Here is a 57,671-nt window from a genome sequence, read left to right as displayed (position 1 = left end):
CCGGCGCCGGGAACTCCGGACGCAGTTGCTGGGCGGCAAGGAACCGGACCCCGCCTCCATGACCGTGGAGGAGCTGATGGCCTTTGCGGCCTGGACTCGCGAGTGCGAGGCGGAACTTAGCCCCGCCATGGCTCTGGCCGCCGCAGAAGCCTCCGTCCAGCTCTTCGACCCGCATTCTGCCCTCACCTACGCCGAGACCCTGACCCGGAATGACCCCCAGTGGGTGGCTGGACAGCGGCAGAAGGCCGCGGCGTACCTCCTGCTGGATCTGCCCATTCAGGCCATGGCCGCCCTCGACGACATTACCCAGCCTCAGCTGGACAACCTGGACGCAGAGGAATACGCCCAGGTGGTGGCGGCCAAGTCCACGGTTATGGTCTGGCTGCCGGAACATACGGGGAAGGTACCGGGCATGCTGGCCGAGGCAAGGACACGGCTGGGTGTGGGCCCGGAGCTGGCGGCCGGTTGGCCGTCCGCGCAGGCCGTGGCCGCCAACCGCATCAGCCTCAGCGAATTTGAATACAAGGCTTTCGTGGGCGACTTCGCGTCCATGGTTCCCGCCCTCGAAGCTGCCTCTGATGCCGCCAGCAACCCCGACGTCTCGTTCAGGATGAATGCCTCCGTCATTCTCATGACTGCGCTGTCCCTGACCGGGCGCGAAATGGACGCCCTGAGCCTGATGCGGGCGCTCGGCGGGCAGATCTCGGACGCTGCGGAGATCGTGGGCCTCCGCGAGGAGTACACCAGCCGCGCGTACTCTGTCCTGCTGATCGCTGGGCAGTGGCGCCGCTGCATCGACCTCCTTGATCCGCCCGGGACACGTGGGGCGCACCGGCTCCCGTACCGGAGCGCCGCCACCGAGCTGGCTGCGGGCATAGCCTACGTATATTCCGGGAGGGGAGCCGCTGCCCTCGATCCGTTGCTGTCCGCCGCGGCCCAGCTGGAGCTCCGGCCCGTGCAAAGCTCCCTCCGTTCCGCCTACGCCGCGACCGCTTTGGCGTACGCCCAGATCGGGAACGCAGGCCAGGCACGCAGGTACTTGGAGAAGCTTCACCGCTCCGCGGGCCCGTGTGACTTCCTGACCGGCAGCATCATCGAATTCTGCGCTGACATGGCGGGCCGGTGGCTCGGGGAGAACGACGCCGCGACCCGGCTCAAGGAGTCCGCGCGCCGGAACATCGAGGCCGGACGATTCACACTGGCCGGCATCAGTCTGCTGGGAGCCACCATCAACGCCACCGATGCCGAGTTCAGGCTTATGGAGCAGGTGGCGGCACACCGGCAGGGGCCATTGGCGGAGATCTCCCGCCTGATCGCCGTGGGCAGCAGGACCAAGGACGCGAAGGTCCTGCTGACCGGCGGCGAGCTCGCGGCCACCCTCGAACTGGACGCCGTGGAAGCACGGTGCATGGCGCTTGCCGTGGACTACGCACGCCAGGTCGGTGACTCCGTGTCGGCCAGGACTGCGCAGGCGCGGCTGGATATACTGGCTGCCACCGTCGCCAACCTTCCGATTGTGCCGAGCAGCGGCAGCCCCCTGCTGACAAGCAGGGAGCGCCAGATTGCACGGCTGGCCGGAAGGGGAGCGTCCAACCGGGACATCGCACTTGAAATGGGCGTCTCGGTCCGTACCGTTGAAGGCCACCTGTACCAGGTCTTCACCAAACTCGGAGTAACTTCCAGGGGTGATCTGACTGGACTCGTCTAACGGCAACGCACCCAGACCGGGCACGGCGGCCCGCCTTCTTACGGGACGGCGGGAGCCGCTGGACCGCATCTGCAACATCATCCGCAGCCGTACCAGCCTGGCCGTCTTCCTGATGGCAGGGCCCGGCATCGGGAAGTCAGCCCTGGCCGAAGCCATCACCGAGCGACTATCCCCGGAAATGATCGTTTTGCGGATTCACGGCAGTTCGTCCCTGTCAGGCGTGCCCTTTGGTGTGCTGACTCCGTACACGGCAGAGCTGACGGCGGAGGACTCCGTCTCCCCGGTGGCCGTACTCCGGTCCGTATGGACGTATTTCGAGAAACTCAAGAACGGCAAAGACACCCCGCTGCTGCTGGTGGTCGACGACGCCCATCACCTCGACGACGCCAGTGCAGGCATAGTGGCAGACATGATCTCGGCCGGCTGGGCGAGCGTCGTGGCCGCCGGCAGGCCGCGCCCTGGGCTGCCGCAGCCACTGGACCAGCTCTGGTACGACGGCCTGGCTGACCGGGTGGACCTGCGGCCGCTCAACCGGGAGCAGATCGAAGAAGTCCTTGCGCACATCCTGGACGGCACTGTACCCGCCGGGACGGTTGACTCCATCTGGAGCGCCTCAGGGGGCAACCCCCGGATCCTGGACGCCCTGCTCCACGACGCTGCAGAGCAGGGGGTACTCGCCAAACGGAACGGCATTTGGATGCTGCTTGGGCCGCTGCCTTCCGACGGCGCCAGACTTACGGCCGTGGTCTCCAAGGACCTCCTCCGGCGCCGGCCTGAGGAACAGGAAGCACTGAAGCTGGTTGCGCTGGCCGAGCCCGTGAGCCGCAAGGTGATTGAGGACATCTGCGGAGCCGAGCTGGTCCGTACCCTCTTGGACCAGCAGACGCTCGTGGAAGGCAACGGCAGCCCTGCCGTGCTGAGGGTGTGGAACGCCGTCATCGGTGAGGCCGTCAGGAAAAGCGTGTCCGTCTCACGCAGCCTGCAGCTGCTTGAAAAGCTCCGCGCCCAGCAGGAGGCTCCGCCGTCGAGCGCGGAAGGCAGGCTGCGGGCCGCCGAATGGGCGCTGGAGTGCGGGCTAAAGGTGGCAGAACCTGAACTGCTTGAGGCGGCTGCCACTGCCATCGCCGGGTTCCGGAACCGGAGCGCCCGCACGATGGCCGCCAGGGTGCAGGATCCCCTTCTGGCACCGCGCGCCCGCGCAATTCAGGCAAGGGCCCTGTTCAACGAGGCCCACTATGCCGAGGCAGCCAATGCGCTGGATCGGTGCTGGCTGGAGGTTACGGACAGTTCCGAGGCGGCCCACGTCCTGCTGCTGCGCATAGCCGCTCATCAGGCCCTGGGACAGCCAGTGGCAGCGATTGTCGCTGAATCCCGTGAGCTCCTGCGCCAAGCCGGACTGCTGCAAGGACCTTCCTCCGCCCGCCCGGCGGAAGCGGAATCCGGCACGCCAAGCCATTCCCCTGCTTATCCCGACCTCGGGCGGCCCTGGCAGGACCAGATGCTGCACCTCCTGGAGCTCGGCGAAGCCGGCGACCACAACGCCCTGGGTGAGGTTGTCCAGGACATTAGGGGCCGCAACCCCGCAGAACCGGCTGATGACGCCCTCCGGGCCATCGGACTCGCGCTTCACTCCCATGCGCTCTCGGCGGCGGGACGCGGCGTCCAGGGCCTCGATGCCGCATTGCTGGCCGCCTCGGAACTTCCGACGCTCCGCGACGGTGTGTTCTTTTTCAACGAATTTGTCCTGGGCCGCCTGGTCATGGACTACCTGGCCGTGGGTGAGTGGGAGTCGGCCGAACGGGAGCTGGCCAACTACGCGAAAGAGCAGGCCGCCGGGGCAGCGTGCTTCAACGGCGGTGTTCAGCTCCTCAGGGGTTACTCGCTGCTGCGGCAGGGCCGGATAGAACGTGCCTACCAGTTGCTGCTTCCGGCCGTCGAAGCACTCAGGCTCAATGACCCGCTCCAGCTGTTCCGGTTCGGTTCATCGCTGGGCTTCTACGTTGCGGCACGGCTCGGTGATGCCGCGCAGGCCGCGCGGCTGGAGCTGGACTACAAAGGCGCAACCACCGGCACACCCGCCAACGAGCTCCTCGCGAAGGCGTATGCCGCTGCGGCGGCAGAGTACGTGGCCCGTGACGGAAAGGGCCTGGCCTCCATCCACACGCTGGCAACCACCTCTGAAGTCTCGATCCGGGAGGGGATGAACCTTGAGCTACTGGCCATTTGCTGGGACTTGGGTGACCACTCCGTTATTCCACTGGTGCCGGCCCTCGCGGGGAAGGTTGAAGGCCGGTGGGCGGCAGCCCTGCTGACGCTGGCCCGGAACTGGGAGTCCGAAGACGCCGATGCCCTGATGGACTCTGCCGCGAACCTTGAAGCGAGCGGATTCGTCAACCTGGCCCGGGAGTCCTACGCCAGGGCCAGCACTGTTCTGGAACAGTCCGGCGAACGGCGGCGGTCCCGGCAGGCAATCGCCCTCCGGGAGAAATGCGACCACGAATTGGGTGAGCGGTTCCGGGAAGGGCACTTCATCGCCGCGGCGCCGGCAGTGCACCTGACCCGGCGCGAGCAGGACATCGTGGAGCTGGCCGTACAGGGCCTCACCGACCGGGAGATTGCCCAGCGGCTCATGGTGTCAGTGCGCACAGTGGAAGGCCACTTGTACCGAACCTATGTCAAGCTGGGCGTCCGCAGCCGCGACGAGCTGGCCTCGGCCCTGCCAAAGTAGGCAACGCAAACAGAATTCCCGCCCCAGCCGCCATTTCCCGCCGGTCGCGGGGTGGTTGGGTGTGCCCGGGGACCTCCTAGGTGGTTGGTTGCCAAATGCGCGTATCGGCACCGCGTAACCCGTAGTAACGGCGCGAAAAAGTCGAGTACCCCCTACTCGTGTACTCGGCGGCCCGGCACGATTTACTAATACAAGCAGGAAGAAAGCGGATCGAAACAAGCCGCAGACCCCGCTGCCAGACTTAGTAAAGGCCTCTTCGCACTACAACTTCCGGCTCCCAAGGGCCGGACCGAGACGGGGCCGGCGACGTCAGAGTCTTCTGAGACCGAGGCTCTCCCCCCAGCCGTCGCCGGCCCTCCACTCTCCGGCTGAAGCCCGGAACGACTGTGGCGGCTGCCCCCGCAGGGGCGCCGCCACAGTCGTGCTGTGGGACAATTGAGTGTCATCCATTGACATCTCAAGGAGTGAGTTTTGGCCGTAGTAACAACCCCAGCCACGCTGGAACGGGCTTTGCCGGCCATGGACAATGCCGAAGTGATGCGGATCCGGAACGACTTCCCCGTGCTTGGGCAACTGGTGAACGGCCGTCCGCTGGTGTACCTGGATTCCGGCGCTACCTCCCAGAACCCGCTTAGCGTGATTGAGGCGGAACAGGAGTTCTACGAGCAACGGAACGCTGCTGTGCACCGCGGTGCCCACTTCCTTGCCGTGGAAGCCACCGAGGTCTTCGAAGACGCCCGCCAGACTGTGGCCGACTTCATTGGCGCCGACTACTCCGAAACGGTGTGGACGTCCAATGCCACCGAGGGCCTCAACCTTGTCAGCTACGCACTGTCCAACGCTGCATTGTGGGCAGCGCACGGGCGCGGCGATGCCAGGCTCCAGGAATTGGCTGTAGGACCGGGTGACCAGATTGTGGTCACGGAGATGGAGCACCACGCCAATCTCATCCCCTGGCAGGAGCTTGCCTTCCGGACCGGTGCCACGCTCCGTTTTATCCCCATCGACGATGCCGGCAGGCTGCGGATGGACCTGGCCGCCGAAATTCTGGACAGCAGGACGAAAGTCCTTGCCTTCACCCATGCGTCCAATGTGCTGGGGACCATCAATCCCGTTCAGGAACTGGTGGCACTGGGCCGGAAAGCCGGGGCCCTGGTTGTCCTGGACGCCTGCCAGTCCGCTCCGCATCTGCCCTTGGACGTGAAGGCCCTTGACGTGGATTTCGCCGTCTTTTCCGGCCATAAAATGCTTGCGCCCACAGGAATCGGGGTGCTGTACGGCAAGCAGGAGCTCCTGGACGCCCTGCCGCCGTTCCTGACCGGTGGCTCCATGATCACTACTGTCACCATGGAGCAGGCCGAGTACCTCCCGGCTCCGCAGCGGTTTGAAGCCGGAACGCAGCGGATTTCCCAGGCGGTTGCCCTCGCGGCAGCGGCGAACTACCTCACGGAAACCGGTCTGGACCGCGTCCATCGGTGGGAGTCTGAGCTGGGCCAGCGTATGGTGGCGGGCCTGGAAAACATCCCGGGGGTACGGGTCCTGGGTCCTGCCGCAGGGCAGGAACGGATCGGCCTCGCGGCTTTCGACGTTGAGGGAGTGCACGCCCACGACGTCGGCCAGTTCCTCGATTCGCAGGGCATCGCCGTCCGGGTGGGGCACCACTGCGCCCAGCCGCTGCACCGCCGCCTGGGACTGACCGCAACGACACGGGCCAGCGCGTACCTGTACAACACCACCGACGACGTCGACGCGTTCCTGGAATCCGTCGCCGGAGTCCGGTCCTATTTCCGCGTCTAGAGCGAGTACCGAAGGTAACTGAAAATGAGCCTTGACCAGCTGTACCAGCAGATCATCCTCGACCATTCCAAAGTCCGCCACGGCAGCGGCCTGGCCGGCGTGGCCGCGCCCGAGGGCGCGGCCACCGGGCAGTCGCACCAGCTCAATCCCGTGTGCGGCGACGAGGTCACCCTTCGCGTTGCGGTTGAAGACGGCAAAGTCGCACAAGTTTCCTGGGACGGTGAGGGCTGTTCCATCTCCATGGCCTCAGCCTCTGTCCTGAGCGAGCTGGCCGAAGGGCTCTCCGTAGCAGAACTCCACGCGGTCATCGACAGTTTCCGCGAGGTCCTGCGGTCCCGCGGCAAGATCCACGCCGATCCTGAGGTTTTGGGCGACGCAGCCGCCTTCGAAGGCGTGGCCCGTTACGCCGCCCGGGTCAAGTGCGCCATGATCTCCTGGGTGGCGGCCGAGGATGCCCTGAACCAGGCGGCTTAGCCCAGCAGGGCTATTATCCCGATCACTGCCGTTGCCGCCCCCAGCACCATCGAGATGCTGACGAGCACCAGGTGCACATTGAGGAACTTCGTTGCCTTGCCGGCGGCGTCCCGCGCCCGGGGATCCTTCATCACCCGGCGCAGGAATTGCGGCCAGACTGCCAGCGACCAGGTGCCTGCGATGATCAGCAGAATGGCCGCGAACAAGGGGAGCTGCATGGCGTCAGTGGCTTTCCAGCCAGGCCTGGGCCTGCTGTGACTGGATGTTCAGGGCCTTCGCGACCATGGGCTCGGCAGCATCGGCGATCTTTCCGCCGAGGAAGGGGACGGACGAGGTCACGTTGCCTTCCAGCTCAACGCGGGTGCTGCCGCCTTCTGCAACGAGCCGCTGGACTGCCGTCACGTCAAGGGGAGCGCCGGCGATCTTCAGCGTGATGTTACTTTGGCGGGAACCGTCCGCAGCAGGGGCGTCCCAGTTCTCCACCTGGGTCACCGTGAGCTTGTCACCCACGAACTTGCGGGCGATCTCCGGCAGGCGGGTAGTGGGCAGGGTGCGGACGGAGGTGGTGCTGAAGGCTCCTGCAGTATCGCCGTCCACCGCGAAGGACTCCAGTGTCCCGCCTACAAATTCACTCGTGTGCCGCTGGAAGTCCTCGTTGATGAAAACGGCAGCGACGCTGTCGACGGCGTGGGGAAGGGTAGTGGTTGCACTCAGTGCCATGGGTCCTCCGTAGGATCTGGGGTCAGAACGCTTTTTGCTTCCCACATCCTACGGGGTTCCAGGCGCCTCTTCCGCACTGGCAAGTTTCCGGGCGGCGGCCGTGATATTGCGCGACATCGCCGGAAAAATAAGGCTGTGGAAGGGAAGCACGGCCAGCCAGTAGAGCCTCCCACTGAGGCCCTTCGGGAAGAAAATGGCCCGCTGCCGGTAGCGGCTGCCCGCGCCGTCGGGCTCCACGGACAGTTCCAGCCAGGCGCGTCCGGGGGCGCGCATCTCTGCCCTCAGGCGCAGCATTTTGCCGCGGTCAATGTGTTCCACGCGCCACCAGTCCACCACTTCGCCGGAAGCGAGACCGCTTGGGTGCCGGCGTCCGCGCAGGAGCCCCGCGCCGCCGGTGAGCTTATCCAGCCAGCCCCGCACCTGCCACGCGAGCGGCAGGGAGTACCAGCCGTTCCGGCCGCCGATGCCCTCGATGACGGTCCAGACATGGGCAGGATCAACGTTCCCATGGAAGGTCTTTTCGTCCACGAAGACCGTGTGGCCGGCCCAGTCCGGATCGCTGGGCAGGGGATCGGCGTCGGCTCCGGCATTGGCCCAGGTGGTCTCCACCTGGCCGTCCCGCTCCTTTCCGAGGGCGAAGGCAACCGCGCGCCGGTACGGAGTCAGTCCGCCCGCAGGCACGGGGATGAAGGAATCAATGTCGTGCTCGCGGGATACGGCGTCGTGTTGCAGTGATTCGACGAGCGGCAGGGACATGGACAGCGGGATGGGCGTGGTCAGGGCCACCCACATGCCGGCGAGCCGGGGCGCGGGAATGGGCAGGGCGAGCACTACGCGGTGCGGCAGGCCGGCTTCGACGGCGTACTCCTTCATCATGCCCGCGTAGCTCAGCACCTGCCGGCAGCCGATGTCGAACGTGCGGTTGACCGGCCCCGCCAGGGAGGCGGCGCCCACGAGGTAATGCAGCACGTCCCGGACGGCGATGGCTTCGATCTTGTTGCGGACCCAGCTGGGCGCCGGCATCAGCGGCAGGGCTTCGGACAGGTGCCGGATCATCTCGAAGGAGGCAGATCCCGAACCGATCACCACCCCGGCCTGGAAGACCACCGCGTCCACGGGACTGTCAAGGAAGGCTTTGCCGACAGCTTCCCGGGAGCGCATATGGGTCGACAACTCCCCGCTGGAGGGGTGCAGGCCGCCCAGGTAGACGATCCGGCTGACCCCCGCATCGGCGGCCGCATGGGCGGCGGTCTCCGCCATGGCCTTTTCCTTGGACTCGAAGCCTGCGCCGGCGGCCATGGAATGGACGAGGTAGTACAGCACGTCGACCCCTGTCAGCGCCGTCCGCAGCGCCCCGCCGTCGTCAAGGCTGCTCTGGACCACCTCAACGTCATCCAGCCACGGCACGCCGGCGACCTTGGCCGGTGTCCGGACCAGCACCTTCACCGTGTGGCCGGCCTCCAGGAGCCGCGGGACGAGCCTGCCGCCGATGTAGCCGGTTGCACCCGTAACCAGCACGGTTTTGGCTGCGTCACCTTGTGATCTCTCAGTTGTGCCCGTCATGCTGGCTCCTTCGTGTCACTGTGCGATTCGGTCACTGTGCGATTCGGAGCGGCAAGGCGTCCGGACGGCCATCGGTCCTGAAAGCGTAATCTGTCGTGTGGCAGGGGTAGGCTGGGACTACCCGGGATTCGAAAGCGAATTTCGGGTTTTCGCGTTGCCTGCGATCCCCTTGAAGACCCACAGGAGTTTCTGCCATGAGCCCGAGCGCCTCCCGCACCGGTACGTCCCATCCCGGTCCGCCGCTTGATGGACTGCGCCGTGTCCTGGCCGAGGACCAGTCTTTCGCCCGGGTCAGGGCCGAGGCCGCCAGGGGTTTCGACGTCCGGGGCCAGGACTACCAGATCAGCGCACCGGCCGGCCTCCGTGCCGTCCTGCTGGCAGAAATGGCAGACGGCCTGGCCGCAGCCGGCGACGCAGGGGGAACGTCCGACGGCGGGAACCCGGCTGTGGTGCTGGCAGTCACCGCGACGGGACGCGAAGCAGAGGACCTGACAGCCGCCCTGCGTGCTTATCTCCCGGCCGATGCGGTGGCTGAGTTCCCCAGCTGGGAAACCCTGCCCCACGAGCGGCTCTCGCCGCGTTCAGACACCGTGGGACGGCGGCTGTCCGTCCTGCGCCGGCTGGCGCACCCGGAAACCTCGACGGCGGGAGCCCTGCGGGTGGTAGTGGCGCCGGTCCGCGCGGTGGTCCAGCCCATCGTCGCCGGATTGGGTGACCTGGTTCCGGTCACCCTGACCGTTGGCCAGGAAAAGCCGTTCTCCGATGTTGTGCGGAGCCTCGCCGACGCTGCCTACGCGAGGGTGGACATGGTCACGCACCGTGGCGAGTTTGCCGTCCGCGGCGGCATCATCGATGTTTTCCCGCCCACCGAGGACCATCCCATCAGGGTGGAGTTCTTCGGTGACGAGGTGGACCAAATGCGCTGGTTCGCCGTCGCTGACCAGCGCTCGCTGTCCTCACCCGGCCTGCATCACCCCACTGTCCTGCACGCCCCGCCCTGCCGTGAAATCCTGATCACGCCGTCGGTGATGTCCCGGGCGGCGACCCTCAAGCAGCAGCTCCCCGCGGCCGCTGACATGCTGGAGAAGATCGCCGGCGGGATCACCGTGGAAGGCATGGAGTCACTGGCGCCGGTGCTGGTGGATGCGATGGTCCCGTTTGTGGAGCAGCTGCCCGCCGGTTCCATCTCCGTGGTCATAGAACCGGAAAAGGTCCGCACCCGCGCACACGATCTTGCCGCCACCAACGAAGAGTTCCTCGAGGCGGCATGGTCCACCGCGTCCGACGGCGGAACAGCGCCCCTGGACTTGAGCTCGCAGGCATCAGCGGCCCTGCACTCCGCCAGCTTCCGGTCCCTGGCCGACACCCGCAGCTCCTCCCTGGACCACGAGGTCTCCTGGTGGTCCATTACGTCCCTTGCAACGGACGAGGAACTGCTGCCGGAGATCGATGTCCTGAACCTCCACGCGCGGGAACCCCGCGGGTACCAGGGCGACGTCGCCGAAATGATGGACTTCATCGGCTCGCACGTCCGGGACCAGTGGCGCATCGTGGTGGCCACCGAAGGCCCCGGACCTGCCCAGCGCCTGGCGGAACTCTTCCACGACGCCGACATCCCCTGCGCAAGGGTGGACACCCTTGACCAGGAACCCCAGGCGGGCATCATCGAAGTGACCACCGCCGCCGTCGGACGCGGTTTTGTCCTGGACAGCCTCAAGCTGGGCCTGCTGACCGAAGCCGACCTGCTGGGACGCACCTCTGCCAGCTCCACGAAGGACATGCGGCGGATGCCGTCTAAGCGGCGGAACGCCGTGGACCCGCTGCAGCTGGTGGGCGGCGACCACGTCGTGCACGAACAGCATGGGATCGGCAGGTTCGTGGAGCTGATCCAGCGCAGGGTTGCCGGTGGCGGCGACGGCGTCCGCGAGTACCTGGTCCTGGAGTACGCCCCGTCCAAGCGCGGCGCCCCCGGGGACCGGCTGTTTGTCCCCACGGACCAGTTGGACCAGGTCACCCGCTACGTCGGCGGCGACACGCCTGTGCTCAGCAAGATGGGTGGTTCGGACTGGGCCAGTACCAAGTCCAAGGCCCGCAAGGCCGTCAAGGAGATCGCCGGCGAACTCATCCGGCTGTACTCCGCGCGGATGGCCTCCCGCGGCCACGCCTTCGGGCCTGACACGCCCTGGCAACGGGAGCTGGAGGAGGCCTTTCCGTATGTGGAGACTCCGGACCAGCTGACCACTATCAATGAGGTCAAGGCGGACATGGAGCGGGAGATTCCCATGGACCGCCTGGTGTCTGGCGACGTCGGCTACGGCAAGACGGAGATCGCCGTGCGGGCCGCTTTCAAGGCGGTCCAGGACGGGAAACAGGTGGCGGTCCTGGTGCCCACCACGCTGCTCGCCCAGCAGCACTATGAGACCTTTACCGAGCGTTTCTCCGGTTTCCCGCTCCGGGTCAAGGCACTCTCGCGTTTCCAGGGGGCCAAGGAATCCAAGGAGACCGTGGAGGGCGTCAAGAGCGGCTCCGTGGACGTTGTTATCGGCACCCACCGCCTGCTGTCCAAGGACTTCGCGTTCAAGGACCTGGGCCTGGTGATCGTGGACGAGGAGCAGCGCTTCGGGGTGGAGCACAAGGAAGCGCTGAAGAAGATGCGCACCAACGTGGATGTGCTGGCCATGAGCGCCACGCCGATCCCGCGCACGCTTGAGATGTCCCTGACGGGTATCCGGGAAACGTCCACACTCGCCACGCCGCCGGAGGAACGCCACCCGGTGCTCACCTACGTGGGCCCGTACACGGACAAGCAGACCTCGGCAGCCATCCGCCGCGAACTGATGCGCGAGGGCCAGGTGTTCCTGGTGCACAACCGCGTGTCCACCATCGAACGGACGGCGGCGAAAATCCGGGAACTCGTTCCGGAAGCACGCGTGGAAGTGGCGCACGGGCAGATGTCCGAGAGCCGGTTGGAGCAGATCATCGTGGACTTCTGGGAGAAGCGGTTCGACGTGCTGGTGTGCACCACCATCATCGAAACAGGCCTGGACATCTCCAACGCCAACACCCTGATCGTGGACGGCGCTGACAAGTACGGCCTCTCGCAGCTGCATCAGCTCCGTGGCCGGGTGGGCCGTGGCCGGGAACGTGCCTACGCGTACTTCCTGTACCCGTCCGAGAAGCCGCTGGGCGAGGTGGCACTGGAGCGGCTCAAAGCCGTGGCCACGCACAATGAACTTGGTGCCGGCATGCAACTGGCCATGAAGGACCTCGAAATCCGCGGCGCGGGCAACCTGCTGGGTGGCGAGCAGTCCGGCCATATCCAGGGTGTGGGCTTCGACCTCTACATCCGTCTGGTGGGGGAGGCGGTGGCAGATTACCGCGGCGACGCCGAGGAAAAGGCCGCCGAGATGAAGATCGAGCTGCCGGTGAACGCCCATCTGCCGCACGACTACGTGCCGGGGGAGCGGCTGCGCCTGGAGGCGTACCGCAAGCTGGCCTCCGCCATCACCAACGAAGCCATTGAGGAGGTCCAGGCCGAGCTTGTGGACCGCTATGGGGAGCCCCCGCTGCCGGTCAAGAACCTCATCGCCGTGGCCCGCTTCCGGGTGGGGGCCCGCGAGGCCGGGCTCTCCGACGTCGCCCTGCAGGGTAACTTCATCAAATTCTCTCCGGCGCAGCTGCCGGAGTCCAAGGTCATGCGACTGGCCAGGATGTACCCCGGCGCGCAGCCCAAGCCTGCCCTCGATGCCGTTCTGATCCCGAAGCCGAAGACCGCGAAGATCGGCGGCAGGGACCTGCAGGATGCCGAAATCCTGGACTGGGCCAACGGCGTCATCCGCAACATCTTTTCCGACGCCCCGCTGGCGGTGGGGTAGGACTTGATGGGAGGACATCACGCCGCGTCAGGGGCCGCGGCGTGGGTAGCTATTGCCTCGACCGGGCCGTACACGCTGGGCTGGTATCCCCTTGATGCCACCGGAATCCTGATCGGCGGAATGGCGACGGCGGGGACCGCGCTCGTGTGCGACTGGGACCACCGGCACAGCACGGTGGCCAACTCCCTGCCGCCGCTGTCCAACATGATTGCCGCGGGCATTGAGAACGCCAGCGGCGGGCACCGGCAAGGCACCCACTCCGTGCTGGGGGCGGCGTTCTTCGTCCTGCTGGCCATGGTGGCCGGGCAGATCCAGCTGCAGACAGACTGGGGACTGCTGTCGGTGGGTGCCGGGCTGCTGTGCATGTTCATGATCAACATCGCCGCCAAAGCGCTGAAGCTGTTCCCCAAGTCCGGCTTCATCAGCAACTGGGTGTTCGCCCTGACGATGGCAGGACTGGTCACGTGGTTCGCCCCCGACCAGTGGACGTGGCTGCCCGTCTCGATGCTGACCGGGGTGGTGGTCCACATCGTGGGTGACATGATCACCACCGGAGGCGTCCCGCTGCTCTGGCCGATCGTCATCAAGCCGCCCAGGTTCCTGAGGAAACTGCCGGTGATCAACGACGTCTGGAGGGCCAACGGCGCTTTTTCTGTCCCGCTGCTAGGCCGGGCCGGCTCCCGGCGGGAATGGCTGGTGCTGATCCCGGTGAGCGCCTACGCCATGGTGGGAATGTGCGTGGCGGCCTCGGCACTGGCGGCGACGCACTTCCCGGTGGCGATGGCACTGGGAACGGGCGTGTTTGGCCGTTTCTTCGGCGCCGGCTGACGCGGATTGGCTTAAAAGGCCGAGGCCCCCGGAAAGATCGGGGGCCTCGGCCTTCGTGTCTCAGCAGGGTCTTTAGTGCTCGCCGGCGGAATCGGAGCGGCCGGTAATGGTCTGCGGGATCCAGAACGCCAGGGCGAAGAGGCCCAGGCAGACGGCCATCGGCCACGGGTTGCCAAGCGTCAGGAACGAGAGCGAGTAGATCGCGCCCAGGAAGAACGCCATCATGACAGCAAACAGAAGGATGCTGGTGACGAGGTTGTTCTCGTTCTCGGGGGTCTGGACAGTGGTAGCGCCGGACGCTGTGGTCTTGCTGGACATTCATTCCTCCTTGGCCCCGCGGGGCCCAAATTGTGGCGGCTTCCGGACCGGTGTCAGTAGCCGGATGAACCCTGTTCACCCTTGACGATCGCAATTCCGGAGCTGGCACCAATACGTGTTGCACCTGCAGCAATCATAGCCTGCGCGTCGGCGAGGGACCGTACGCCGCCGGAGGCCTTGACGCCGAGATCCGGACCCACCGTCCGGCGCATCAGCGCGATGTCCTCCGCCGTGGCGCCGCCGCCATTGAAACCGGTGGAGGTCTTCACAAAGTCAGCACCTGCCTCCACTGCCGCCTCACACGCCAGGACCTTCTGGGCGTCGTCAAGGAGGGCCGTTTCGATGATGACCTTCAGGATGGCCCCGCTGGCGTGCACCGCTTCCGCCACAGACGTGATGTCTTCGACCAGTGCGCCCTTGTCGCCGGCACGGGCGGCGGCGATGTTAATGACCATGTCGACCTCGTCGGCGCCGTCCAAAACCGCTCCGCGGGCCTCGAAGGTCTTGACGTCGGTGGGAGTGGCTCCCAGCGGGAACCCGACTACCGAGCAGGTCAGGACGCCGGATCCCTTGAGCGCTGTCTTGGCGGTTTTCACCCAGACGGGGTTGACGCAGACTGATTTGAACCGGTACTCGGCAGCTTCGGCGCACACCTTGAGGATGTCCGCCTCGCTGGCCTCGGGCTTGAGGAGGGTGTGGTCGATGAAGGATGCGATATTGCCGGAACCTGTGGTCCCGGTTCCCGCAGTGTGAACGGAAGGGGTGGCTTCATTGTTCATGTTGGTCCTCTCCAGGCGCCCTGTGGGCCGCAAATGCCACGGTGCCCGTGGCTGGTCAGGTGACCATCTTGCCATAGCCGGTCAGGCGGCGGTCTGAAGCACCGGGGGAGCGGAAGCCGCCGTCAAAAGCTGGGTGGCGCAGGCCCCGGCTGCAGAAGCCGCAGCAACCAGCAGTCCCAGGCGGACGCCGTCGAACGCCGCTGCGTCGCCGATGGCCCAGACGCCGGGAACCGAGGTCCTGAACTCCTTGTTGATCGCGATTCCGCCGTTGGGGGCGGTGGCGAGTCCGGCGCTGGCGGCGAGTCCGTCGCGGGATACACGCTCTTCAGCCAGGACCACCAGGTCACCATTCATGCTGCTGCCGTCCTCAAAGACGATTCTGGCCGCGGCCAAACCCGATCCCGCGATGGAGGGCACCACAGCGTCCGGCCGGACCGTTGTCCGGATGGGCCTGACCCCGCGGGCGCGCAGCACCGCCTCAGCCTGCCGGGCCGCGGGACCGGTGCCCACCAGAATCCCCAGCGGCCGCCTTCCCAGCTCCCGGGTGACTTCCTTAACGGCGTCGCCGATCCGGGCGGCGTCATCGATGGTGGAGTAGCTCAGGCACCGCCCGGCGCCTTCCACCGGTGACGTGACCGGAGCCGATCCGGTGGCGATGACCAGTTCGTCGTAGCTGAATTCCATGCCGTCCGCAGTGGTGACAGTTCGGTTGGCCGGGTCAATGAAGCTTGCGGGCTGGCCGAACCGGACCGACACCTGAGGTAGTTCTGCAAGGTCCAGGAGCTCTGCCGGAGCATCATCCCGGTTGCTCAGTACGGTGATGGTTCCGCGGAACCTGCCACCGTCCAGCTGGCGGACCAGCGCCTGCGCGGCGGGCCCTGCACCGGCGATGACGATGCGCGGGGCCGGGGAAACGGAAGAGGACGGTGCCGGAGCGGACATGTGCTGGCCCTTTCGCAGGCGGCCGCAGGGGCGGCCGGGAATTCGTTGGTGAACCCCAGCGTAGGCGGCTGGCTTTTCCAGCGTGTTTCCCAGCCATTACGGACTTTTCCCCGCCTGTTCGCTGCCCGTTACCAGCCGGTAATAATAGGAGTTTTTGTCCAGATAATGCACTCAAAACGAGGCTTTGGACGCATTATCTGGACAAAAACTCCTTCGGGGGAACTAGACGCGGATCCGGTAGCCCCTCTTGACCACAGTCTCCACCAGGCGGCCGTCCGGCAGGGAGGAGCGCAGGCGGCTGACAGTCATGTCCAGTGCGTGGACCGAGCCCCTCAGTTCGAGCAGCTCCGACAGCGATTCGCGGGAGAGCACGGCCCCGCCGGCACCGAGCAGGGCACGCAGCAGCAGCAGCGGCGCGGGGGCCAGCTCAACCTGTTGCCCGTCGATCCGCAGGCTGCGGCCGCGCAGCTCGATGTTGCCTGACCTCGTGTCAAGCCTGCGCACGTGGTTAAGTGCCAGGTGCTCACAGACCAGCCTGATGAGTGCGCCCATCCGGAACCGTTCCGGGATCAGCGGGGTCACACCGGCGTCGAGCAGGGGCTGCGCGGTGACCGGGCCGACCACTGCTGTGGTGACATTGGTTTTCAGGCTTTCGATCAGCTGCTTGTACACACCCATTTCGTGGGCGGTGCTCCACATCGCGTCGACCGCGGGTGCGCTGGTGAACGTCAGGACATCCAGGTTCCCGCTGCACGCAGCTTCGATGAGCCGGGGAAGCCTGTCCTCTCCGTCGGGCTTGACCCAGCGGTACGGCGTCACTGTCAGGACGGTGGCGCCGGACATGCGGAGACGCTCCAGCTGCCGGACATCCGTGTAGCCGTGCAGCTGGACAGCCACGGTCTTGCCGCGCACGCCTTCGGCCAGCAGCATGTCCACCAGTGTTGCGGTGGTTTCGTCGCTGCTGATTCCGACGTCGGCAAGGCCGGCCGCGCGGACGGCGCCCCGGGCTTTGGGCCCACGGACGAACATCCGGCAGGCTGCCAGGGTGTCCAGCAGGTCCTCGCCGATGCCAAACGAGTCGGCAGCCTCGCACCAGCGACGCATGCCGTAGGCAGTGGTGGCGATGCAGAGGTCCGGGCGTGCGGCGATGACGGCTTTGGTGTCCTCAATGAGACGGATGTCCTCCTGCACCGGGGCGATCTTGAGCGCCGGGGCATGCAGGACCTCAGCGCCGCGGCGTTCCAAGGCCTCGATGAGGTCCCGGGAGCGCCGGTGTGAGGTCACTCCGATGCGGAAACCCTCCAAGGGGGAGTCCGCAGCGTCCTGTCCGGAGGTTTCTTCAATCTGGGGTTCTGCGGGTGCCAGTGCGTTCATGTGGTTCGATCCTTTCATGAACCGAGCAGCGAGGCCGCCAGCCTGTCCAGGTCGGCGGCGGCCTCAGCATGCCCACGGTTGGCTTCAGCCACCCGTACCACCTCGCCGATGACGAGCACCGCAGGGTTGCTGCAGCCGGCAGCGGCGGAGGTGATGGTGCCCAGGTCCGCGATGGTGGTCCGCTGCCCGGGGCGGTAGCCGCGTTCCACCACAGCCATGGGCATGTCGGGACGCATCCCGGCCTTGCGGAGCCCGGCCGCCAGTTGGTGCAGTGTTCCGATGCCCATCAGCACCACAATAGTGCCGCCGAGGCCGGCGAGGTGTTTATGTTCCTTCTCGGTCAGCGGCGCGTGGCCGGAGACTACAGTGAACATGTGGCTGACCTCGCGGTGGGTCACGGGGATGCCGGCAGCGGCAGGGACGGAGATGGCGCTGGTGACACCGGAGATGACCCGGACTTTGACACCGGCGGCCACGCAGGCGGCGACTTCTTCGCCGCCGCGGCCGAAGACGTAGGGATCGCCGCCTTTGAGCCGGACCACGTTGTTTCCCGCGAGGGCGCTTTCCACCATCAGCTTTTCGATGTCGGACTGGCCCACCTTGTGGTGTCCCGGCTTCTTTCCGACATCCACCAGTTCGGCCGAGGTGAGGGAAGGCAGTTCCTGGCAGGGAGCCAGCCGGTCGTAAAACACGACGTCGGCATCCCGCAGCGCCTTGACGGCCGCCACGGTCAGCAGTTCCGTGGTGCCGGGGCCGCCACCGACGAGGGTGACGTGGCCGACCGGCCCGGCAGCCGGCTCGGTGGAAACGGGAATGCCGGTTTCGCGGCACCGCTCAAGCAGGGCCTCCCAGCCGGGCTGGCCGTCGTCGACCGCTGCAACCAGGAAAGGACGCTCGGGCAGCGGGCCGTCATGCCCGGCACCCTGGGGGGTGCTGAGGCGGTAGACGACGGCGCCGGCTGCCTCGAAGCGGCGGACCGCCTGGCGTGCGGCGTGGTCCGAGCCGGTGACCAGGACTTCGCGGCCGGTGAGATCAATGCTGAGCTGCATGCCTATACCTCGTTCTCGTCGCGGGGCCTCATGGGGATGGAAGCTCCGATCAGGACCTTGCCTTTTTCCTCCGGGGTCGCGGGGCGCATCTGGCCACGCTCGTCCGGAACAAAGCTGATGGAATCGTCCTTCTGGTCGGGGGCGTTGACGAAGGAGCGGAACCGGCGCAGGCGCTCGGGGTCCTTCAGGGTGTCGGCCCACTCGTCGATGTAGGTGTCGACGTGCTTGGCCATGGCAGCTTCGAGGTCCTCGGCGATGCCCAGGGTGTCATGCACCACGACGTCCTCAACGTGCTTGATGCCGCCGTCGAGCTCCTCCTGCCAGCGCGCCGTGCGCTGGAGGCGGTCGGCGGTGCGGATGTAGTACATGAAGTAGCGGTCGATGTACTTGATCAGGGTCTCGTCGTCGAGGTCCTTGGCCAGGAGCTGGGCGTGGGCCGGAGTGGCGCCGCCGTTGCCGCCGACGTACAGGTTCCAGCCGTCGGCGGTGGCGATCACGCCAACGTCCTTGCCGCGGGCTTCGGCGCATTCGCGGGCACAGCCGGACACACCCATCTTGAGCTTGTGCGGGCTGCGGAGGCCGCGGTAGCGGAGCTCGAGCTGGATGGCCATGGCCACGGAGTCCTGGACACCGAAGCGGCACCAGGTGGAACCGACACAGGACTTCACCGTGCGAAGGCTCTTGCCGTACGCCTGGCCGGATTCGAAGCCGGCGTCCACCAGTTCCTTCCAGATTTCCGGAAGCTCCTCCAGCCGGGCACCGAACATGTCGATGCGCTGGCCGCCGGTGATCTTGGTGTAGAGGTTGTACTTCTCAGCCACGGCTGCGATGACGCCGAGCTTCTTCGGGGTGATCTCGCCGCCGGCGATGCGGGGAACCACGGAGTAGGTGCCATCTTTCTGCATGTTGGCCAGGGCGCGGTCGTTGGTGTCCTGCAGGGTGCCGCGGCCGCCGTCAAGGACATAGGCGTTGTGCTGGCTGGCCAGAATGGAGGCGATGGTTGGCTTGCAGATGTCGCAGCCGGCACCGGTGCCGTATTTGGCCATGATCTCTTCGAAGGAGGTGAGCTCCAGGACGCGGATGGCGTCGAAGAGCTCCTGGCGGGACAGCTCGATGTGTTCGCAGAGGGCCTTCGAGACCTCCACGCCGGACTTGGTCAGCTCGCCTTCCAGGAGCTTCTTCAGCATCGGGACACAGGAACCGCAGCTGGTCCCGGCACGGGTGCAGCCCTTGAGCTCGCCGAGCTCCTGGACCGGCGCGTTGCCTTCGCAGGCGCCGCAGCCGTTGACGGTGTCGCGGATGGTTCCGGCCGTGACGTTGTTGCAGGAACAAAGGATGGCGTCATCCGGCAGTTCGGTGTCGGGTGCGTCGCCGCCGCCGGCAGCGGTGAGGTAGGCGCCGGGCTCAGCCGAGAGTTCGCGGCCCAGGAGCGGGCGCAGGCTGGTGTAGGGGGCGGCGTCGCCCACGAAGATGCCGCCGAGGAGGGTCTTGGCATCGTCGGTGGTGACAATCTTCTGGTAGACGCCGCGGGCCGGGTCCGCGTAGACGATTTCGAGGGCGTGCTCGGTGCGGGCGAACGCGTCACCGAAGCTGGCGACGTCGACGCCGGACAGCTTGAGCTTCGTGGCGGTGTCGAAGCCGGGGAAGGTGGCCTCGCCGCCGTGGAGGCGGTCAGCGACGATCTCCGCCATGGTGTTGGCGGGAGCGACCAGGCCCAGGCACATGCCGCCGAAGTTGGCCACTTCACCGATGGCCCAGATTCCCTCGACCTCAGTTGCGCAGTAGTCGTTGATGACCACGCCGCCGCGCTGGCCCAGCGAGAAGATCTGCTCCTCGCCCTCTGCTGCGCGGAAGAGCTCGTCGCGCGGCCTGACACCGATCGCAACGATGACAAGGTCAGCGTCGATGGTGCGGCCGTCAGCCATGAGGACGCCGGTGACCTGGCCGTCGTCGTCGGACAATACCTCGGAGGGGAACACGCCGCTGTGGACTTCGAAGCCCTTGGCCTTGATCAGGCGGCCCATCGCCTGTCCTGCACCCTCATCGAGCTGCGTGGCCATCAGCCACGCGGCGCCGTCGATCACGATCGGAGTGGCTCCGAGCTGCTCCGTGCCGGCAGCGGACTCAAGGCCCAGCAGGCCACCGCCGATGGTGACTGCCTTGACCTGGCGGCCGAGTTTCTCGGTGAGTTCGGCAATGGCTTTATTGATCGCCCAGACGTCTTCGAGCGTGCGGTAGACGTGCGTGAGCTCGGCGCCGGGGATCGGGAGGCGGGCCGCATTCGAACCCGTGGCGACCACCAGGTCGTCGTATTCGAAGATGCTGCCGGCGGCGGTCTCCACGGACTTGGCTTCCGTGTTGACCTTGACCACGCGCTCGCCGGTGCGCAGGTCCAGGGCCTCGTGGTCCCACATGGACGCCTCGCCCAGGGTGAGGTCGTAGTCGTTGTCGGTGAGGGCCTTGGAGAGGGCCACCCGGTCGTAGGGGAGGTGGGCCTCCTCAGTGAGGACCGTGACATGCCAGCCTTCGAGGCCGCGGGCATGCATTGCGTCCGCAAAACGGTGGGCCGCGGGGCCGCCACCGGCGACGACGATGCGGCGCGGAGTCTCTGTGCTTGAAGTCTGTTCGGTCACTGTGGGCCTTTCGCATGGGCCGCAGACGGTGCTCTGCGACCTTCTCTGACGAGGTGTCCATCCAGACTAGGGAGCCGCAGTTTCGCTTCAGTTTCCCAATTGTTTCGTGAACTTAACTTCTGCATCACGAACGCATTTCCGGCCGGGTGAGGTCTCTTTTACGCGCCGGACACATTCAGCGCATGCCCGTGAAACACCCGACGCCTAGCTTGTTAGTACGGCCATACAGGTGGCCAAGCAAGCACAGGGAGAGGAGCCGACATGACGGCAACACTGGAACTTGGGGCAGTCGCCGCCGAAACTTACACCGCCACCGGCTGGCACCGCGTCTGCGCCGTGGAGGAGCTGGAACTGTCCTGGGGCGAGGCAGCGCTGATTGCGGGCCGCCAGGTGGCTCTCTTCCGGACCGGCCCCAGCGAGATTTTCGCGGTTGCCCACGAGGACCCTGCAACCGGCGCCCACGTGATGGCCCGTGGCATCCTTGGCTCGCGCGGCACCCGCCCCACCATTGCCTCGCCCCTCCACAAAGAGGTCTACGACCTGGAAACGGGCGAGTGCTTCGGAACGGCTGAGCTCCGGCTGGATACTTTCAACACCCGCATCACCGACGGATTCATCGAAATCGAGCTCTAGGCTGCTGCTAGAGGCCGAGGGCCTCCCGCACGTCGCCGAGCACCTGGTCAAGGGCGGCGCGTGCGGCTTGGCGCGCCTCAGGGAGTTCCGCCGCGGACTCCACACTTTTGATCACTTCCAGGTAGCACTTGAGTTTCGGCTCGGTGCCGCTGGGCCGGATGATCACCCGGGTCTGGTCCCGGGTCACGTACAGAAGTCCATCCGTGGGTGGCAGCTGTCCGTTGCCCTCCGCGAGGTCCACAAACGTCTCCACGGCTGAGGAGCCGAAGGACTCAGACGGGCTGACGCGGAGCCGGTTCATCATGGCATCCAGCAGGCCCAGGTCGGCCACCCTGATGCTCAGCTGGTCGCTGGCGTGCAGGCCGTGCTGCAGGTACAGCTCATCCAGGGTGTCGAAGACCGTTTTGCCGCCTGCCTTGGCCGCAGCCGCGAGCTCCGCTATCAGCACCGCGGCGGAGATGCCGTCCTTGTCCCGGACCAGGTCAGGGGCAACACAGTAGCCCAACGCTTCCTCATAGCCGTACAGCAATCCCGGAACACGAGAAATCCACTTGAATCCCGTCAGCGTTTCCTCATGCGCGTACCCGGCCGCGGCGGCGATGCGCGACAGCAGCCGTGAGGAAACCACGGAATTGGCGAAGACGCCGTCGGGCTTTTCCTCACCGCCGGCCGCAAGGCGGGCCACAATGTGCGCTCCGAGGAGTGCCCCCACCTCATCACCGCGCAGCATGCGCCAGGCATTTGTGTCCGGATCCTTGGCCGCGACTGCCGCCCGGTCGGCGTCGGGATCGTTGGCCAGGACAATATCGGCGTCCACGCGGACGGCCGCCTCCAGGGCAAGGTCCAGCGCACCGGGCTCTTCCGGATTCGGGAAACTCACCGTGGGAAACTCGGGGTCCGGCTCCGCCTGTTCGGCCACCAGGGTGACATCGGCGAAACCGGCCTCGTTCAGGACAGCCACGGCTGTATCCCCGCCGACGCCGTGCATGGGCGTCAGGACGATCCGCAGGTCACGCGACGGAAAGCGTGCCGGATCGGCGAGCGCCGCCGTCGCGCGCTGGTAGTCGTCCGCAACAGAAGGGTCCAGCACGGTCCAGCCGTCCGTGGCGAGGGCGATTGAGTCCAACGGGCCCACTGCATCGATCCGTGCCGCGATTCCAGTGTCGTGGGGTGCCACGATCTGGGCGCCCCGTCCGCTTTCCTCCACGGCATGGCGGCCAAGGTAGACCTTGTAGCCGTTGTCCTGGGGCGGGTTGTGGCTGGCGGTGACCATCACGCCGGCGTCACAATCGAGCGCCCTCACCGCGTAGGCCAGCAGCGGAGTGGGAAGTGCCGAGGGCATCAGGAAGGTCTCGCAGCCGGCGGCGGTGAAGATCGCCGCGGTTTCCTCGGCAAAGATATCCGAGTTGTGGCGGGCGTCGTAGCCGACGACGGCGCGCGGCCGGGTGCCCGGTGAAGCGTCGCGCACGGCGTCGCCGAGGAAGCCGGCCAGGCCTGCCGCAGCGCGGCGGACCACCACACGGTTCATCCGGTTGGGCCCGGGGCCGAGGGCCGCGCGCAGGCCGGCGGTGCCGAACTGGAGGGTGCCGCTGAAGCTGTCGGCAAGTTCCTGCCGGGCTGCGCCCGCTCCGTTCGCTGCCAGCTGGATGAGGTCAGACAGTGCAGCGGAGGTCACGGGATCCGGATCCTCAGCCGCCCACTCGCGGGCTTGGCTGAAGAGGATGGACTCGGCATCGGGGGACGTCATGGGGACCACGCTATCGTCATTGCCGCGAAGAAGAGTCCCCGAACACTCCTGCACAAGCACGGGAGCACCCTGAAGCCCCCGCGAAATCCTTGACAGTAAATTTTCTGGACAAGTAATGTCGCGAATATGAAGATGGGTCAGGGTGTGGAGTGGGCGTTGCACAGCTGCGTCAACATGTCCTGGACCCCTGTGGGGGAGGCCGTCAGCAGTGCCCGCCTGGCCGAGTTCTACCACTTGCCGGCCGCCTACCTGAACAAGCAGCTCCAGGCACTGGTCCGGGCCGGCATCCTGGCGTCCGTATCCGGTCCGAGGGGCGGCTTCCAGCTGGCGCGCCGGCCGGAGCGGATCTCCGTCCTGGACGTTGTCCTCGCCATCGAGGGGGATGAGCACACCTTCAGGTGCGAAGGCATCCTCAAGGACGCGCCCGGCGGCAGCATGGACGCTGACTACGCGCGGACCTGCCTGATTTCACAGACCATGCGGCACGCCGAGGTCACCTGGCGCACCGAGCTTTCCCGGCAGTCTGTCGCCGGCATCGCGCAGGCCATCGAACGCAGGTTTCCGGAAGCACGGCAGGACACGGTCAGCAGGCTGACGGGCATCCGCACCTGACCCGTCCTACAGCCGGGCGATGATCTCTGCTAGGAGCTTGGAGATGCGCGGTCCGGCAGCCTGTCCGGACTCGATGACTTCCTGGTGGCTGAGCGGGACGGGACTGATACCGGCCGCGAGGTTGGTGACCAGTGATATGCCGAACACTTCCATCCCCGCATGGCGGCCGGCGATGGCTTCCAGCGCCGTGGACATGCCCACCAGGTCCGCACCGATCCGTTTGGCGTACTGCACCTCGGCCGGGGTTTCGTAATGGGGTCCGGTGAACTGCGCGTAGACCCCCTCATCCAGCGAGGAATCGACCTCACGGGCCAGTCCGCGGATGCGGGAGGAGTAGAGATCTGTCAGGTCAACGAAGGTTGCACCCTCCAGCGGGGACGCCGCGGTGAGGTTTATGTGATCTTTGATGAGGACAGGGGTGCCGGGCGTCCAGCTTTCGTTGAGTCCGCCGCACCCGTTGGTGAGGACCAGGGTAGTGCAGCCGGCGGCGGCTGCCGTCCTGACGCCGTGGACTACGGCGCGGACGCCCTTGCCCTCATAGAAATGCGTGCGGGCGCCGAGCACCAAGGCCCGCTTGCCTCCCTTCGTGAGTACGGAGCGGATGGTGCCCACGTGGCCTTCCACCGCCGGGGCATGGAAGCCGGGAACCTCGTCCGCGGACAGCGTGGCGGTGGTATCGCCAATCAGATCCGCGGCTTCGGCCCACCCTGAGCCCAGGACCAGCGCGACGTCGTGGCGGTCCACACCTGTTTCCCCGGCAATGTAGTCGGCGGCGGCGCGGGCGGCGGCAAAGGGGTCAGTGGTCAGGAAGTCTGTATTACTCACTGGTACAAGTTATCGTGCCGCTGCCCGTGTGCACAGCGTCACGCATGCCGGTGACCGGCACCATGGGCAGGGCTGTTTATTGGTGGTGCGGGGCCACATGCGCGAGAATGGTTGTTTGTGACTACGCATCCTGATTTCAGCTCACCCCGGATCGCAATCCTTGGAGGTGGCCCGGGCGGATACGAAGCAGCCATGGTCGCTGCCTCGCTCGGGGCGCAGGTCACCATCATCGAACGCGCCGGCCTGGGCGGCTCCGCGGTGCTCACCGACGTCGTGCCTTCCAAGACCCTGATCGCGACCGCGGACCTGATGACCCGTGTCGGCGAGGCGGGCGAGCTGGGAGTGAAGTTCGACGTCGACGGCGGCGACTTTGTGCCCGTGATGCGCGCGGACCTTAAACACATCAACGACCGCCTGCTGGGCCTGGCCCGCCAGCAGTCCCGCGATATCTCGTCCGGACTGGAACACCAGAACGTCCGCATCCTGCCGGGTTCGGGCAGGCTCGTGGACAGCCACACCATTGAGGTCCTGACCGCTGACGGCACGGAGATGGTGGAGGCGGACACCATCCTGCTGAGTGTGGGGGCGCATCCCCGGGAACTGCCCACGGCGCGTCCTGACGGCGAACGCATCCTGAACTGGGCCCAGATTTACAACCTCGATGAGCTTCCCGAGGAACTGATCGTAGTGGGGTCCGGTGTGACGGGTGCCGAATTCGCGTCCGCATACAACGGCCTTGGCTCGAAGGTCACGCTCATTTCCAGCCGCGACCGGGTGCTTCCCGGTTCGGATACCGACGCCGCCGAGGTGCTGGAGGAAGTCTTTGAACGGCGCGGCGTGCGGGTCCTGTCGCGTGCCCGCGCCGAGAGCGTGGAACGGACCGACGACGGCGTGCTGGTCACGCTGGGTGACGGCTCCAAAGTCAGCGGCAGCCACTGCCTGGTCTGTGTGGGCTCGATCCCCAACACCGCCGGCATTGGCCTGGAGGAGGCCGGCGTGGCGCTCACCGAGAGCGGCCACATCAAGGTCGACGGCGTTTCCCGCACCACCGCGCCGAACATCTACGCCGCCGGCGACTGCACCGGCGTCCTCGCGCTCGCCTCCGTTGCCGCAATGCAGGGCAGGATTGCGATCGCTCACTTCCTGGGCGACAGCGTGACGCCCATCAAGCTGCACCAGGTGGCATCCAACATTTTCACCTCGCCGGAGATCGCGTCAGTGGGCGTCTCCGAGGACGAGATCCAGTCCGGCAAGTACCAGGGCGACATCGTCAAGCTCTCACTCAAGAGCAATGCACGCGCCAAGATGAGGAACGCCAAGGATGGCTTCGTCAAGATTTTCGCCCGCAAGGGTTCGGGCACCGTCATCGGCGGCGTTGTGGTGGGACCGAACGCGTCTGAACTGATCTTCGCCATCTCCATCGCGGTGAAGCAGAAGCTCCACGTCGACGACGTCGCCAGCACGTTTACGGTGTACCCGTCACTGAGCGGCTCCATCTCCGAGGCCGCCAGGCGCCTGCACGTCCACATATAACCAGCCTTGGTGGTTGAGCATTGCCCGCGGTGGTTGAGCTCGTCGAAACTGAGCCGCCGGGAATTGGATGTCAGTTCCGCCTCACCGGCCGGACGAGTCTGCCTATTCGGGAGCGGGGCTGGTCGCGGTCCCCAGGATGTGCGCTACGGGCGGGATCAGTGGGTGGACGGCAAAGCTGAACTGCCGGATGGTCCGGACCGTGAACCCTGCCCTGATGATGGCACTGAGGGTGTCCCGGTTGGGGTGGCACCCGCCGGCTATCCGCTGCCACGCCGGGCTCAGCATGTCCTCGGCCGCGGCAAGCAGGCGGTATGTGGAGCGGACATGCTCGTAGAAGGCCAGAGTGCCTCCCGGAACCAGGACACGGCGGATCTCGGCCAGGGCCTCGTCCTGGTCCGCGACACTGCACAGGACGAGGCTGACCACAACTGCGTCTGCGCTGGCGTCTTTCGCCGGGATTTTTTCGGCCGTTCCGGCCATGACAGTAACCGGGCGCGGGGCGGAGGCAGCCTTGGCGGTGGCAAGTTTTCGGAGATGGTCGTCCGGTTCGAAGGCCAGGACCCTGGCCACCGTTTCCGGGTAGTGGGCGAAGGATGATCCCTCGCCTGCGCCGACTTCGATGACCGTCCTTTGCAGCCCGGCGAGGAGGTCGCGGCGGTGTTCGGCGCCGCCGCGGCGGTTCATGCCCTCCACGGCCCGGGCGTAGGCGCGGGCAAAATGTGGATGTTGCCTTGCCGCCGGCCCGCTCTCGGGGACGGGGGCGGGGCTTTCGTTGCCGATGCCGGTCATGGCGAACTCCCGCGCGAGGCTTGTCGGTTCTTGATCCGTTGTTCCTGCCATCCTTGCATCTTCGCGGCGGATGCACTTCTCCAGGCCGCTCGCGAGGATAACAATTTCACCCCGCTACGCTATGCCCATCACCGAAAGATTCCGGTAGCGTGGCGGCATGACTACAGCTCTGGAGCGGCCGCGCCGCGGAAAAATCATCGGTGGCGTCTGTGCTGCCCTTTCGGCAAGGTTTGGGCTTCCGAAATTCCTGGTGAGGCTCGGTTTTGTGATCTTCGGCCTGGTGGGGATCGGCGAGATTGTTTACATCGCGCTGTGGATTATGATCCCCAAGGCTCCGGCGTAGCCCGCCCAACTGAGTAGCAGCAGGTGTCGTTATGAGGGTTGAAAACGACGTCTGCTGCTACTCAGTTGGGAAGTAGGGGTTCAGCTACGGTCGTTGGCAACGTCAGGCGGCGGGAGCCGCCTGGAAGTGTTTTTCGATGAGCCCCTTGATGTCCTCATGGCAGCCGCCGCAGCCGGTTCCGGCGCGGGTTGCCTTGGAGACCTCGGCCACCGTGGAGCAGCCTCCCTCCACGGCATCCTGGATCCTGGCGCCGCTGACTCCGGCGCAGCGGCACACGGTGCCTGCCGGATCTGCCGGGCCGGACGCGGCCAGCTGGTCGGGGCCGTCCAGGCGCAACAGCAGCGAACGGTCGGCCGGCAGTTCGGCGCCGCGCTCGAACAGCCCAACAAGCTCGGCCGCGGTCCGCGGCATACCTACCGCCACGAGACCTTCCAATACTCCGCCGCGGGTGGTCATCTTGACGTAGCGGCCGTGTTCCGGGTCCGCCCACTGGGCGATCTGCAGGCGGGGTCGGCCGTTCACCGCTCCGGCGGTGAGTGCCTCCTCGTCCCACGGCTCCGCGCCGTTGTCTCCGGCCACCGCCATGTTCATGCCCCGCGCCTTGAGCACAACAACGCCGGCCTGTTCCGGGGGAAGCTCCTGCAGCGCGTCCGCTTCTTCCTGCGTGCCGGCGGCCAGCAGGGTGAGGTATTCGGCCAGCCACTCTGCCTGCCGCCAGCCCGGGCCCACCAGGCCGGAGGGGCCTTTGGCGGTGCGGCACTGCCCGCAGGCAGGATCAGCGCAGCGGACTTCAGCGCAGTCTCCGATCGCGAAGATGTGCGGTTCATGGTGGGCCCGCAGGCGGTGGTCCACCAGGATTCCGGTCCCGGTGGACAGGCCGCACCCTTCGGCGAGCTCTGTCCGGGGCCGTACGCCGCAGGAGATGACCAGGAGGTCGCCGTCGATCGCCGAACCGTCGTCAAGCAGCAAAGCCGAGAACCCGCCGTCGGGCGCGTTGTGTTCCACGCCCGTGGACCGGGCGTTGCCGGCCATCCGGACGCCGCACTGGCGCAAGCTGGCCCCGAGGACCGCTCCGCCGCCGCGGTCGATGTTGCGTCCCAGGGGATGCGGGCCGTTGTGCACCACCGTCACGGTGGCGCCTTCCTCGGCCGCGGCCAAGGCTGTTTCGAGGCCCAGCACACCGCCGCCCAGCACCACCACGCGCTTGCCGCCGTCGACTGCCTGGCGCAGCACCTCGGCATCCCGCAGGTCGCGGAGTGCCGTGACACCGGCAGGGAGCACAGGGGAGGTGGGATCGGGGTTGATGCCGGTGAGGTTGGGAATGACCGGACGTGAGCCGGTGGCGAAGACCAGGCGCTCGTAGCGGGCGGCGGTGCCGTCGGTGAGGATCACCTGCTGGCGGGCGCGGTCAACCCGGCGGACCCGGACACCGAGGCGGACGTCCACTCCTTCGGCGGCCAATGCCTGGGCGTCGGACAGGGCCAACGCATCGGCGGTGGTGCGTCCTACGCCGAGGTCGGCAACCAGGACACGGTTGTAGGCTGCCTCGGTTTCCTCGCCCACCACGGTCAGGCTGACTTGTCCGTCGCGGACCGCCGGCATCAGTTCATCAATCAGGCGGGCGGCCACCGGGCCAAAACCGACAATGACAATCTGCTCACTCATGAGGCCTCCGTCGTCTGCAGAACACTGTTCTGGGGCTGGTTCGTGGCCTGGCCGGCTGCCAGCCGGACCCAGACCTTGTTGAACTTGAATTCGGGCATCCCGGAGATGGGGTCCGTGGCGGCTTCCGTCAGCCGGTTGGCGCTTTCGAGCTCGGGAAAGTGGAACGGGAGGAATACCGTTTCCGGGCGGATCGCCGTGCTGAGCTCGGCCCGGCAGACCACCTGTCCGCGTTCGTTGGCCACCGACACGAAGGAACCCTCGGTGATGCCCATCGAAGCTGCGGCCGCCGGATGGATCTGGACTTTCGCCTCCGGCTGGCTTGCCAGCAGCTCGGACACGCGCCGGGTCTGCGAACCGGACTGGTAGTGCTCCAGGAGGCGGCCGGTGATGAGGGTCATGGTTTTGGCCGCCGGGTCCGTGTTGAGGGCGGGGGTCCGACGGCGGCGGGGCGCCACCGGGGTCATCACCGCCTTGCCGTCAGCGTGGGCAAACGCGTCCAGGAAGAGCCGCGGTGTGCCAGTGCTGCCTGCGGGGTACGGCCAGTAGGCGGCTTCGCCGCGGTCAAGCATGGCGTAGTCGATTCCCGAATAGTCGGCCAGGCCGCCTGCAGAGGCGAGGCGGAGCTCCTCGAAGACCGTTTCGGGATCCTCGCTGTAGGTGGACGGTGCCTCCAGGGCCTCGGCCAGCCGCGCCATGATCCACAGTTCGCTGCGGGCGCCGGCGGGGGGCTGCAGTGCACGGCGGCGGCGCAGCACGCGTCCTTCGAGGTTGGTCAGGGTGCCTTCCTCCTCGGCCCACTGGAGGACAGGCAGGATGAGGTCTGCCTCGGCCGCCGTCTCCGACATGAAGAAGTCGCAGACCACCAGGAAATCCAGGCTGCGGAGCCCCGCGATGACCGAGTTCGCATCGGGGGAGGCCACCGCGATGTTGGAGGCATGCACCAAAAGGCAGCGGACGCCGTCGGGCTGTCCGAGTGACTTGAGCAGCTGGACGGCGGGGAGGCCAGGCCCGGGAATTGTCTCTTCCGGGACGCCCCAGACGCCAGCCATGTGGGCGCGGGCAGCGGGGTCAGTGATCTTCCGGTAGCCGGGGAGCTGATCGGCCTTCTGGCCGTGTTCGCGGCCGCCCTGGCCGTTGCCCTGGCCGGTGAGGGTGCCGTATCCGCTGCGGAGCGATCCGGGCAGTCCCAGGAGCAGGCTCAGGTTGATCGCGGCAGTGGCGGTGTCGGTGCCGTCGACGTGCTGTTCCACGCCGCGGCCCGTGAGGATGTAGCTGCCGCCCTTGCGTGCGCCGTCGGCGAGCCGGCGGGCCGTTTCGCGGATGAGCTCCGCCGGGACGCCGGTGATCGACTGGACGCGTTCTGGCCAGAAGGCGTTGACGCTGCGGACCACGGCGTCGTAGCCGGAGGTGCGCTCCGCGATGAAGGCGGCGTCGGCCAGGCCCTCGTGGATGACCACATGCGACAGGCCCAGGAGGAGTGTCAGGTCGGTGCCAGGCAGGGGCTGCAGGTGGATGCCTCCGCCGTCGGCCGTGAAGTTGGCCGTCGCGGAACGGCGGGGATCAACGATGATCAGGCCGCCGGCGTCGCGGACGCCCTTAAGGTGCTGGACGAACGGGGGCATGGTCTCGGCAACGTTGGAGCCCAGCATCATGATGGTGCCGGCATTGTCCAGGTCCTCGAGCGGGAACGGGAGCCCGCGGTCGACGCCGAAGGCCCGCATTCCGGCGGCCGCGGCGGAGGACATGCAGAAGCGGCCGTTGTAGTCGATGCGGGAGGTGCCCAGGGCCAGGCGGGCAAACTTGCCCAGCATGTAGGCCTTTTCGTTGGTCAGGCCACCGCCGCCGAAGACTCCGACGGCGTCCTTCCCATAGCGGGCGCGGGTTTCCTTCACGGCCGTGGTGACCATGGCCAGTGCCTGGTCCCAGCCGATGGGACGGTGGATCCCGTCGTCGCCCTTGAGGAGCGGTTCGGTGACGCGTCCCGGGTGGTTCAGGAGGGTGGCGGAGGTCCAGCCCTTACGGCAGAGCCCTCCGCGGTTGGTGGGGAAATCCCGCCCGCTGACTTCCAGCAAAGGAGTTGCCGCAGCGGCCAGGGCAGCGGCTTGGGCGGGCACGGGGACTGACCCCGGCTCTGAAGCCGGGGTCAGTTCCGCTGGAGACTTGAGCGTCATGGCGCACTGCAGGGCGCAGTAAGGGCAGTGCGTGTCGGCGCTTTTGGTCATGTTAGACGTGTCCCATCGCATTTCGGTTGGCGTTGCGGATGTAGAAGGCCCAGCAGACGATCAGCATCAGGACATACGCCCCGACGAAACCGTAGAAGGCCGGTGTGTAGGATCCGCTGGCACCGTTGGAGGCGTTCAGCACCTGCGGGATAACAAATCCGCCGTAGGCGCCGATTGCGGAGATGAGGCCGAGGGCCGAGGAGGCGAGGCGCTGGGTTTCCACGGTGCTGGCACCGGCCTTCGCCGCCCGGCTGGACGTGGCGAAGATGATGGGGATCATCCGGTACGTTGCGCCGTTGCCGAAGCCGCTGGCCGTGAAGAGCATCAGGAACAGGACCAGGAAGAGCCAGAAGCTCTTCAGCGGAAGGGTCCAGATCATGGTGAGCGTGATGATGGCCATCGCGGTGAAGGAAGCCACGGTCATCCGGGCGCCGCCCATGCGGTCAGCCATGCGTCCGCCGTACGGACGTGCCAGGGAACCGACCAGCGGGCCGAGGAAGGCCAGGGACAGCGCCACGGTGCCCACGCCGATGGAGGAGAAGGCGGGGAAGTAGTCCTTGATGAGCTTGGGGAAAACCCCGGCAAAGCCGATGAAGGAGCCGAAAGTGCCGATGTACAGCAGCGCCATGATCCACAGGTGCGGTTCCTTCAGGGCTGCGATCGAGCCGGCCACATCCCCCTTGGCGCTGGTCAGGTTGTCCATGTACTTCCAGGCGCCGAAGGCGGCGATGAGGATGAACGGGACCCACATCCAGCCGGCCATCGGCAGGTTGACGCTGCCGACTGCCAGAAGGGTGATGGCGATTGGCACGGCGAGCTGTGCGACGGCGGCACCCATGTTGCCGCCGGCGGCGTTCAGGCCCAGGGCCCAGCCCTTCTCCCGCGCCGGGTAGAAGAACGTGATGTTGGCCATGGAGCTGGCGAAGTTGCCGCCGCCGAAGCCTGCGAGTGCCGCCACCAGCAGCATCACGCCGAACGGTGTTTCAGGGTTGGAGACGCAGAGTCCCAGACCGATGGCAGGTATCAGGAGGAGAAGCGCGGACACGATGGTCCAGTTCCGGCCGCCGAAACGGGGAACCATAAAGGTGTAGGGGATGCGGAGCGTGGCACCTACCAGGCTGGGCATCGAGATCAGCCAGAAGATTTCTGAGGTGGTGAAGTTGAAGCCTGCACCGGGGAGTTGGACCACAACGATGGACCAGAGCTGCCAGACCACGAAGCCGAGGAATTCAGCGAAGATGGACCAGTTCAGGTTGCGGCGGGCGATCGCGCGGCCGGCGGACTCCCACTGCTCTTTGTTCTCGGCGTTCCAGTTGGCGATCCACCGGCCGGGGCGGAACTCAAGGGCGGGGGCGTCGGTTGTACGCGTCACGGGCTGTGCGCCGGCGGATGAGGATACGCCTTCACGCAACGGGTCGGTGTCTATGTCTACGGAATTGCCGGTGCCGGCATCTGCGCTGCGATCAACAGTCACGGGGTTACCTCCTCGGGGGGATGTTGTTCCTCCACGGTAGAGAAGGCGCGTTTCACGGACGGTCGCCGTTTGTTAACGCGCTGTGACATTTGCCTATCGGGCTGTTTGGGGTGGCGTGAGGACCGGAAAATGAGACAAATCCATGCGTCCGCATAATGGACCTTTTGTCCATTCGCTGGACGACGGGAACTAATATTGAACTCTATTTGCTGCAGCCGGGCCTACCCGCGCCCGGTCGGTTCTCACGAAAGTGTTCATACATGTCATCTACTGAAACCTCAACGGAGGCTGGGTCCGCGAAGCCGCTGAACTCAAAGGGCAAGGTCATCTTTGCCAGCCTCATCGGCACCACTATCGAGTTCTATGACTTCTACATCTACGCCACAGCGTCGGTACTGGTCTTCCCGAGGCTCTTTTTCCCGCAGGCCACGGACATCAACGCACTGTTAAGCTCGTTTGCCATCTTCGGTGTCGCTTTCATTGCCCGCCCGGTGGGTTCGGTTGTTTTCGGACACTTCGGCGATAAGTTCGGACGTAAGGGCACTTTGGTCGCCTCGTTGCTGACCATGGGCATCGCGACCTTCCTGATCGGTCTGCTCCCCACGGCTTCGCTTCCCGGCTGGGCGATCCTGGCCCCCCTGATGCTCGTGGTCCTGCGCTTTGCCCAGGGTCTGGCCCTCGGCGGCGAATGGTCAGGGGCCGCTCTTCTGGCGACCGAGAACGCCCCCCAAGGTAAGCGGGCGGTCTACGGAACGTTCCCGCAACTCGGGGCGCCGATCGGCTTCATCCTCGCAAACCTCCTGTTCATCTGGCTCAACTTTGCCCTTTCCCCGGAAGAGTTCCTCGCCTGGGGCTGGCGCGTACCCTTCCTTTTGAGCGCACTCCTGGTGATTGTTGGCCTCTATGTCCGGCTGAAGCTCGTTGAAAGCCTCAGCTTCCAGAAAGTTCTGACCGAAGAGAAGGTTGCAAAGGTTCCCTTTGCGGCCACCTTCAAGAACCACTGGCGGCCGGTGGTCGCCGGAACGTTCATCATGTTTGCCACCTATGTCTTGTTCTACGTGATGACCTCCTTCACCCTGACCTACGGGACCAAGCCCGCCTCTGTGGAAGCTGCGCAGGCGGCAGCGGAGAAGGCCGGCAAACCAATGTCCGCAGTGGAGATCGCGGACTTCGTTCCCGGGCTGGGCATTCCCCGCGGCGATTTCCTCTGGATGCTGATTCTCGGCGTTGTGTTCTTTGGCATCTTCACCCTGGTCTCCGGCCCGCTGGCGGAGAAGTGGGGTCGCCGTAAGTTCCTGCTCTCCGTCACTGCGGGCATCTTTGTCTTCGGGATCCTCTGGTTCACCATGTTTGGTCCTGGCCAGGTTGCAGCCATCATCGGACTCATCCTGGGCTTCACACTGATGGGCCTCACCTTCGGGCCGATGGCTGCCATCCTCCCCGAACTGTTCCCCGCCAACGTCCGCTACACCGGGTCCGCGGTGGCGTACAACCTCTCCAGCGTGATCGGTGCCGCCCCGGCGTCGTTCATTGCCATTGCGCTGTGGCAGGCAGCCGGCGGCAGCACCTGGCTGGTGGGCGTCTACATGGCTGCCGCAGCGGTACTGACCTTCATCGCGCTGTGGATCACCCGCGAGACCAAGGACACCGACTACGAGAACAACGTGGCCTGACGTTCCAACCCGCTTACTGCGGAAATGCCCGGCGCGTTCCCTGTTATTCCAAGGAGTGCACCGGGCATTTCTGCGTTCAGTTGCCGTAGCGGGCCACGAAGTTCTTCAGGATGTTCATGGGCTCCGTGACGGTGAAACGACGGGCATTCGCCATCAGCTCCTCCGCTGACTCGGGCGGGAAGTACCCGGCATGGCGGTAGATGTCGATCCGGGTGACCAGGCCCTCGGCGTCCAGTTCGGGGTGGAACTGCGTGGCGTAGAGGTTCTCCTTGATCCGGAACATGTGTACAGGGCAAGCCTGGGAGGACGCCAGCAGGACGGCGTGGGCGGGCAACGAGGAACAGGCCTCCTTGTGCCCGGTGAAGGCGGTAAACCGGGCGGGCATTCCGCGCAGGAGAGGATCGGCCAGCCCGGCATCGGTGAGTTCGATTTCCACCGCGCCGAGGGGTTCGCCGAAGGTCCGGTCGATCACGGCACCCTGGTGCGTTCCCAGCGTCCCCACTCCGTAGCAGGCGCCGAGGAAGGGGAAATCCTGGTCCACGATCCGGTCCAGCAATCCGGCCAGCTCCCGCTCCACGCGGTGCTGGGTGTCGCTCTTGCGGTCGCTTGGGTCGCTGGACGTGAACGGGCTTCCGCCGACAATTATCGCGGAGTAGTCGTCCAGGTCCAGGTCCGGCAGCGGCGCCGCTTCCAGCCGGATCCGCCGCAACTGCTCCGGCGCGAGCCCGCCGTATCTCAGGTAGGCCGCGTATTCGTCCTCGGCAGCGGCGTCTTCAGCCCGGGATGCGAGCAGCAGAAATGGCTTCACAGGCTAAGTGTGCCTGTGGCACGTGCCGGGCGCCAGAGGGGCGCCCGCTTTCAGTGCCCGGCAGCCCGGTCCGCAGGCTGTGCCAGGGACCGCCGGGACTGAGGCCGTGCAGCGGGGTCGGCATGCCGGTGGACCAGCTTCCAATAGCCCTCTTCGCGGCGGAAGACACTGGTCACCCGGAGCGCGAACTCCTCCGCGACGCCGGCCCCGTCCAAGCGGGCCCTGAAGTGTTCCGTTTCCACGAGGAAAGCCGTGTCACGAGCCGTGTAGGACGTGATGGTGTCAAACCCCAGCATCTCGCCCTCCTGGAATTGCCGGGAGGCCTGATCCAGCCGTGCCTCCACCTGGGCCCAGCCGCGGGCAATGCCGCCAAAGGGGTTGGCCAGGGTGACATCGTCCAGCCGGGAGTAGAGCTCCTTCACGGGCCCCGCGTTTCCCCGGGTGATTTCCGGAACCGCAAGGTGGTAGCGGTCTACTTCTTCTTCAAAACTGGGTGCGAGCATGGGTGCCTCCGGCGGTAACTAGTCTTCGATCGTGGCGATGACGGCGCCAGCCGACACCGTCTCGCCGGCTGCGGCGATCAGCCCGGTGATGGTTCCGGAGCGGTGCGCAGTGAGCGGCTGCTCCATCTTCATCGCCTCGAGCACCACAACCAGGTCACCTTCGGCCACAACGTCGCCATTGCTGACAGCCACCTTGACGATGGTGCCCTGCATGGGGGAGGCGAGTCCGTTGCCGGAGGAGGCGGCTGCGGCAGCGCCTGAGCGGGAACGCTTTTTGGACTTGGCAGGCTTGGCTGCGGCGGAGCCCGATCCGGACCCCAGGGAGCCCATGGATGCAGGCAGCACCACTTCCAGCCGTTTGCCGCCTACTTCCACCACCACACGCTGGCGTTCGCCGGCGTCGTCGGCCTGGGCATCGGTGCCGGTGGGCGTCCAGGCGGGGATGTCGTTGATGAAGTCTGTCTCGATCCAGCGCGTGTGGACCTTGAACGGTCCTTCTGCCGGAGCAAAGTCCGGGTTGCTGACCACTGCCAGGTCGAAGGGAATGACGGTGGGGATGCCTTCAACCACCATTTCCTCCAGGGCCCGCCGCGAACGCTGTAGCGCCTGGGTGCGCGTGGCTCCGGTGACGATCAGCTTGGACAGCATCGAGTCGAAGTTGCCGCTGATGACGTCGCCCTGCTCAACACCGGAGTCAATCCGGATACCTGGGCCCGTGGGGTTCTTCAGCGTGGTGATGGTGCCCGGCGCCGGCATGAAGTTGCGGCCCGGGTCCTCGCCGGTAATGCGGAATTCAATCGAGTGCCCGCGGACCTCGGGGTCGCCGTAGCCGAGTTCCTCGCCGCGGGCCAGCCTGAACTGTTCCCGGACGAGGTCGATTCCGGTGACTTCCTCGGAGACGCAGTGCTCCACCTGGAGGCGGGTGTTGACCTCAAGGAAGGAGATGGTTCCGTCCTGGCCGACCAGGAATTCGCAGGTCCCGGCGCCGAGGTAGCCGGCTTCCTTCAGGATCGCCTTGGAGGATTCGTACAGCCTGGTGTTCTGTTCCTCCGTGAGGAACGGCGCGGGCGCCTCTTCCACCAGTTTCTGGTTGCGGCGCTGCAGCGAACAGTCGCGGGTGGAAACCACCACAACGTTGCCGTAGGCGTCCGCCAGGCACTGCGTCTCCACGTGGCGCGGGGCGTCCAGGAACCGTTCGATGAAGCACTCGCCGCGGCCAAAGGCGGCCGTGGCCTCACGGACGGCAGATTCGAATAGTTCGGGAATTTCCTCGCGGGTGCGGGCCACCTTGATGCCCCGGCCGCCGCCGCCGAAGGCGGCCTTGATGGCGACGGGAAGGCCGAACTTGTCGACGAAGTCAAGGATTTCCTCGGCCGACTCGACCGGATCGGCGGTGCCGGGCACCTGGGGTGCGCCGACCTTTTCGGCGATGTGGCGGGCCTGGACCTTGTCACCCAATGCGGAAATGGCATCCGGGGAAGGGCCGATCCAGGTGATGCCGGCTTCGATCACCCTCGCTGCGAACTGGGCGTTTTCGGCGAGGAAGCCGTAACCGGGGTGGATGGCGTCGGCGCCGGACTGGCGGGCGACGTCGATGAGCTTGTCCATGACCAGGTAGGACTCTGCGGCGGTGTTACCACCGAGGGAGTAAGCTTCGTCGGCGAGCCGCACGTGCAGGGCGTCCCGGTCCGGATCGGCATAGACAGCCACGGAGGCGATGCCTTCATCACGTGCGGCGCGGATGATCCGCACGGCGATCTCGCCACGGTTGGCGATCAGCACCTTGGTGAGGTTCGACTGCACGGGACTTGCGGAATGCTCCAACTTTGCTGACAAGGCGTCTCCTTCTTTCCTTCAGGGAGCCTAGCGTGATTTTGTGGGTTCCGCCGATGTTACTGGCGGAATCCGCGTGTAAACGGGCAGAGCTTTGTAGGGAAGCTACAACTCTCCGTTAAATTACTTCCCTCTAGTCCGTTGGCCAAAGCTCGGTGATGCGAACATTGGCCTGCGCCAGCAGGCCCCGCAGCGTGGAAACGGAAAGCCCGACGACGGCGTGCGGGTCCCCGTCCACCTTCCGGATGAACGCCCCGCCCAGGCCGTCGATAGTGAACGAGCCGGCGCAGTGCAGCGGCTCCCCGGTGGCGATGTAGGCGTCGATCTCCTCCGGTTCCATCTCCATGAAATGAACTTCGGCTGAGGCGACCGTGCCCAGGGTGGCGCCCGATCCGGGAGCCGCCATCCCGCCGTCGGGAGTTGTGTCCCGGCAGTCCACGAGCCAATGCCCGGTGTGCAGCACCCCGATGTTTCCGCTCATCCGGAGCATCCGCTCGCGTGCGACGCCGGCGGTGTACGGTTTGCCGTGCGCCTCCCCGTCGAACTCAAAGACGGAGTCGCAGCCCAGCACCAGGGCGCCGTCGGCTTCCGGCAGCGCGGCCACGGCCTCAGCCTTGGCCCGCGCCAGCAGCAGGGCGGTGTCGTGCGGATCCGTGACTCCGTAGCGGGCCTGGACTGCGTCCTCGTCCACGTCGGACACCAGCACGGTGTGCCGGATGCCGGCCTCGGCCAGGAGTTTGGTGCGGGCGGGGGACTGGGAAGCAAGGATGAGGCGGGTCACCGTTTCAGCCTAATGGACAGGCTGGCTGACTTTATTCTGCCCGCTCTGCAGGCGTTCCAGCTTGGCGCCTTCGACATCCACGTCCGGCAGGATCCTGTCCAGCCACCTGGGTAGCCACCACGTCCTCCCACCCAGCAGGTACATCACCGCCGGAACGATGGTCATCCGGACCACAAAGGCATCCAGCAGCACACCGAAGGCCATCGCGAAGCCCAGCGGCCGGACCATGGTGAGGTGGCTGAAGATGAAGCCGGCGAAAACGCTGACCATGATGATCGCGGCTGCGGCGACCACTGCTGCCGCGTGGCTGAAACCGATCCGGACGGCGTGTTTGGCGGAAGCCCCGTGCATGTAGGCCTCGCGCATGCCCGAGGCGATGAACACCTGGTAGTCCATGGCAAGGCCGAACAGCACACCGATGAGGATGATGGGCAGGAAGCTGAGCACCGCACCGGGGTTCGCGACGTCGAACACGCCTCCCAGCCAGCCCCACTGGTACACCGCCACTACCAGTCCGAAGGAGGCGGCCAGGGAAAGCAGGAAGCCGCCGGTAGCCAGCAGGGGAACCACGACGGACCTGAACACCAGCAGCAGGAGGATCAGGGAAAGCCCGACGACGATTGCCAGGTACGGCGGCAGGGCTTCGCCGAGTTTCGTGGAGACGTCGATGTTGCCGGCCGTCTGCCCCGTGAGGCCAATGGTGACCCCGGTTTCGGACTGGATCTCCGCCCCGCGGTCCCGCAGTTCGCTGACTACCTGAACGGTGCCCGCTTTGGCAGGACCCTCTTCCGGAATGACCTGGAACACCGCTGTCCGGCGGTCCTCGCTGAGCGCCACCGGCACGGCAGCCACGACGTTGTCCACGCCGCGGATCAGGTCCGCGACGTCGTACTGCAGCGACTGGGCTTCAGTTTCGTCCAGGCCTTCCGGGAACTCGCCCACCACCACAATGGGTCCGGTGACACCTTCGCCGAAGCTGCGTGCGGTCAGGTCGTAGGCCCGGTATGCCTCGGAGCCGACCGGCTCGGATCCGCCATCAGGCAGCGCCAGCTGCAGCTGCGCAGCGGGGAGCGCCAGGACGCCCAAAAGGAGGACACCTGCCGCGAGTGCGACGACGGGGTGCCTGGTGACCAGGCCACCCCAGCCGCGGGCGCTCCTTGCCTCGTCCCGGGCTTTGTCAGCAGCTTCGTGTCCGGCCTCGGCGTTGTGGGTCTCGGCCCTGGCCCAGGCCCGCTTGGAGATGATGCGGCGGCCGATCAGTGACAGCATGGCCGGCGTCAGGGTGAGCGCCACGAGGACGGCCACCGCCACAGTGCCGGCCGCCGCCAGGCCCATCACGCTCAGGAAGGGCAGTCCGGGCACCACCAGGGCTGCCAGGGCGATGATGACCGTGAGCCCGGCGAAGAGGACGGCGTTGCCTGAGGTTCCGGTGGCGCGTGCAACCGACTCCTCGGGATCCATTCCGGACCGCAGCTGGGTGCGGTGGCGGTTGACGATGAACAGGGAGTAGTCGATGCCCACGGCCAGGCCCAGCATGAGCGCCAGCATGGGGGAGATGGAGCTCATCTCGAACATGCCGGACAGGGCAAACGTGATGCCCACGCCGACGCCGACGCCGATGATGGCCATCAGGAGCGGAAGGCCCGCGGCGATGAGCGTGCCCAGCATGAGAATGAGGACGAGCGCGGCTACGGCGACGCCGATGACCTCGGCTGCACCGAAGAGCTCGGAGATATCCTCGGTGATTTCCTTGCTGGCAAGCGCGGTGACGCCGGCAGCGGAAGTCTCGTGGGCGATGTCCTGGACCTGTTGGCGCACGTCCGGGCTGAGGCCGTTGATGGAGGAGTTGAACTGTACCTGGGCCACCGCGGCCTGGCCGTCCGAGGACACAAAGCGCAGCCCGGAGGAGGCCTCCGCTTGGCGTTTGCCGAGCTCCAGCTTCGCCCTGGCGGCCTCAAGTTCCTGAGTACCGGCGTCGAGCTGGGCCTGGCCCTGCGCGAGCGCGGCCTTCTGCTGTCCCAACTGGGCCTCTACGACGTCGGCTGGTGCACCGGCTGCCGTGAGCTGCTGCTCCGCGGCGGCAACCTGTGCCTTGCCCGCTTCCAGCTGGCTGCGGGAAGCATCCAGCCGGGCCTGGTTTGCGGTGATCTGCTGCTCGCCCACAGTGATGGCTGCCGCGCCCTGGTCCACCTGGTCCTGGGTAGCGAAGGGGTCCACCGTTGCCTTGACATCAGGCACGGTTTCCAGCTTCTTCAGTGCATCCGTCACGGCGGCGCGGCTCTCCGCTGTGAAGCCGCCGGCGGGTGCTTCGAAGACAATGCTGGCGGAACCGCCTGATGCCGAGGGCAGGTCCTGCCGCAGTTTGTCTGCGATCCGCTGGGTCTCGGTGCCCGGTATCTGGAAGTTGTTGGACAATGCGCCGTGGAAGGCAGCGGCGGAACCGCCGACGGCCACCAGGACCGCGAGCCAGAGCGAGATGACCAGCCAGCGGCGTCGGTAGGAGAACTTGCCGAGCCGGTAGAGCAACAAAGCCATGTCAGAGCCGATCTTTGAAGGGGGTGGCAGTGGAGGAGTGTGCGGGGCTGGCGAAGCCGGCACCGAGGTGGCCGATGGCGTCGATCAGCAGTTGGCGGAGGACGGAGAGGGAGGCAGGGGACAGGTCGGCGCCGCATTGGGCGAACCACACGTCCATCGCGGCCTTTCCGCACGAGATGACTGAGCCGGCGAGGGCCCGGAGGTAGAGCTCGTCGATCGCAGCCCCGGGAGTTTTGGCTACCCTTTCCTTGGCCGCGATGATGATCTGCTCGGTGCAGTGGTCCCATGCCTCAAGTTCGGAGCGGACCAGTGACGAGTTCTGCTGTGTCAGGGTGAACAGCTCCGCCATCGGCGCAACCGTCATGGGGTCGGCCAGCTGCATAAGGGCAGCACGGGCCGACTCCAGAATGGGCTCCTCGGCGGGACGCAGCCGGAACTGCCGGAGCGCATGATCCAGGAAACCGTTGGTCACGGAAGCCAGGGCCGCCTCCGTGCTGCTGAAGTAGTTGAAAAAGGTGCGCCGCGATATTCCGGCGGCTTCAGCAATGTCCTCAACCGTGAAGTTGCCAGGCCCCTTGCCCCGGAGCAGGTTCAGTGCGGCATCGGCGATGGCCTGGCGGGTGGCAGCTTTGTTCTGTTCGCGGCGGGAGGGCGTAGGCGCGGCCGGTTGGGGGACTTCGTCGGAACTGATCACATGATTACACTATGTGCATTTTTGCACTCTGCGCAACTATTTCTGGGTTCGGGCTGGACAAGGCCATATCCGTGGGCAGACTCACCCAGGCAGAGGCCGATGCCGTGACCAAGGCTATGGAGAATTGCGTGACCGGGGGAGGCTGCCGCTAGGACTTGCCCGCCGCCACTATGGCGCGAACGTACAGTTGAGGCCCCGAATCCGAGCGGATCCAGGGCCTCAACTGTACGTTCGCGCATCCCGGCCTGTTCAGCCTTTGGCGGGTGTGTCCCTACGCCTTGGCGTCGGCGAGTTCCCGTCCCTTAGGACCGGAAGAAGCTCCGGTGTCGGCTGCGGACGGATCTGCGGCAGGCTCGGCGTCGTCATCCACAAACGGTGTCCCGTTGCGAGGTGCGTTGTAGAGCGCTTCGTCCAGGATGCCCTGGCGTTTGGCCACGATGGTCGGGACGAGAGCCTGGCCTGCAACGTTGACCGCCGTGCGGCCCATGTCCAGGATCGGGTCGATGGCCAGGAGAAGTCCGACGCCGGCCAGCGGCAGCCCCAGCGTGGAGAGCGTCAGGGTGAGCATCACCACGGCGCCGGTAGTGCCGGCCGTCGCGGCTGAACCCAGCACGGAGACGAGGGCGATCAGCAGGTACTGGCTGAAGTCCAGCTGGACGCCGAAGAACTGGGCAACGAAGATAGCGGAGATGGCCGGGTAGATGGCGGCGCAGCCGTCCATCTTCGTGGTGGCGCCCAAGGGCACGGCGAAGGAAGCATACGCCCGGGGCACGCCCAGGCTGCGCTCCGTGACGCGCTGCGTCAGCGGCAGCGTGCCGACCGAGGAGCGGGAGACGAAGGCCAACTGCACGGCAGGCCACACCCCGGAGAAGTACTGCTTGACGGAGAGGCCGTGTGTGCGGACCAGTGCCGGGTAGACCACAAACAGTACGAGGGCCAGGCCAACGTAGATGGCAAACGTGAACTTGCCGAGTGAGCCGATGGTGTCCCACCCGTACACAGCAGTTGCGTTGCCGATCAGGCCTACGGTGCCCAGTGGCGCGATGCGGATGATCCACCAAAGCACCTTCTGGATGACGGCCAGGGCCGAGGCGTTGAGGTTCAGGAACGGCTCGGCGGCCTTGCCGACCTTCAGGGCAGCAACGCCGACGGCGATGGCGATCACCAGGATTTGCAGCACGTTAAAGCTGACGGCGGTGGTGACAGCGCCTGACTCGGCCACGGTGGAGCTGGCACCAAGTCCCAGGAAGTTCTTGGGGAAGAGGCCCACCAGGAACGACCACCAGTCGCCGGACTTGCCGCTGTACTCGGCTTCCCCCGTGATCCCGGTATTGGCACCCGGCTGCAGCACGACGCCGAGTCCGATGCCGATCAGCACCGCGATCAGTGAGGTGATGGCGAACCACAGCAGGGTGTTCCACGCCAGCTTGGCCGCGTTGGAGACCTGGCGGAGATTGGAGATCGAGCTGACCACAGCGGTGAAGATCAGCGGCACCACCGCGGTCTGCAACAGGGACACGTAGCTGGAGCCGATGGTCTGCAGCGTGGCGCCCAAACCGTTCGGGCTGGCCTTGGTGCTGCCGGTGTACTTGGCCAGGAGGCCCAGGCCCAAGCCCACGATGAGGGCGGCGATGATCTGGAAGCCGAACGAGCCAGCCCACTTGGGCAGCTGGAAGCCGGTGTTTCCTGCGGATTCGGGGGTGCGGGTTTGAGTGCTCACTCGAACACGCTAGGCCGGTTCCGCATATCACGACGAACAGATGTTGAGAAATATTACGCGGCGGAATCACTCCCGACAGTAGGCGATCCCCGCCATTCCGGCGTCACACCAAGCAATTATGAAGTTATTCCCACTCCAGCTGTGGCAAACATCTCGCCCCCTCCGAGGAGTTTTTGTCCACTTAGAGCGAGTTTGGCGGCCGCCAAGTCGCTCTAAGTGGACAAAAACTCTTTAGGTGAGGAGCGCCCGGCGGAGGGTGTCCAGGCCGACGGAACCTACGTCGAGTGCCCGGGTGTGGAATTCCTTAAGGTCAAACCCTGGCCGGGCTTCGAGTTCGGCGCGGATCTGCTCCCAGAGCCGCTGGCCCACCTTGTAGGACGGCGCCTGGCCGGGCCAGCCCAGGTAGCGCGTAAATTCGAAGTTGAGCTGACCTTCACTGATGGGCAGGTTCGCCTTCAAAAAGTCATAGCCCTTCTCCGGTGTCCAGGTTCCCGTGCCCCATCGTTCCGGGACAGCGAGTTCCAGGTGGACGCCGATGTCGAAGACCACCCGGGCGGCGCGCATCCGCTGCATGTCCAGCATGCCCATGTAGTCACCCGGATCGGAGAGGTAGCCGAGTTCCTGCATGAGCTTCTCCGCATACAGCGCCCAGCCTTCCCCGTGGCCGGAGGTCCAGCAGACGTTGCGGCGCCAGTTGTTCAGGAGTTCCTTGCGGTAGGTGGCCGTGGCAACCTGCAGGTGGTGGCCGGGGACGCCTTCGTGGAAGACGGTGGTGGTTTCGGCCCAGGTGGTGAAGGTGTCTTCCCCTGCCGGGACGGACCACCACATCCGGCCGGGGCGGCTGAAGTCGTCGGAGGGCCCGGTGTAGTAGATGCCGCCTTCGTCGGTGGGTGCGATGAGGCACTCGAGCTTTTTCATTACGTCCGGGATGTCGAAGTGCACGCCGGCAAGGTCGGCGACGGCTTTGTCCGAGAGTTCCTGCATCCAGGCTTTGAGGGCATCGGTGCCTTTGATCTGGCGCGCGGGGTCGTTGTTGAGGATTTCCTTGGCTTCGGCGATGCCGGCGCCGGCCTTGATGGTTTCAGCCACCTGCTCCTGCTCGGCAATCAGGCGGTCCAGTTCCTGGACGCCCCAGTGGTACGTCTCTTCAAGGTCAACCGTGGCACCCAGGAACGAGCGCGAGGCGAGGGCGTAGCGCTCCCTCCCGATGGCGTCCCTGTCCGGCGCGGCGGGCAGCAGTTCTGTGCGGAGGAAGTCGGCGAGGCGTGTGTAAGCACCGCGGGCGGCGGCAGCACCGGCGTCGAGCTTTTCCTGCACTTTCCCGTCCAGCGGACCGTCGGCTGTCTTGGCGCCCGCGGCGAGTTTGGCGAAGAACCCGTCGCCGGCCGCGTACTTGGTGGCCTGCTCGATCACGATCTTCACCTGGCGGCCTGCCGAAACCCTCCCCGCGTCACGGGCCTTGCGGAGGGATGCGATGTAGCCGTCGATGGCACCGGGTACGTTCAGGGCCCTGCCGGCGATGTGCTCCCAGTCCTGCCCTGTTGCGGTGGGCATGAGGTCGAAGATGGCGCGGATGTCCTGGGCCGGGGAGGCGATGTTGTTCAGTTCCGCTTCGTCCCAGCCTGACTCATGGATTTCCAGCTGCAGCCCCAGCCGCTCGCGCATGGCGTCCAGCGTGACCGCGTCGACGTCGTCCTCGGCCTCCAGGCCGGCCAGGGCGGCAAGCGTCTTCCTCGCTTCGGCGGCGAACTCGGCGATGCCCGCGGGGGAGAAGTCCTGGTATTCCGTCTCGTGTCCAGGCAGGCCCAGCGTGGTGGCGAAGGACGGATTCAGCCGAATGAGTGTGTCCGTGTAGTCATCCGCCGCAGCGTCGATGGCAGTGCGCGTACGGGCAGGGGGTGCAGTTTCGATAGTCACCCCACGAGACTAGCCGTGCCCTTGGCGAATAGGGAATGTCAGCCGCGGCTGCGCTTCCACGCTCCCGGGCCGGGAGTAGGTGCCAGCCGCAGTTGCTGCCTGCGCACCCAGTGCCGGGCAGTGGGCTTCCGGACGCCGGCCGTCTCCGGGCCTCCCAGGGAAAGCACGACGGCGGTCAGCGCGGCCAGCTCCTCCGCCGACGGTTGGCCTTTCACCACCGACAGCAGGGGCTGGGCGGGCTCGGCCTGAGCTTGCGAAGGCTGGGAGCCGGTGGGGCCTTGCGAGGCCAGGGGGCGGTTGGGGATCACAGGGGGATGTTCCCGTGCTTCTTGGTGGGCAGGGCGGCGCGCTTGTCCCGCAGGGCACGCAACCCCCTGATGATCTGCGGCCGGGTTTCGGACGGCGCGATGACTGCGTCCACATAGCCAAGTTGCGCTGCCTGGTAAGGGTTGAGAAGCTCTTCCTCATACTGCCGGATGACCTCAGCGCGCCGGGCCTCCACATCACCGCCCGCCTCTGAGACGGAAGCAAGGTCACGGCGGTAAAGGATGTTGACGGCGCCTTGGGCGCCCATGACACCGATCTGGGCCGTCGGCCATGCCAGGTTCAGGTCCGCCCCGAGCTTCTTGGAACCCATCACGATATAGGCGCCGCCGTAGGCCTTGCGCGTGATCACGGTCAGCTTCGGAACAGTGGCCTCAGCGTAGGCGTACAGGAGCTTGGCGCCGCGGCGGATGATGCCCTGGAATTCCTGGTCCTTCCCGGGCAGGAACCCCGGAACGTCAACCAGCGTGATGATGGGGATGTTGAAGGCGTCGCAGTGGCGGACAAAGCGTGCAGCCTTCTCCGACGCCGCGATGTCGAGTGTGCCGGCAAACTGCAGCGGCTGGTTGGCCACAATCCCCACGGTGTGGCCTTCCACCCGGCCGTAGCCGATCATCACGTTGGGTGCGTACAGCGCCTGCATCTCGAGGAAGTGTGCGTCGTCAACGATCTGCTCGATCACGGTGCGCATGTCGTAGGGCTGGTTCGCTGAATCGGGGATCAGCACGTCCAGGGCGAGGTCGTCGTCGTCGACGTCCAGCTCCTGCTGGTGTTCCAGCACCGGGGCCTCGGACAGGTTGTTCGATGGCAGGAAATCCAGGAGTTCGCGGACGAACTCAATGGCATCGGCTTCATCGGAGGCCAAATAGGTGGACGTGCCTGTGGTGGCGTTATGCTGGCGGGCGCCGCCCAGCGTTTCCATGTCCACGTCCTCGCCGGTGACTGTCTTGATGACGTCGGGGCCGGTGATGAACATGTGGGAGGTCTTGTCCACCATGACTACGTAGTCGGTGAGGGCGGGGGAATAGGCCGCGCCGCCGGCGGACGGCCCCATGATGAGGGAGATCTGTGGGACCACGCCGGAGGCGTGGACGTTGTTGCGGAAGATGTCCGCGAACATGGCCAGCGAAGCGACGCCTTCCTGGATGCGGGCGCCGCCGCCGTCGAGAATTCCCACCACGGGGCAACCGTTGCGCAGCGCGAATTCCTGGACCTTGACAATCTTTTCGCCGTTGACCTGGCTCAGCGAGCCGCCGTAGACGGAGAAGTCCTGGCTATAGACGGCCACCGGGCGGCCGTCCACGGTGCCGTAGCCGGAGACCAAGCCGTCACCGAGGGGCTTCTTCTTGTCCATGCCAAAGGCGGTCGAGCGGTGCACGGCCAGCGCGTCGAACTCAACGAATGATCCCTCGTCGACGAGCAGGTCGATCCGTTCGCGGGCGGTGTTCTTGCCGCGGGCATGCTGCTTTTCGATGGCTTCGGGGCCGGAGGGCTGTTCTGCACGGGCCTGGCGGTCGCGGAAATCGGCGATCTTTCCCGCTGTCGTTGTCAGATCGTGGCTCATGAAGTGTCTCCGGCTCTGTAGCTGATGGTGGCTGGTCCCGCGCGCGGTGGCGTTTAAGTAGCTTCCGCACAATCACAGGACCCTGCTGGCTAGTCTAGTGACGCCTTTCGCCGGGACCGCTGTAGAAAACCTACAATTTTCTGCGGTCGAGTAACCCCTACCGCAATGTTACTCATCAGTAACTTACTTGGGTTACAGTGGAGCCATGACTTCGAGCAATGATGCTTCGGGTGCCGCCGCAGCGCCGTATCAGGCCGCCGGTTCCCTGCAGGGCCGCACCCTGCTGATCTCCGGCGGAAGCCGCGGGATCGGGTTGGCCATCGCCATCCGCGCCGCTCGGGACGGCGCCAACATTGTCCTCATGGCCAAGACCGGCCAGCCCCACGCGAAGCTGGCCGGGACGGTTTATACCGCCGCGGAACAGATCGAGGCGGCGGGCGGCCAGGCGCTGCCCTTGGTGGGCGACGTCAGGAACGACGACGACGTTGCCGGCGCCATAGCTGCTGCGGTGGAACGGTTCGGCGGCATCGACGCCGTTATCAACAACGCCTCAGCCATCGACCTGTCCCGGACCGACGATGTGGACATGAGGCGCTATGACCTCATGCAGGACATCAACGTCAGGGGCACCTTCCTGCTGTCCAAGCTGGCGCTGCCGGCCCTGCGGAAGTCCGACGCCGGGCATATCCTGACGCTGTCACCGCCCCTGAACCTGGACCCCAAGTGGGCAGGGAAACACCTGGCCTACACCATGGCAAAGTACGGCATGAGCCTGACCACCCTTGGGCTGGCGGAGGAACTCAAGGCGGACGGCATCAGCGTCAACTCGCTCTGGCCGTGCACGCTCATTGACACCGCTGCCATCCGCAACATGCCCGGCGGATCCACCATGGTCCAGGCCGCCCGCGGCCCCGCGATCATGGCCGATGCCGCGCACGCCGTCCTGACAGGCGGCAACCTCGCTGCCGGGGGACCGTCCACCGGTAACTTCTATACGGACGAGCAGGTGCTTGCGGCGGCGGGGGTTGCCGACTTCCGCCCGTACAGCCTGGGGGCGGCCGAGGACGAGCTGGTTCCTGACATCTTCCTCTGAACCTGCGTTCCCGGCCGCCCGGGGGCGGGCAAGTCGATAGGATTCAACCATGGATGACGCACACGCCCCGGGCACACCGTTAAACCGCGGAGCCCTGGCCGACCAGGATTTCCTGTCCGCCACGGGCATCGCCAGGCTTGAGGTGGTGGACTCCACCGGTTCCACCAACGCCGACCTCCTGCACTCAGTCACCATGGAGCCAAAGTCCTGGCCGGACCTTTCCGTCCTGACTGCCGAATACCAGACAGCAGCCAGGGGCCGCCTTGACCGGAAGTGGGAAGCCCCTCCCTTAAGTGCCGTGTCGGTCTCGATCGTGCTGCGGCCCGCCAACGCCGAGGGGCGCCCCCTTCCGACGCAGACCTATTCCTGGCTGTCCCTGCTGGCTGCCGTCGCGCTGCGGGAGACCCTGCTGGAGACCGCGGGTATCCCTGCCGAGCTCAAGTGGCCCAACGACGTCCTGGTCCGCGGTCGGAAAATCGCCGGCATCCTCGCGCAGCTTGGTCCCATGGGGGATGGCTCCGTGCCGCCGGTAATCCTGGGCACCGGGCTGAACGTCAACCTCAGTTCCGCTGAGCTTCCCGTTCCCACAGCCACCTCCGTGGCGCTGGAACAGCCCCGGACTGTTGACCGGACCCTCCTGCTCAAGAGCTATCTGTCCAACTTCGCAGTGCTCTACCGCAGTTTCTGCAATGCCGACGGCGATCCCGCCGCCGGGATGGCCGGCGGTCCGTCACTGCACAAGCGTGTGGAAGCTGTCATGGTGACCCTCGGCAAGCAGGTGAAAGCCCACTTGCCGGGTGACCACGAAATCATCGGTCGTGCCACGCGGCTGGACGACTACGGCTCCCTGCTGGTTGTGGACGGATCAGCGCACGAACACGTAGTGACCGCCGGCGACGTTGTCCATCTCCGTCCCTGGACCCCGCCGGGCCAGGCCTCGGAGCAGGGGACTGAAAGCGGATATGCGTAGAGACCTCGTGCCGGGCGAGCAAGTGATAGTCACCACGCGCCCGCAGCCGAGGAAGCTGACCGCTCCCGCCGCAGCTTTTATCGCCGCTCCCGCGGCAGCCGCGTTCGCCAGCGCCTGGATCAGCCGGGGCGAAGCGGAACGGCTGGTCCCAGCACTTACTTCGGAATGGTCCCCCTGGCTGGTCACGGGATGCATCCTTGGCGTCGCATGGATATGGTTGGCATACTGCCTCCCTCGCCTGCTGAAATGGCAGGGTACCCGCTACACTCTGACCAGCCGCAGGATAGTTGCCAGATACGGCATGCTGAAACGGCGGGACCAGCAGGTGAACCTGGCGGCCGTCCGCAATCTGTTGCTCACCCAGTCCATGGGCCAGCGCATATTGCGATCGGGGAATATATCCTTGGAAACCGGGTATCAGGGGGCTGTCACGTTTGTTGATGTGCCGGAAGCCGTTCGCTTCCGGGACTTCATCCTGGACGCCATCGACGAACTGCCGGGCGATGTGGCATACGGGGCAGGAGATGTTGGGGACCATTCACAGGGCACGCTGCCATGGGAGTTGAGAGAAGGTGGAACAGATGAACGATGACGAGCAGCACGGGCAACCGGCCCCGGCGGAGCCCGGCACCGTCCACCCTCCCACCGGAACGCTTTCCGCTGAGCGGCTGGCCGCGAAAGCACTCGAAGCCCGGCTCCTGGGCGGCGAACGGAAACTCAGGCGCCGCGAGATCGCAGCGGGCGCCGGACTGTCCCTTCTCTCGGCGCGCAAGCTGTGGCGTGCCCTCGGATTCCCGAATTTCGGCGACGAGGACGTTGCCTTCACTGAACGCGACCAGGCCGCCCTGTCCACGGTGGTGGACCTTGTCCGCACCGGCAAGCTGACCGAGGAAGCCGCGATCTCCGTGACCCGTGCCATCGGACAGATGACCGACCGGATGGTTGTCTGGCAAATAGAGGCCCTGGTTGAGGACATGGTCCACGAGCAGGGCGTCACGGACGCGGTCGCGCGCAAAAGACTGGTGAATGAACTCCCGGCCCTGGTGGACGCCCTTGAAGAGATGCTGGTTTACAGTTGGCGGCGGCAGCTCAACGCCGGTGTCCAGCGGCTGGCCGTGCGGGCGGAAGCGGGGCTCCAAGCCAGCGAAGAGGGCCGCGAAGGCGACGAGGATGACGCGCCGCTGCCGTTGGCGCGCGCCGTCGGATTTGCTGACCTGGTGTCTTACACAAGCCTGTCACGGCGGATGAATGAGAAGACCCTCGCCCGGCTGGTCCAGCGCTTCGAGAACAAATGCGCCGAGATCATCTCCGTAGGTGGTGGCCGCCTGGTCAAAACTGTCGGCGACGAAGTCCTCTATATTGCAGAGACTCCGGCGGCCGGAGCCGAAATCTCACTTGCCCTGGCCCAGGCTTTCACCGAAGACGAGATCCTGCCCGAAGCCCGCGTGGCGATGGTTTGGGGCCGGATCCTGTCCCGGCTCGGCGACATTTATGGCCCCACGGTGAACCTTGCCGCACGGCTCACCACACTGGCGGACCCGGGCACGGTGCTGGTGGATTCCATGACGGCGTCGGCGCTGGACCAGGATGAGCGGTTTATCCTGCTCCCGCAGCCTGCGGAAAATGTCCGTGGCTTCGGGGAAATCCACCCGGTCCGCCTGGCCAGGGGTCTGGGTAAAGGCCTGGTCCTGGACTAGGCGGAGACGCAGCGAAACGACTTTATCCATTTGATGGCGGATCGCGATATAGTCGTGAATGCCCGGCGATAGCTGGCCGGAGACCGGCCCTGCCGGAGTCTTACCTGGGGGAAATACAACCGTGAATCTTGGCAGACTTGCGCGTGCGCAAGGAACACCCACCACCGGAGAGCGCATCCGTTCGCGGCGTCTGTTGTCGGGGACGGCGTTTGGTGCTGCTGTGGTGGTGTTGGTGACGGGTGCTGTGTTGTATCCGGGGTTTAAGACCACTGAGGTGGAGTTGAACGACGGTGGTGTGTGGGTGGTGTCGAAGTCGAAGAATGCTGTGGGGCGGTTGAATTATCCGTCGCGGGTTCTTGATGGTGCGGTGACGCCGGCGAGTACGACGTTTGACGTTTTGCAGCATGCCGGGGATGTGTTTGTGGATGATGAGACGGGTTCGACGTTGAACCAGGTTTCTCCTGCGAATATGCGTTTGGGTGGGGATAAGCAGTTGCCGGGTTCGGCTGATGTGAGTTTTGGTGCCGGGGTGATTTCGGTGACGGATCCGGTGTCGGGCAACGTGTGGGCGGTGTCGCCGTCGACGGTGAATGGCTTTGATGAGGAAGCGTCTGAGCCGGTGCTGGTGGGCTCTGAGGGTTTGGTGTCGGCGGTGGGTGCTGATGACCGGATTTATTCGGCGGACCCGAAGACGGGTGCGGTGTCGGTGACAGCCGTGGATGCGAATGGTGTGGTGGTGTCGTCGGAGTCCGGTGTGTGGGGTGAGCTGAAGGGTTCGGGGGATTTGCAGATCACGGTGGTGGGGGACCGGCCGGTGGTTTTGGATGCTGCGGCGGGGAAGCTGTTTTTGCCGGGCGGGAGGCGGCTGCAGCTGGAGAATGCGCGGGATGCGAAGTTGCAGCAGGGTGGTCCGGGCAGTGATTTTGTGGCGATTTCGACGCAGAAGGTGTTGTTGAAGCAGCCGTTGGATGGTTCCACGGCGAAGACGGTGGGCTTTGATGGTGAGGGTGTGCCGGCGGCGCCGGTGCAGCTGGGCGGGTGTGTGCATGCGGCGTGGTCGGGGGCGAACAAGTATGTCCGTGACTGTGTTAATGATGCTGATGACAGGAACGTTGAGGTGCCCAAGGCGAGTGCGTCGCCGTCGTATGTTTTCCGGGTGAACCGGGCCCTGGTGGTTTTGAATGATGTGAATTCCGGGAATGTGTGGCTGGTGAACCAGAACATGCAGCTCGTGAACAACTGGGACGACGTCATCCCGCCGAAGGAGACATCGGACGACGCCGACAAGGACTCAGCAGACGAGGTCCAGCAGACAGTCCTGCCGGACCGCACCAAGCCCAACAGCGCACCGGTGGCCAATCCGGATTCCTTCGGCGTCCGCGCCGGCAAAACCACCGTCCTCCCAGTGCTGGACAACGACACCGATCCCGACGGCGACATCCTCACCGTCCGTACACCGGATGCCCTGAAATCCGGGTCGGTTTCGCCCATTTACGGTTCCACAGGCTTCCAGGTCACCGTGCCAGCCGACAAGGCCGGCAGCGAAACGTTCAAATACACCGTGGACGATGGCCGCGGACTGTCTGCAACCGCCGACGTCGCCTTGAACATCGTGCCGCCCGGGGAAAACTCAGCGCCGCGGCAGAAGCCGAACCGCAACAGCACGCTTGTGCTGCAGGCCGGCAAAAGCATCACCCAGAACATCCTCACCGACTGGATCGACCCGGACGGCGACGACCTCTTCGCTGTGTCCGCCAGCAGCACCGATCCCCAGGACCAGGTGAGGATCAGGCCCGACGGGCAGCTCACCTTCCAGGACTCCGGCACCGCACCGGGCCGCAAAGTCCTGACCATCACAGTCTCGGACGGCCAAGCAACTGCCGAAGGAAAGATCACCGTCGACGTCCGCCTGCCGGGAGCGCTCCCGCCCATCGCCAACGCCGACCACGTCGTGGCCGTCGCCGGCGCGGACACTGTTATCACGCCGCTGAAGAACGATTCCGACCCGCAGGGCGGAGTGCTGAGGCTTGCCCAGGCGACTGCTGATCCCCAGTCGACGGCCACGCTCAATGCCGACCAACAGACCTTTACCTTCAATTCCAGCTCCCTGGGCGCCCACTACGTTTCCTATCTCGTGACCAACGGCCCTGCCAGTGCCCAGCAGCTGGTGCGCGTTGACATAGTCCCAGGAGACCACGAGGGCGCGCCGGTTGCCGTGCGCGATATTGCCCTGCTGCCCACGGGCGGCGACGTCCTGGTGGACGTCCTGGGCAACGACTCTGATCCTTCAGGCGGGGTCCTGGTAGTGCAGTCCGTGACCGCCGACGCCGATCTGCCGGTCAGTGTGGCCGTGCTGGACCACTCTGTGGTCAGGATCACGGATATTCGGGCCCAGGGCCAGCTGAGCATCAAATACACGGTCTCCAACGGCCGATCCTCCACGACCGGCGAGATTTCCGTCTTGGTGGTCCCCGCGCCCACGAAGCTCGAAGCGCCCCAAGCCAAACCGGACGAAGCCACCGTCCGGACCAACGACGTGGTCAGCATTCCGGTGCTGGCCAACGACACAGACCCCAACGGCCGCAAGCTCACCCTCGTTCCGGAGCTCGCCCAGCAGCCGGACGCTGCCGACGGACGGATCTTCGTTTCCGGGGACTACCTGCGGTTCGTCGCTGGCCCGGAGCCAAAAACCGTGTACGCCATCTACAAGGTCCGGAACGAGTCCGGCCAGGTGGACTCCCAGCAGGTCACCATCCGGATCCAGGCACGTGATGACGAGCGCAACTCCAGGCCGGAACCGCGGAACCTTACCGCCCGGGTTGTAGCCGGAATGGTGGTGAAGATCCCCGTGCCCCTGGACGGCATCGACACCAACGGCGATTCCGTCCAGCTTCTTGGCATCGACAAGGCGCCCGGCATGGGCACTGCGGTGGTCAAAGACGGATACCTTGAGTTCACTGCCGCCGGCAACGCAGCGGGAACAGACACGTTCACGTACCGCGTCCGTGACCGGATCGGGGCGGAGAACACCGGAACGGTCATTGTGGGCATTGCCCGGCCTGAACCCAATAACCAGAAGCCCATTGCCATTGATGACGCCGTGGACATCAGGCCCGGACGAAATGTGGCTGTCGAGGCACTGTCCAACGACTCCGATCCGGACGGCGACGCGATATTCCTGCTGTCCGGCTCTTTTGAAGCGAAGCCGGACCTCCAGGTTGAGGCCACCAACACCTCCAAGGTCCGCTTCACTGCTCCGGCAACAACCGGCAATGAGAGCATCCGGTACTCGATCCAGGACAATAAGGAAGCCCAGGGCACTGCCGTCATCCGCATCCGGGTCAGCCCGGACGCCCCCCTCCAGCGCCCCATTGCCAAGGACGACAGGGTCACCCTTGCCGAGACACTGGGTAAGACTGCGGTGGACGTTCCGGTCCTGAAAAACGATTCCGACCCGGACGGTGTGGCCGAAGAGCTGAAGATCACCCTGCCCGACGGCAACCCCAACGCCCGCGATGGCGGCTCAGGAAACGTTGTGGTGACGCTCACGCCGCAGGACCAGATTATCCCGTACACGGTCACTGACGCCGACGGACTGGCCTCGACCGCCGTGATGTGGATCCCGGGCCAAGGAGCCCAATACCCCACGCTGGCCCGGACAGACACCGTGGAAGTGATGGCAGGCAAGGAAACTACGCTGGACCTCAACGAGTACGTCCGGGTCCGCGAGGGCAAGCGTCCCCGCATCACCGTGGCGGATTCCGTTAAGGTCCAGGGTGCATCCCCGGAAGGCGTGATCGCCGGTGACGGGACCGCGCTCCGGTACGCCGCCAACGCAGACTACGTGGGTCCCGGTTCGCTGACCTTCGAAGTTACCGACGGCAAGGGGCCTGACGACGCGGAGGGCCTGAAGTCCACCTTGGTCATCATGACCCGCGTTATTCCCGATCCCAATGCGAACCACCCGCCCACCTTCAGCGGGGCATCCCTGGATGTCCCGAAGGCCGAAACTGCGTCCCTGGACCTGCGGCCCCTCGCTGTAGACGTGGATGAGAAGGACAAGGACAACCTGAAGTTTGAGCTCGACGGCGATCTTCCCGCCGGGTTCTCGGCAAACCTGAACGGGACCATCCTGACGGTCACCGCCGAAAATACGGTCCCCGCAGGATTCACGGGGAACATCCCGGTGCGCGTCACCGACGGCCGGTCACCGGCCGTCAGGGCCAGTATCTCTGCACGCCACGTCGCCTCCAACCGGCCTATGCCTGTCGCCAATGACGATGTGGTGGATAAAGCCAACGCAGGCAAGACGGAAACCGTCAATGTCCTGGCCAACGACGTCAACCCGTTCAGCGATACCGCGCTCAAAATCGTGGCAGCCACCGTGGAAACCGGGTCCGCTGCGGGCCAGCCGACTTTCGCAGGAGATTCGGTCACAGTTACACCCGCCTCGGGGTTCAAAGGAGTGATGGTGGTCCGCTACACCGTGGTGGACAAGACCGGCGACGTGTCCCGGCAAACCGCCGGCCGGATCCGGCTCACCGTCCGCGACGCACCCGATGCGCCGTCGGCTCCCTCCGCCACTGACGTCCGGAGCAGGACCGCAGTCCTCAAATGGGCTCCACAGTCGGACAACGGCGCGGCCATCACCGGGTACACCGTGCGGTCAAACAACGGGTTCGAACAAAAGTGCGCCACCACTACCTGCACGCTGTCCGGGCTGACGAATGACGTGAAGTACGTCTTCACTGTTTCCGCAACCAACGAGGTGGGCACTTCCCAGGAATCCGCACAATCCAACGAGATCCGGCCTGATGAGAAGCCCGCCCCGCCAGAGGCGCCGCAAGTCAGGGCCGGGGACAAAAACATGGTCATCAACTGGCCGGCAGCCAAGACCGAGGGCTCCGCTGTCAAGCACTACAACCTTGAGATCTCACCGCCGCCGTCAAACGGCATCGCGGTCAAGAACGAAGTGCCAGGGCTGAATTACACCTGGCCCGGGCTGACGAATGGAGTGAAGTACAAGGTCCGGGCCCAGGCCGTCAATGAACTTGGTCCCTCGGAGTGGGGCACCTACTCGGTTGAGGACAACCCCGCCGGCGTGCCTGCAGCGCCGGCGGCTCCGACATCCGCCGTCGCTTCGTCTGTAGGCACCCAAAACCAGTTGAGGGTGAGCTGGAACGAACCAAACACCAACGGCGACCCCATCAGCAACTACTACGTCACCATGAGCGGGGGAGGGCGGGCCGCCCAGACACAGACGGTTGCCGGTACCGTCCGGACGGCGACGTTCACGGCCGACAATTCCGAAACGGCCTATAGCTTCACGATCCAGGCCGAAAACAAGGCCGGAAAGGGCGCCGTCAGCCAGCCCTCGGCACCCCGCCGTGCCACGGGCAAACTCAGCACGGTCTCGGGTGTCAGCGCCACGCCGGCCAATACCGATGGAGCCGGACGGCAGCTCACCATCAACTTCAAGGAACTGACGGCGGCCGAACGCAACGGCTCTGCCAGGGAAGAAGTCAGCTACAGCTACAACGCCAGCAACGGCACCAGTGGACCGATAACCCCGGGGCAAACGGTGGGCGGCTTTGCCAATGGCGCGGCCGTTAATATCACCGTCGTGGCGAATTCGAGTGTCGCACCCAGTTCCGATGCCAGCGCCCGTGCCACGGCCACTCCGTACGGGTCGCCGGGAACCCCGTCAGCCAGCGGCAGGAACGGTGCCCTGAACGACCAGACCGTCACCCTGAGCTGGTCCTCCCCGTCCACGTCGACCCATGACGTTGCGGTGACGAAAATCCGGATCAGCCCCGGCGGCTGGGAAACCGTTGGCCCCTCCGGCAGCCGCATCATCAACACCGGAGGTTGGGAACAGACCCGGACCATCACGGTCCAGACCTTCAACTCACTGGGAACGGCCAGTGCCGAGGTCAGCGCCAGTGCCACCTCCGGCAGGCAGGGCCAATGGGAAACCCGCTTGACCCCGGGAACCGGCCTGGTCCGGTCCTGTACGTACACTCTGGGTGGGGCCAACTACAGGCCCGCGCCGTACTACGACTGCGACGGCGTCAACGCCCACCGGGAACCGTGGCTCTACGTCGCCGACGCCGACAGGCTTGTTGTCCGCTGCTACATCATCCAGAGCGACCACTGGACGCCGGATCCAATCCGAAGCTGGTACAGGATCGAAGCGGGCTCAACCCGGAATGTGGGCCGTTACGTGGTGGCGGGATCCACCACCCTGGGGGAGCCCGGAAACTCGGGAGTACCGCCGTGCTGACCGGGATGACGGAAGGTCGCGCACGCCAGTTTGAAGGGGAGGTCTCCCCATCGCGACGTTCGCGCGGGTTGGGTAGGCTGACGCGGGGAACAGAGAGCCCGGTACCGGGTCTTTGGACAGGCCGGCCTGGGGGCCGGCACAAATTGAGGGAAAAGTAACGCTGTGACAACTCTGCTGGGGAAGCTTGGGCTGAAAAGGCGCCACAACAAACTCACGAAGCGCAACAAACGTCTGTTGTCGGGGACGGCGTTTGGTGCTGCTGTGGTGGTGTTGGTGACGGGTGCTGTGTTGTATCCGGGGTTTAAGACCACTGAGGTGGAGTTGAACGACGGTGGTGTGTGGGTGGTGTCGAAGTCGAAGAATGCTGTGGGGCGGTTGAATTATCCGTCGCGGGTTCTTGATGGTGCGGTGACGCCGGCGAGTACGACGTTTGACGTTTTGCAGCATGCCGGGGATGTGTTTGTGGATGATGAGACGGGTTCGACGTTGAACCAGGTTTCTCCTGCGAATATGCGTCTGGGTGGGGATAAGCAGTTGCCGGGTTCGGCTGATGTGAGTTTTGGTGCCGGGGTGATTTCGGTGACGGATCCGGTGTCGGGCAAGGTGTGGGCGGTGTCGCCGTCGACGGTGAATGGCGCAGGTCCT

General features: G+C 65.7%; 42 protein-coding genes (1 of these 42 only partly in view). 17 read left to right on the top strand and 25 right to left on the bottom strand.

The window, feature by feature from the left end:
• From AU175_RS04690 to sufU, 4 genes are all read left to right on the top strand, one after another.
• Nucleotides 1-1,708 carry the 3' portion of a helix-turn-helix transcriptional regulator gene (locus AU175_RS04690; RefSeq protein WP_066286250.1) on the top strand. 1,031 nt of this gene lie to the left of the window's left edge, so the window shows 1,708 of its 2,739 coding nt (coding positions 1,032-2,739); the start codon falls outside the window, past its left edge; its stop codon occupies nt 1,706-1,708.
• Entirely contained in the window at nt 1,695-4,436 is a 2,742-nt protein-coding gene (locus AU175_RS04685) for a helix-turn-helix transcriptional regulator (protein ID WP_331711949.1), read from the top strand. Before AU175_RS04690 ends, AU175_RS04685 begins: the two co-directional genes overlap by 14 nt.
• Nucleotides 4,437-4,907: 471 nt before the next feature.
• On the top strand, nt 4,908-6,233 hold the full coding sequence (locus AU175_RS04680; RefSeq protein ID WP_066286247.1) for a SufS family cysteine desulfurase: 1,326 nt from the start codon (nt 4,908-4,910) through the stop codon (nt 6,231-6,233).
• Between the two features lie 24 nt (nt 6,234-6,257).
• A complete protein-coding gene (gene sufU, locus AU175_RS04675; protein WP_066286246.1) occupies nt 6,258-6,707 on the top strand; it encodes a Fe-S cluster assembly sulfur transfer protein SufU in 450 nt (149 codons plus the stop codon).
• On the opposite strand, the gene AU175_RS04670 is transcribed toward sufU, so the two are convergent.
• Genes AU175_RS04670 through AU175_RS04660 form a run of 3 tightly spaced genes read right to left on the bottom strand, consistent with a single transcriptional unit; the run spans nt 6,704 to nt 8,990 of the window.
• Entirely contained in the window at nt 6,704-6,925 is a 222-nt protein-coding gene (locus AU175_RS04670) for an SCO4848 family membrane protein (RefSeq protein WP_066286243.1), read from the bottom strand. The genes sufU and AU175_RS04670 overlap by 4 nt on opposite strands.
• Before the next feature lie 4 nt (nt 6,926-6,929).
• Complete coding sequence (locus AU175_RS04665; protein WP_066286241.1) at nt 6,930-7,427, bottom strand: DUF2505 domain-containing protein; 498 nt, start codon at nt 7,425-7,427, stop codon at nt 6,930-6,932.
• Nucleotides 7,428-7,475: 48 nt separating this feature from the next.
• Complete coding sequence (locus tag AU175_RS04660; RefSeq protein WP_066286239.1) at nt 7,476-8,990, bottom strand: SDR family oxidoreductase; 1,515 nt, start codon at nt 8,988-8,990, stop codon at nt 7,476-7,478.
• A 194-nt stretch (nt 8,991-9,184) separates the two neighbouring features.
• On the opposite strand from AU175_RS04660, the gene mfd reads away from it, so the two are divergent.
• Nucleotides 9,185-12,865: a transcription-repair coupling factor gene (mfd, locus tag AU175_RS04655; protein WP_066286237.1), complete on the top strand. Its 3,681-nt coding sequence runs from the start codon at nt 9,185-9,187 to the stop codon at nt 12,863-12,865.
• Nucleotides 12,866-12,871: 6 nt separating this feature from the next.
• Nucleotides 12,872-13,693, top strand: a complete 822-nt coding sequence (locus AU175_RS04650) for a metal-dependent hydrolase (RefSeq protein ID WP_066286235.1) — start codon at nt 12,872-12,874, stop codon at nt 13,691-13,693.
• A gap of 72 nt (nt 13,694-13,765) precedes the next feature.
• Here AU175_RS04650 and AU175_RS04645 read toward each other — a convergent pair whose 3' ends face one another.
• The 6 genes from AU175_RS04645 to nirB all read right to left on the bottom strand — a co-directional run bounded on the left by AU175_RS04645 (nt 13,766) and on the right by nirB (nt 20,788).
• Nucleotides 13,766-14,011, bottom strand: a complete 246-nt coding sequence (locus AU175_RS04645) for a hypothetical protein (RefSeq protein WP_066286233.1) — start codon at nt 14,009-14,011, stop codon at nt 13,766-13,768.
• A gap of 53 nt (nt 14,012-14,064) precedes the next feature.
• A complete protein-coding gene (gene deoC / locus AU175_RS04640; protein ID WP_066286231.1) occupies nt 14,065-14,790 on the bottom strand; it encodes a deoxyribose-phosphate aldolase in 726 nt (241 codons plus the stop codon).
• Nucleotides 14,791-14,871: 81 nt separating this feature from the next.
• Nucleotides 14,872-15,732, bottom strand: coding sequence for an FAD-dependent oxidoreductase (locus AU175_RS04635; RefSeq protein ID WP_066286229.1), 861 nt, complete (start codon nt 15,730-15,732; stop codon nt 14,872-14,874).
• A 222-nt stretch (nt 15,733-15,954) separates the two neighbouring features.
• On the bottom strand, nt 15,955-17,106 hold the full coding sequence (locus AU175_RS04630) for a uroporphyrinogen-III synthase (protein ID WP_066286227.1): 1,152 nt from the start codon (nt 17,104-17,106) through the stop codon (nt 15,955-15,957).
• Between the two features lie 14 nt (nt 17,107-17,120).
• Nucleotides 17,121-18,155, bottom strand: coding sequence for a uroporphyrinogen-III C-methyltransferase (gene cobA, locus AU175_RS04625; protein ID WP_066286226.1), 1,035 nt, complete (start codon nt 18,153-18,155; stop codon nt 17,121-17,123).
• 2 nt (nt 18,156-18,157) lie between these two features.
• Complete coding sequence (gene nirB / locus AU175_RS04620; protein ID WP_066286223.1) at nt 18,158-20,788, bottom strand: nitrite reductase large subunit NirB; 2,631 nt, start codon at nt 20,786-20,788, stop codon at nt 18,158-18,160.
• A 261-nt stretch (nt 20,789-21,049) separates the two neighbouring features.
• Between nirB and nirD the strand changes: the two genes are divergently transcribed.
• The gene (gene nirD / locus AU175_RS04615) at nt 21,050-21,421 is read left to right on the top strand and encodes a nitrite reductase small subunit NirD (RefSeq protein WP_066286221.1); all 372 of its coding nucleotides are present in this window, start codon (nt 21,050-21,052) and stop codon (nt 21,419-21,421) included.
• A 7-nt stretch (nt 21,422-21,428) separates the two neighbouring features.
• Here nirD and AU175_RS04610 read toward each other — a convergent pair whose 3' ends face one another.
• Nucleotides 21,429-23,168: a phospho-sugar mutase gene (locus AU175_RS04610; protein WP_066286219.1), complete on the bottom strand. Its 1,740-nt coding sequence runs from the start codon at nt 23,166-23,168 to the stop codon at nt 21,429-21,431.
• A gap of 126 nt (nt 23,169-23,294) precedes the next feature.
• Here AU175_RS04610 and AU175_RS04605 point away from each other — a divergent pair, with 126 nt between their 5' ends.
• Nucleotides 23,295-23,780, top strand: a complete 486-nt coding sequence (locus AU175_RS04605; RefSeq protein WP_066286217.1) for an RrF2 family transcriptional regulator — start codon at nt 23,295-23,297, stop codon at nt 23,778-23,780.
• A 6-nt stretch (nt 23,781-23,786) separates the two neighbouring features.
• Here AU175_RS04605 and AU175_RS04600 read toward each other — a convergent pair whose 3' ends face one another.
• A complete protein-coding gene (locus tag AU175_RS04600; RefSeq protein WP_066286212.1) occupies nt 23,787-24,605 on the bottom strand; it encodes a purine-nucleoside phosphorylase in 819 nt (272 codons plus the stop codon).
• Nucleotides 24,606-24,722: 117 nt separating this feature from the next.
• On the opposite strand from AU175_RS04600, the gene AU175_RS04595 reads away from it, so the two are divergent.
• Nucleotides 24,723-26,138 carry an NAD(P)H-quinone dehydrogenase gene (locus AU175_RS04595; RefSeq protein WP_066286210.1) on the top strand — a complete coding sequence of 472 codons (1,416 nt, stop codon included), beginning with the start codon at nt 24,723-24,725 and terminating at the stop codon, nt 26,136-26,138.
• Between the two features lie 102 nt (nt 26,139-26,240).
• Here AU175_RS04595 and AU175_RS04590 read toward each other — a convergent pair whose 3' ends face one another.
• Complete coding sequence (locus AU175_RS04590; RefSeq protein WP_231938459.1) at nt 26,241-26,978, bottom strand: class I SAM-dependent methyltransferase; 738 nt, start codon at nt 26,976-26,978, stop codon at nt 26,241-26,243.
• A 106-nt stretch (nt 26,979-27,084) separates the two neighbouring features.
• Between AU175_RS04590 and AU175_RS04585 the strand changes: the two genes are divergently transcribed.
• On the top strand, nt 27,085-27,270 hold the full coding sequence (locus tag AU175_RS04585) for a PspC domain-containing protein (protein ID WP_066286208.1): 186 nt from the start codon (nt 27,085-27,087) through the stop codon (nt 27,268-27,270).
• A gap of 102 nt (nt 27,271-27,372) precedes the next feature.
• Here the strand turns inward: AU175_RS04585 and AU175_RS04580 are convergent, their stop codons facing one another.
• The 3 genes from AU175_RS04580 to AU175_RS04570 are packed head-to-tail and all read right to left on the bottom strand — an operon-like array spanning nt 27,373 to nt 32,631.
• The gene (locus AU175_RS04580; RefSeq protein WP_066286206.1) at nt 27,373-28,935 is read right to left on the bottom strand and encodes an FAD-dependent oxidoreductase; all 1,563 of its coding nucleotides are present in this window, start codon (nt 28,933-28,935) and stop codon (nt 27,373-27,375) included.
• Nucleotides 28,932-31,157: a molybdopterin oxidoreductase family protein gene (locus tag AU175_RS04575; protein ID WP_066286204.1), complete on the bottom strand. Its 2,226-nt coding sequence runs from the start codon at nt 31,155-31,157 to the stop codon at nt 28,932-28,934. The genes AU175_RS04580 and AU175_RS04575 overlap by 4 nt, the downstream gene beginning before the upstream one ends.
• Nucleotide 31,158: 1 nt before the next feature.
• Nucleotides 31,159-32,631 (bottom strand): MFS transporter, encoded by a 1,473-nt coding sequence (locus AU175_RS04570; protein ID WP_066286201.1) that lies wholly within the window; start codon nt 32,629-32,631, stop codon nt 31,159-31,161.
• Nucleotides 32,632-32,891: 260 nt separating this feature from the next.
• Between AU175_RS04570 and AU175_RS04565 the strand changes: the two genes are divergently transcribed.
• Entirely contained in the window at nt 32,892-34,304 is a 1,413-nt protein-coding gene (locus AU175_RS04565; protein ID WP_066286200.1) for an MFS transporter, read from the top strand.
• Nucleotides 34,305-34,380: 76 nt separating this feature from the next.
• Here the strand turns inward: AU175_RS04565 and AU175_RS04560 are convergent, their stop codons facing one another.
• From AU175_RS04560 to AU175_RS04515, 10 genes are all read right to left on the bottom strand, one after another.
• Nucleotides 34,381-35,112 carry a glutamine amidotransferase gene (locus tag AU175_RS04560; RefSeq protein ID WP_066286199.1) on the bottom strand — a complete coding sequence of 244 codons (732 nt, stop codon included), beginning with the start codon at nt 35,110-35,112 and terminating at the stop codon, nt 34,381-34,383.
• A gap of 50 nt (nt 35,113-35,162) precedes the next feature.
• Nucleotides 35,163-35,615, bottom strand: coding sequence for a YybH family protein (locus AU175_RS04555; protein WP_066286198.1), 453 nt, complete (start codon nt 35,613-35,615; stop codon nt 35,163-35,165).
• An 18-nt stretch (nt 35,616-35,633) separates the two neighbouring features.
• A complete protein-coding gene (locus AU175_RS04550; protein WP_066286197.1) occupies nt 35,634-37,451 on the bottom strand; it encodes an acetyl/propionyl/methylcrotonyl-CoA carboxylase subunit alpha in 1,818 nt (605 codons plus the stop codon).
• A gap of 130 nt (nt 37,452-37,581) precedes the next feature.
• Nucleotides 37,582-38,229 carry a Maf family protein gene (locus AU175_RS04545; protein WP_066286196.1) on the bottom strand — a complete coding sequence of 216 codons (648 nt, stop codon included), beginning with the start codon at nt 38,227-38,229 and terminating at the stop codon, nt 37,582-37,584.
• A gap of 9 nt (nt 38,230-38,238) precedes the next feature.
• Nucleotides 38,239-40,764, bottom strand: a complete 2,526-nt coding sequence (locus tag AU175_RS04540; RefSeq protein WP_066286194.1) for an MMPL family transporter — start codon at nt 40,762-40,764, stop codon at nt 38,239-38,241.
• A gap of 1 nt (nt 40,765) precedes the next feature.
• Entirely contained in the window at nt 40,766-41,455 is a 690-nt protein-coding gene (locus AU175_RS04535) for a TetR/AcrR family transcriptional regulator (RefSeq protein WP_066290543.1), read from the bottom strand.
• Nucleotides 41,456-41,729: 274 nt separating this feature from the next.
• Complete coding sequence (locus tag AU175_RS04530; protein WP_066286193.1) at nt 41,730-43,178, bottom strand: dicarboxylate/amino acid:cation symporter; 1,449 nt, start codon at nt 43,176-43,178, stop codon at nt 41,730-41,732.
• Between the two features lie 231 nt (nt 43,179-43,409).
• Nucleotides 43,410-45,095: a DUF885 domain-containing protein gene (locus AU175_RS04525; protein WP_066286192.1), complete on the bottom strand. Its 1,686-nt coding sequence runs from the start codon at nt 45,093-45,095 to the stop codon at nt 43,410-43,412.
• A 38-nt stretch (nt 45,096-45,133) separates the two neighbouring features.
• Entirely contained in the window at nt 45,134-45,385 is a 252-nt protein-coding gene (locus AU175_RS04520; RefSeq protein ID WP_066290542.1) for an acyl-CoA carboxylase subunit epsilon, read from the bottom strand.
• 14 nt (nt 45,386-45,399) lie between these two features.
• Nucleotides 45,400-46,983 carry an acyl-CoA carboxylase subunit beta gene (locus tag AU175_RS04515; RefSeq protein WP_066286191.1) on the bottom strand — a complete coding sequence of 528 codons (1,584 nt, stop codon included), beginning with the start codon at nt 46,981-46,983 and terminating at the stop codon, nt 45,400-45,402.
• Nucleotides 46,984-47,188: 205 nt separating this feature from the next.
• Between AU175_RS04515 and AU175_RS04510 the strand changes: the two genes are divergently transcribed.
• The 6 genes from AU175_RS04510 to AU175_RS22260 form a co-directional block, all read left to right on the top strand.
• Nucleotides 47,189-48,076: an SDR family oxidoreductase gene (locus AU175_RS04510; protein WP_066286189.1), complete on the top strand. Its 888-nt coding sequence runs from the start codon at nt 47,189-47,191 to the stop codon at nt 48,074-48,076.
• Nucleotides 48,077-48,125: 49 nt separating this feature from the next.
• On the top strand, nt 48,126-49,046 hold the full coding sequence (locus AU175_RS04505) for a biotin--[acetyl-CoA-carboxylase] ligase (protein WP_066286188.1): 921 nt from the start codon (nt 48,126-48,128) through the stop codon (nt 49,044-49,046).
• Nucleotides 49,039-49,638, top strand: coding sequence for a PH domain-containing protein (locus AU175_RS04500; RefSeq protein WP_066286186.1), 600 nt, complete (start codon nt 49,039-49,041; stop codon nt 49,636-49,638). Before AU175_RS04505 ends, AU175_RS04500 begins: the two co-directional genes overlap by 8 nt.
• Entirely contained in the window at nt 49,628-50,743 is a 1,116-nt protein-coding gene (locus AU175_RS04495) for an adenylate/guanylate cyclase domain-containing protein (protein ID WP_156642179.1), read from the top strand. The genes AU175_RS04500 and AU175_RS04495 overlap by 11 nt, the downstream gene beginning before the upstream one ends.
• A 121-nt stretch (nt 50,744-50,864) precedes the next feature.
• Nucleotides 50,865-57,026, top strand: coding sequence for an Ig-like domain-containing protein (locus AU175_RS04490; RefSeq protein WP_231938457.1), 6,162 nt, complete (start codon nt 50,865-50,867; stop codon nt 57,024-57,026).
• A 162-nt stretch (nt 57,027-57,188) separates the two neighbouring features.
• A partial coding sequence (locus AU175_RS22260) for a hypothetical protein (protein ID WP_231938456.1) occupies nt 57,189-57,671 on the top strand: 483 nt, incomplete at its 3' end.

The organism is Arthrobacter sp. B6 (assembly GCF_001663775.1).
GTDB lineage: Bacteria > Actinomycetota > Actinomycetes > Actinomycetales > Micrococcaceae > Arthrobacter.
This window is presented reverse-complemented; position numbering and strand designations above follow the sequence as displayed.

Excerpts from the sequence above, each read along its gene's own strand:
- sufU (WP_066286246.1), top strand. The coding sequence starts at position 6,258 with ATGAGCCTTGACCAGCTGTACCAGCAGATCATCCTCGACCATTCCAAA.
- AU175_RS04670 (WP_066286243.1), bottom strand. The coding sequence starts at position 6,925 with ATGCAGCTCCCCTTGTTCGCGGCCATTCTGCTGATCATCGCAGGCACC.
- AU175_RS04665 (WP_066286241.1), bottom strand. The coding sequence starts at position 7,427 with ATGGCACTGAGTGCAACCACTACCCTTCCCCACGCCGTCGACAGCGTC.
- AU175_RS04660 (WP_066286239.1), bottom strand. The coding sequence starts at position 8,990 with ATGACGGGCACAACTGAGAGATCACAAGGTGACGCAGCCAAAACCGTG.
- mfd (WP_066286237.1), top strand. The coding sequence starts at position 9,185 with ATGAGCCCGAGCGCCTCCCGCACCGGTACGTCCCATCCCGGTCCGCCG.
- AU175_RS04650 (WP_066286235.1), top strand. The coding sequence starts at position 12,872 with ATGGGAGGACATCACGCCGCGTCAGGGGCCGCGGCGTGGGTAGCTATT.
- AU175_RS04645 (WP_066286233.1), bottom strand. The coding sequence starts at position 14,011 with ATGTCCAGCAAGACCACAGCGTCCGGCGCTACCACTGTCCAGACCCCC.
- deoC (WP_066286231.1), bottom strand. The coding sequence starts at position 14,790 with ATGAACAATGAAGCCACCCCTTCCGTTCACACTGCGGGAACCGGGACC.
- AU175_RS04635 (WP_066286229.1), bottom strand. The coding sequence starts at position 15,732 with ATGTCCGCTCCGGCACCGTCCTCTTCCGTTTCCCCGGCCCCGCGCATC.
- AU175_RS04630 (WP_066286227.1), bottom strand. The coding sequence starts at position 17,106 with ATGAACGCACTGGCACCCGCAGAACCCCAGATTGAAGAAACCTCCGGA.
- cobA (WP_066286226.1), bottom strand. The coding sequence starts at position 18,155 with ATGCAGCTCAGCATTGATCTCACCGGCCGCGAAGTCCTGGTCACCGGC.
- nirD (WP_066286221.1), top strand. The coding sequence starts at position 21,050 with ATGACGGCAACACTGGAACTTGGGGCAGTCGCCGCCGAAACTTACACC.
- AU175_RS04610 (WP_066286219.1), bottom strand. The coding sequence starts at position 23,168 with ATGACGTCCCCCGATGCCGAGTCCATCCTCTTCAGCCAAGCCCGCGAG.
- AU175_RS04605 (WP_066286217.1), top strand. The coding sequence starts at position 23,295 with ATGAAGATGGGTCAGGGTGTGGAGTGGGCGTTGCACAGCTGCGTCAAC.
- AU175_RS04590 (WP_231938459.1), bottom strand. The coding sequence starts at position 26,978 with ATGGCAGGAACAACGGATCAAGAACCGACAAGCCTCGCGCGGGAGTTC.
- AU175_RS04585 (WP_066286208.1), top strand. The coding sequence starts at position 27,085 with ATGACTACAGCTCTGGAGCGGCCGCGCCGCGGAAAAATCATCGGTGGC.
- AU175_RS04580 (WP_066286206.1), bottom strand. The coding sequence starts at position 28,935 with ATGAGTGAGCAGATTGTCATTGTCGGTTTTGGCCCGGTGGCCGCCCGC.
- AU175_RS04575 (WP_066286204.1), bottom strand. The coding sequence starts at position 31,157 with ATGACCAAAAGCGCCGACACGCACTGCCCTTACTGCGCCCTGCAGTGC.
- AU175_RS04565 (WP_066286200.1), top strand. The coding sequence starts at position 32,892 with ATGTCATCTACTGAAACCTCAACGGAGGCTGGGTCCGCGAAGCCGCTG.
- AU175_RS04555 (WP_066286198.1), bottom strand. The coding sequence starts at position 35,615 with ATGCTCGCACCCAGTTTTGAAGAAGAAGTAGACCGCTACCACCTTGCG.
- AU175_RS04540 (WP_066286194.1), bottom strand. The coding sequence starts at position 40,764 with ATGGCTTTGTTGCTCTACCGGCTCGGCAAGTTCTCCTACCGACGCCGC.
- AU175_RS04515 (WP_066286191.1), bottom strand. The coding sequence starts at position 46,983 with ATGAGCCACGATCTGACAACGACAGCGGGAAAGATCGCCGATTTCCGC.
- AU175_RS04510 (WP_066286189.1), top strand. The coding sequence starts at position 47,189 with ATGACTTCGAGCAATGATGCTTCGGGTGCCGCCGCAGCGCCGTATCAG.
- AU175_RS04505 (WP_066286188.1), top strand. The coding sequence starts at position 48,126 with ATGGATGACGCACACGCCCCGGGCACACCGTTAAACCGCGGAGCCCTG.
- AU175_RS04500 (WP_066286186.1), top strand. The coding sequence starts at position 49,039 with ATGCGTAGAGACCTCGTGCCGGGCGAGCAAGTGATAGTCACCACGCGC.
- AU175_RS04495 (WP_156642179.1), top strand. The coding sequence starts at position 49,628 with ATGAACGATGACGAGCAGCACGGGCAACCGGCCCCGGCGGAGCCCGGC.